At 64.8% G+C, this 57,064-nt stretch carries 49 protein-coding genes and 1 pseudogene (1 of these 50 cut by a window edge); 28 read left to right on the top strand and 22 right to left on the bottom strand.

Going from position 1 to position 57,064, the window contains the following annotated elements:
- On the bottom strand, positions 1-373 hold the beginning of the coding sequence (purF, locus tag AC58EF_RS21580) for an amidophosphoribosyltransferase (protein ID WP_497278495.1). It extends 1,088 nt beyond the left edge of the window; only the first 373 of its 1,461 coding nucleotides appear in the window; its start codon is at positions 371-373; its stop codon lies beyond the left edge, outside the window.
- 247 nt (positions 374-620) lie between these two features.
- Between purF and ccmC the strand changes: the two genes are divergently transcribed.
- The 7 genes from ccmC to AC58EF_RS21545 all read left to right on the top strand — a co-directional run bounded on the left by ccmC (position 621) and on the right by AC58EF_RS21545 (position 7,664).
- Positions 621-1,355 carry a heme ABC transporter permease CcmC gene (gene ccmC / locus AC58EF_RS21575; RefSeq protein WP_497278494.1) on the top strand — a complete coding sequence of 245 codons (735 nt, stop codon included), beginning with the start codon at positions 621-623 and terminating at the stop codon, positions 1,353-1,355.
- 123 nt (positions 1,356-1,478) lie between these two features.
- The gene (gene ccmE, locus AC58EF_RS21570) at positions 1,479-1,925 is read left to right on the top strand and encodes a cytochrome c maturation protein CcmE (RefSeq protein ID WP_497278493.1); all 447 of its coding nucleotides are present in this window, start codon (positions 1,479-1,481) and stop codon (positions 1,923-1,925) included.
- A 163-nt stretch (positions 1,926-2,088) separates the two neighbouring features.
- On the top strand, positions 2,089-4,017 hold the full coding sequence (locus tag AC58EF_RS21565; protein ID WP_497278492.1) for a heme lyase CcmF/NrfE family subunit: 1,929 nt from the start codon (positions 2,089-2,091) through the stop codon (positions 4,015-4,017).
- On the top strand, positions 4,014-4,541 hold the full coding sequence (locus tag AC58EF_RS21560) for a redoxin family protein (RefSeq protein WP_497278491.1): 528 nt from the start codon (positions 4,014-4,016) through the stop codon (positions 4,539-4,541). The genes AC58EF_RS21565 and AC58EF_RS21560 overlap by 4 nt, the downstream gene beginning before the upstream one ends.
- Complete coding sequence (locus tag AC58EF_RS21555) at positions 4,538-4,948, top strand: cytochrome c-type biogenesis protein (protein ID WP_497278490.1); 411 nt, start codon at positions 4,538-4,540, stop codon at positions 4,946-4,948. The genes AC58EF_RS21560 and AC58EF_RS21555 overlap by 4 nt, the downstream gene beginning before the upstream one ends.
- On the top strand, positions 4,945-5,589 hold the full coding sequence (locus tag AC58EF_RS21550; RefSeq protein WP_497278489.1) for a tetratricopeptide repeat protein: 645 nt from the start codon (positions 4,945-4,947) through the stop codon (positions 5,587-5,589). The genes AC58EF_RS21555 and AC58EF_RS21550 overlap by 4 nt, the downstream gene beginning before the upstream one ends.
- A 146-nt stretch (positions 5,590-5,735) precedes the next feature.
- Positions 5,736-7,664, top strand: a complete 1,929-nt coding sequence (locus AC58EF_RS21545) for a potassium transporter Kup (protein ID WP_497278488.1) — start codon at positions 5,736-5,738, stop codon at positions 7,662-7,664.
- Positions 7,665-7,789: 125 nt separating this feature from the next.
- Here the strand turns inward: AC58EF_RS21545 and AC58EF_RS21540 are convergent, their stop codons facing one another.
- Complete coding sequence (locus AC58EF_RS21540) at positions 7,790-8,257, bottom strand: Hsp20 family protein (protein WP_497278487.1); 468 nt, start codon at positions 8,255-8,257, stop codon at positions 7,790-7,792.
- A gap of 529 nt (positions 8,258-8,786) precedes the next feature.
- Between AC58EF_RS21540 and AC58EF_RS21535 the strand changes: the two genes are divergently transcribed.
- Positions 8,787-10,037, top strand: a complete 1,251-nt coding sequence (locus AC58EF_RS21535) for a lipoprotein-releasing ABC transporter permease subunit (RefSeq protein WP_497278486.1) — start codon at positions 8,787-8,789, stop codon at positions 10,035-10,037.
- Positions 10,030-10,707, top strand: coding sequence for an ABC transporter ATP-binding protein (locus tag AC58EF_RS21530; RefSeq protein ID WP_497278485.1), 678 nt, complete (start codon positions 10,030-10,032; stop codon positions 10,705-10,707). The genes AC58EF_RS21535 and AC58EF_RS21530 overlap by 8 nt, the downstream gene beginning before the upstream one ends.
- A 42-nt stretch (positions 10,708-10,749) precedes the next feature.
- Here AC58EF_RS21530 and AC58EF_RS21525 read toward each other — a convergent pair whose 3' ends face one another.
- The gene (locus tag AC58EF_RS21525) at positions 10,750-12,561 is read right to left on the bottom strand and encodes a diguanylate cyclase (protein ID WP_497278484.1); all 1,812 of its coding nucleotides are present in this window, start codon (positions 12,559-12,561) and stop codon (positions 10,750-10,752) included.
- A 123-nt stretch (positions 12,562-12,684) separates the two neighbouring features.
- On the opposite strand from AC58EF_RS21525, the gene dnaE reads away from it, so the two are divergent.
- Positions 12,685-16,227: a DNA polymerase III subunit alpha gene (gene dnaE / locus AC58EF_RS21520; protein ID WP_497278483.1), complete on the top strand. Its 3,543-nt coding sequence runs from the start codon at positions 12,685-12,687 to the stop codon at positions 16,225-16,227.
- Positions 16,228-16,353: 126 nt separating this feature from the next.
- On the opposite strand, the gene AC58EF_RS21515 is transcribed toward dnaE, so the two are convergent.
- The 3 genes from AC58EF_RS21515 to AC58EF_RS21505 all read right to left on the bottom strand — a co-directional run bounded on the left by AC58EF_RS21515 (position 16,354) and on the right by AC58EF_RS21505 (position 19,244).
- Positions 16,354-16,758: a hypothetical protein gene (locus AC58EF_RS21515; RefSeq protein WP_497278482.1), complete on the bottom strand. Its 405-nt coding sequence runs from the start codon at positions 16,756-16,758 to the stop codon at positions 16,354-16,356.
- A gap of 264 nt (positions 16,759-17,022) precedes the next feature.
- The gene (locus AC58EF_RS21510; RefSeq protein WP_497278481.1) at positions 17,023-18,090 is read right to left on the bottom strand and encodes a PA0069 family radical SAM protein; all 1,068 of its coding nucleotides are present in this window, start codon (positions 18,088-18,090) and stop codon (positions 17,023-17,025) included.
- A gap of 47 nt (positions 18,091-18,137) precedes the next feature.
- Entirely contained in the window at positions 18,138-19,244 is a 1,107-nt protein-coding gene (locus tag AC58EF_RS21505; protein ID WP_497278480.1) for a 2OG-Fe(II) oxygenase, read from the bottom strand.
- A gap of 94 nt (positions 19,245-19,338) precedes the next feature.
- Between AC58EF_RS21505 and rnr the strand changes: the two genes are divergently transcribed.
- Entirely contained in the window at positions 19,339-21,639 is a 2,301-nt protein-coding gene (rnr, locus tag AC58EF_RS21500) for a ribonuclease R (protein WP_497278479.1), read from the top strand.
- Positions 21,640-21,723: 84 nt separating this feature from the next.
- Here the strand turns inward: rnr and AC58EF_RS21495 are convergent, their stop codons facing one another.
- Positions 21,724-22,179, bottom strand: a complete 456-nt coding sequence (locus AC58EF_RS21495) for a universal stress protein (RefSeq protein WP_497278478.1) — start codon at positions 22,177-22,179, stop codon at positions 21,724-21,726.
- Positions 22,180-22,365: 186 nt separating this feature from the next.
- Between AC58EF_RS21495 and AC58EF_RS21490 the strand changes: the two genes are divergently transcribed.
- The 4 genes and pseudogenes from AC58EF_RS21490 to AC58EF_RS21475 all read left to right on the top strand — a co-directional run.
- Positions 22,366-23,664 (top strand): pyruvate dehydrogenase complex dihydrolipoamide acetyltransferase, encoded by a 1,299-nt coding sequence (locus AC58EF_RS21490; protein WP_497278477.1) that lies wholly within the window; start codon positions 22,366-22,368, stop codon positions 23,662-23,664.
- Positions 23,664-24,062, top strand: coding sequence for an acyl-CoA thioesterase (locus tag AC58EF_RS21485; RefSeq protein ID WP_497278476.1), 399 nt, complete (start codon positions 23,664-23,666; stop codon positions 24,060-24,062). Before AC58EF_RS21490 ends, AC58EF_RS21485 begins: the two co-directional genes overlap by 1 nt.
- 17 nt (positions 24,063-24,079) lie before the next feature.
- A complete protein-coding gene (gene lpdA, locus AC58EF_RS21480; RefSeq protein WP_497278474.1) occupies positions 24,080-25,495 on the top strand; it encodes a dihydrolipoyl dehydrogenase in 1,416 nt (471 codons plus the stop codon).
- Positions 25,473-26,105, top strand: a pseudogene (locus tag AC58EF_RS21475) (phosphatase PAP2 family protein); the annotation flags it as partial. The gene lpdA and the pseudogene AC58EF_RS21475, both read left to right, overlap by 23 nt.
- Here the strand turns inward: AC58EF_RS21475 and AC58EF_RS21470 are convergent.
- From AC58EF_RS21470 to AC58EF_RS21420, 11 genes are all read right to left on the bottom strand, one after another.
- On the bottom strand, positions 26,088-27,575 hold the full coding sequence (locus tag AC58EF_RS21470; RefSeq protein WP_497278558.1) for a DUF2142 domain-containing protein: 1,488 nt from the start codon (positions 27,573-27,575) through the stop codon (positions 26,088-26,090). The pseudogene AC58EF_RS21475 and the gene AC58EF_RS21470 sit on opposite strands and share 18 nt — an antisense overlap.
- Positions 27,576-27,640: 65 nt before the next feature.
- A complete protein-coding gene (locus AC58EF_RS21465; RefSeq protein WP_497278473.1) occupies positions 27,641-28,582 on the bottom strand; it encodes a hemolysin family protein in 942 nt (313 codons plus the stop codon).
- Between the two features lie 8 nt (positions 28,583-28,590).
- Entirely contained in the window at positions 28,591-29,103 is a 513-nt protein-coding gene (ybeY, locus tag AC58EF_RS21460) for an rRNA maturation RNase YbeY (protein ID WP_497278471.1), read from the bottom strand.
- A gap of 88 nt (positions 29,104-29,191) precedes the next feature.
- Positions 29,192-30,196, bottom strand: a complete 1,005-nt coding sequence (locus AC58EF_RS21455; protein WP_497278469.1) for a PhoH family protein — start codon at positions 30,194-30,196, stop codon at positions 29,192-29,194.
- Between the two features lie 101 nt (positions 30,197-30,297).
- The gene (gene miaB, locus AC58EF_RS21450; protein ID WP_497278468.1) at positions 30,298-31,647 is read right to left on the bottom strand and encodes a tRNA (N6-isopentenyl adenosine(37)-C2)-methylthiotransferase MiaB; all 1,350 of its coding nucleotides are present in this window, start codon (positions 31,645-31,647) and stop codon (positions 30,298-30,300) included.
- A 9-nt stretch (positions 31,648-31,656) separates the two neighbouring features.
- Positions 31,657-32,415 (bottom strand): lysophospholipid acyltransferase family protein, encoded by a 759-nt coding sequence (locus tag AC58EF_RS21445; protein WP_497278467.1) that lies wholly within the window; start codon positions 32,413-32,415, stop codon positions 31,657-31,659.
- Positions 32,416-32,421: 6 nt separating this feature from the next.
- Positions 32,422-32,844 (bottom strand): Fur family transcriptional regulator, encoded by a 423-nt coding sequence (locus AC58EF_RS21440; protein ID WP_497278466.1) that lies wholly within the window; start codon positions 32,842-32,844, stop codon positions 32,422-32,424.
- A gap of 122 nt (positions 32,845-32,966) precedes the next feature.
- Complete coding sequence (locus AC58EF_RS21435) at positions 32,967-33,389, bottom strand: Ros/MucR family transcriptional regulator (protein ID WP_179045645.1); 423 nt, start codon at positions 33,387-33,389, stop codon at positions 32,967-32,969.
- A 113-nt stretch (positions 33,390-33,502) separates the two neighbouring features.
- The gene (locus AC58EF_RS21430; RefSeq protein WP_497278465.1) at positions 33,503-33,982 is read right to left on the bottom strand and encodes a GNAT family N-acetyltransferase; all 480 of its coding nucleotides are present in this window, start codon (positions 33,980-33,982) and stop codon (positions 33,503-33,505) included.
- Positions 33,979-34,605, bottom strand: a complete 627-nt coding sequence (tsaB, locus tag AC58EF_RS21425; RefSeq protein WP_497278557.1) for a tRNA (adenosine(37)-N6)-threonylcarbamoyltransferase complex dimerization subunit type 1 TsaB — start codon at positions 34,603-34,605, stop codon at positions 33,979-33,981. Before tsaB ends, AC58EF_RS21430 begins: the two co-directional genes overlap by 4 nt.
- 84 nt (positions 34,606-34,689) lie before the next feature.
- Positions 34,690-35,265, bottom strand: coding sequence for a NifU family protein (locus tag AC58EF_RS21420; RefSeq protein ID WP_497278556.1), 576 nt, complete (start codon positions 35,263-35,265; stop codon positions 34,690-34,692).
- Positions 35,266-35,362: 97 nt separating this feature from the next.
- Here AC58EF_RS21420 and AC58EF_RS21415 point away from each other — a divergent pair, with 97 nt between their 5' ends.
- The 4 genes from AC58EF_RS21415 (at position 35,363) to AC58EF_RS21400 (ending at position 41,904) form a co-directional block, all read left to right on the top strand.
- Positions 35,363-35,833, top strand: a complete 471-nt coding sequence (locus AC58EF_RS21415; RefSeq protein WP_497278464.1) for a pyridoxamine 5'-phosphate oxidase family protein — start codon at positions 35,363-35,365, stop codon at positions 35,831-35,833.
- 285 nt (positions 35,834-36,118) lie between these two features.
- The gene (locus AC58EF_RS21410; protein WP_497278462.1) at positions 36,119-37,498 is read left to right on the top strand and encodes a DEAD/DEAH box helicase; all 1,380 of its coding nucleotides are present in this window, start codon (positions 36,119-36,121) and stop codon (positions 37,496-37,498) included.
- Between the two features lie 283 nt (positions 37,499-37,781).
- Positions 37,782-40,676, top strand: a complete 2,895-nt coding sequence (locus AC58EF_RS21405) for a M16 family metallopeptidase (protein WP_497278461.1) — start codon at positions 37,782-37,784, stop codon at positions 40,674-40,676.
- A 103-nt stretch (positions 40,677-40,779) separates the two neighbouring features.
- A complete protein-coding gene (locus AC58EF_RS21400) occupies positions 40,780-41,904 on the top strand; it encodes a glycosyltransferase family 4 protein (RefSeq protein ID WP_497278459.1) in 1,125 nt (374 codons plus the stop codon).
- Between the two features lie 6 nt (positions 41,905-41,910).
- On the opposite strand, the gene AC58EF_RS21395 is transcribed toward AC58EF_RS21400, so the two are convergent.
- Entirely contained in the window at positions 41,911-42,501 is a 591-nt protein-coding gene (locus tag AC58EF_RS21395; protein ID WP_497278457.1) for a TetR/AcrR family transcriptional regulator, read from the bottom strand.
- A 118-nt stretch (positions 42,502-42,619) separates the two neighbouring features.
- Between AC58EF_RS21395 and AC58EF_RS21390 the strand changes: the two genes are divergently transcribed.
- From AC58EF_RS21390 to AC58EF_RS21370, 5 genes are all read left to right on the top strand, one after another.
- Complete coding sequence (locus AC58EF_RS21390) at positions 42,620-43,780, top strand: efflux RND transporter periplasmic adaptor subunit (protein ID WP_497278456.1); 1,161 nt, start codon at positions 42,620-42,622, stop codon at positions 43,778-43,780.
- A 3-nt stretch (positions 43,781-43,783) separates the two neighbouring features.
- Positions 43,784-46,957: an efflux RND transporter permease subunit gene (locus AC58EF_RS21385; protein ID WP_497278455.1), complete on the top strand. Its 3,174-nt coding sequence runs from the start codon at positions 43,784-43,786 to the stop codon at positions 46,955-46,957.
- Between the two features lie 5 nt (positions 46,958-46,962).
- Positions 46,963-48,375, top strand: coding sequence for an efflux transporter outer membrane subunit (locus tag AC58EF_RS21380; protein ID WP_497278453.1), 1,413 nt, complete (start codon positions 46,963-46,965; stop codon positions 48,373-48,375).
- Positions 48,376-48,456: 81 nt separating this feature from the next.
- Positions 48,457-48,960 carry a methylated-DNA--[protein]-cysteine S-methyltransferase gene (locus tag AC58EF_RS21375; protein ID WP_497278451.1) on the top strand — a complete coding sequence of 168 codons (504 nt, stop codon included), beginning with the start codon at positions 48,457-48,459 and terminating at the stop codon, positions 48,958-48,960.
- Between the two features lie 87 nt (positions 48,961-49,047).
- Positions 49,048-49,992 (top strand): glutaminase, encoded by a 945-nt coding sequence (locus AC58EF_RS21370; protein ID WP_497278449.1) that lies wholly within the window; start codon positions 49,048-49,050, stop codon positions 49,990-49,992.
- A 73-nt stretch (positions 49,993-50,065) separates the two neighbouring features.
- Here AC58EF_RS21370 and AC58EF_RS21365 read toward each other — a convergent pair whose 3' ends face one another.
- Both AC58EF_RS21365 and AC58EF_RS21360 read right to left on the bottom strand, forming a co-directional pair.
- Entirely contained in the window at positions 50,066-50,995 is a 930-nt protein-coding gene (locus tag AC58EF_RS21365) for a hydrogen peroxide-inducible genes activator (RefSeq protein WP_497278448.1), read from the bottom strand.
- Positions 50,996-51,034: 39 nt separating this feature from the next.
- Entirely contained in the window at positions 51,035-51,808 is a 774-nt protein-coding gene (locus AC58EF_RS21360) for a sulfite exporter TauE/SafE family protein (RefSeq protein ID WP_497278447.1), read from the bottom strand.
- Positions 51,809-51,973: 165 nt separating this feature from the next.
- Between AC58EF_RS21360 and epsC the strand changes: the two genes are divergently transcribed.
- The 3 genes from epsC to AC58EF_RS21345 all read left to right on the top strand — a co-directional run bounded on the left by epsC (position 51,974) and on the right by AC58EF_RS21345 (position 53,418).
- Complete coding sequence (gene epsC / locus AC58EF_RS21355; protein ID WP_497278446.1) at positions 51,974-52,687, top strand: serine O-acetyltransferase EpsC; 714 nt, start codon at positions 51,974-51,976, stop codon at positions 52,685-52,687.
- On the top strand, positions 52,687-53,025 hold the full coding sequence (locus AC58EF_RS21350) for a DUF2794 domain-containing protein (RefSeq protein WP_497278444.1): 339 nt from the start codon (positions 52,687-52,689) through the stop codon (positions 53,023-53,025). The genes epsC and AC58EF_RS21350 overlap by 1 nt, the downstream gene beginning before the upstream one ends.
- A 63-nt stretch (positions 53,026-53,088) precedes the next feature.
- A complete protein-coding gene (locus tag AC58EF_RS21345; RefSeq protein ID WP_497278443.1) occupies positions 53,089-53,418 on the top strand; it encodes a YnfA family protein in 330 nt (109 codons plus the stop codon).
- Positions 53,419-53,460: 42 nt separating this feature from the next.
- On the opposite strand, the gene AC58EF_RS21340 is transcribed toward AC58EF_RS21345, so the two are convergent.
- Positions 53,461-54,513 (bottom strand): NAD(P)-dependent alcohol dehydrogenase, encoded by a 1,053-nt coding sequence (locus AC58EF_RS21340; RefSeq protein WP_497278442.1) that lies wholly within the window; start codon positions 54,511-54,513, stop codon positions 53,461-53,463.
- A 269-nt stretch (positions 54,514-54,782) separates the two neighbouring features.
- Between AC58EF_RS21340 and uvrC the strand changes: the two genes are divergently transcribed.
- Positions 54,783-56,696: an excinuclease ABC subunit UvrC gene (gene uvrC, locus AC58EF_RS21335; protein WP_497278440.1), complete on the top strand. Its 1,914-nt coding sequence runs from the start codon at positions 54,783-54,785 to the stop codon at positions 56,694-56,696.
- Positions 56,697-57,064: the final 368 nt, after the last annotated feature.

The raw sequence follows: 57,064 nt of genomic DNA, 5'->3' as shown, positions 1-57,064 counted from the left end.
TCATCGCATTGGAGATATTGCCGTTATGGGCGACGGCGAATCCGCCGGAATTGAGTTCCGCATAGAGCGGCTGGACATTGCGCAGCGATGTCTCGCCCGTGGTCGAATAGCGAACATGGCCGCACGCGCTCTCGCCGGGCAGGCCGCGAATCACCTCGTCGCGGTCGAAATTGCCCGCCACATGGCCCATCGCCCGGTGGGTATGGAAATCATGCCCGTCCCAGCTGGTGATGCCGGCGGCTTCCTGCCCGCGATGCTGCAGCGCATGAAGGCCTAGCGCGACGATGGCGGAAGCCGTTTCCGCGCGGGAAACGCCGAAAATGCCACATTCCTCGCGCAACTTGTCGTCGTCGAAGGGATTGGTCGTAAACATGGGTGCGAGCCGGGTCCGTTACCGTTCTTGGCGCGCCCCAGCGGGCCGCCTTTCCGCGCGCATATAGTCGCTTGGCCCTCGTTTGTCGCCTCCCTGTCATAAAAAAGGCGGAACGGGCCAGGCAAAGCTTGTGTTTCGGGGTTCGAGTTCCCTTTGCCAGGGCAGGGGAAGGGCATTTCGCGGCGGCGCTATCGGCAAAATGCCCTACTGGCGCCCTGCATCGCACGCGGCTACACACGCAGCCCTGATGCATCGTTTCGCCAATCCCGCCCGCTTCCTGAAGATCGCGCGTCCGCTGACCGGCTGGCTGTTCTGGCCGGGTCTGGCGTTGATCGTGATCGGCGCGGCGTGCGGACTGTTCGTGACGCCGGCGGACTATCTTCAGGGGGAGACGGTGCGCATCCTCTACATCCACGTCCCTGCGGCCTGGCTGGGCATGGGCGGCTGGACCGGCATCGCGATCGCCGCGCTGATGCAACTGGTCTGGCGCCACCCGCTGGCGGCCGTGGCGGGCCGCGCCATCGCCGCGCCCGGCGCCCTCTTCACCGCCATCTGCCTGATGACCGGCTCCATCTGGGGCCGGCCGACCTGGGGCACCTGGTGGGAATGGGATGGGCGCATGACCTCCATGTTGATCCTCTTCTTCCTCTATCTCGGCTATATCGCGCTCGCCAACGCCAGCGCGCGGCAGGGACAGGCCATGGGGCAGGGCGGGGTGAGCAATGTCACCGCCATTTTCGGGCTGGTCGGCGCGGTCAATATTCCCATCATCAATCGGTCGGTCGTGTGGTGGAACAGCCTGCATCAGGGGCCGAGCATCACGCTGCGCGGATCGAGCATCGACGGATCGCTGCTGTGGCCGCTGGGCCTGACATTGCTGGGCTTTTCCCTGTGGTTCGGCGCGATCGTCTTGATACGGATGCGGGCGATACTGGCGCAGAACAAGGTCGAGGCGCGGATGCAGCGCCTGGCGAGAGGGTGAAGATGAACCAATGGGCTTTCGTGATCGCCGCTTATGCGGTGACGACGGTCGGGACGGCGATCGTCAGTCTTTTGAGCTGGCGCGCGATGCGCAGTGCCGAGGCTGCGGCCGAGAAGCTATAATATGAAGGCGAAGCATCAGCGGCTCATCCTGGCGCTGGCGGCGCTGGTGGCGATCATCGGCGCGGGGCTGCTTGCGGCGTCGGCGCTGAAGGACGAGGCCGCCTATTTCTACGCGCCGAACGACGTGAAGACCAAGGGGGTGGAGTCCGGCAAGGCCATTCGTCTGGGCGGCATGGTGGTGAAGGGCAGCCTCAGGCGCGCCGCCGACGGCGTAACGATCCGGTTCGATGTGACCGACGGCAAGGCGACCGTGCCCGCCACCTTCAGTGGCATCGCGCCCGACCTGTTCAAGGAGGGCAGCGGCGTGGTCGCGGAGGGAGCGTTCGACGGCAAAGGCATGTTCATCGCGACCAACCTGCTCGCCAAGCATGACGAGCGCTACATGCCCCGCGAACTGGAGGGGATGAATTATAACCAGACCACGCACGAGATGAAGGCGGAGCGGTGAGGATGCGTCACCGCCATTCCTCCTCTGTAAGTGGAGGGGGACCGGCGAAGCCGGTGGAGGGGTGTCACCCTCTCGATAGCACCACACTCCTCCGGCAGGGCTACGCCCTGCCACCTCCCCTTGCAGGGGAGGATGAAGGTCGACCATCACGGGGGCAGTACGCATGATCGCCGAAACCGGCCTGGCCGCCCTCTGGCTCGCCGCCGCGCTGGCGTTGCTCCAGCTTGTCCTCGCCTTTGTGGGCCTGAAGGGAGGCAAGGCCGAACTGCTGGCCGGTGTCCGTCCCGCCGCCGTGGCGCAGGGCGTGCTGACCGCGATCGCCTTTGCGCTGCTCGTCACGCTCTTCATGCGGTCCGACATGTCCGTGCTGCTTGTCGCGACCAACAGCCATTCGATGAAGCCCTGGCTCTACAAATTCGCTGGAACCTGGGGCAATCATGAAGGGTCGATGCTGCTCTGGGTCACGGTCATGGGCGTCGCCGGGGCCGCCGTCGCCCTGTTCGAGCGCGCTTTGCGACGCGATACGCATATGGCGACCTTGGGCGGACAGGCGGCGATCAGCCTTGGCTTTTACGCCTTCCTGCTCTTTTCCTCCAATCCCTTCGCGCGGATCGACCCGCCGCCGCCCGACGGGCAGGGCCTCAATCCCCTGCTGCAGGACCCCGGCCTCGCCTTCCATCCGCCGACGCTTTATCTGGGTTATGTCGGCCTGTCGGTCGCCTTTTCCTTCGCGATCGGCGCGCTCCTGACGCGGCAGGTGGACGCTGCCTTCGCCCGCGCCATGCGGCCATGGGTGCTGGCCGCCTGGGTGCTGCTGACGCTGGGCATCACGGCGGGCAGCTACTGGGCCTATTATGAACTGGGCTGGGGCGGCTGGTGGTTCTGGGACCCGGTGGAGAACGCTTCGCTCATGCCCTGGCTTGCCGCCACCGCGCTGCTGCACAGCGTCACCGTGCTAGCGACGCGCGACGCGCTGCGCGCTTGGACGGTCATGCTGGCGGTCATCGCCTTCTCCATGTCCATGGTCGGCACCTTCCTGGTCCGGTCGGGTATCCTGACCAGCGTCCATGCCTTCGCCGTCGATCCCGAACGCGGCAGTTTCATTCTGGCGCTGCTGGCCATCTATATCGGCGGCGCGCTGGCACTGTTCGGCTGGCGGATCGGATCGGTACGCGAAGGCGCGCCGTTCGAACTGGTCAGCCGCGAAACGTTCCTGGTCATGAACAATCTGTTCCTGTCGGTCATTCTGGGCATCGTGTTGATCGGCACCCTCTATCCGCTGATGACCGAAGCCTTCGGCCACAAAGTGTCGGTCGGCGCGCCCTATTTCGACCGGATTGCCGGCCCCATCGCGCTGGCGCTGATGGTTGCGCTGGCGATAGGGCCGCTGGTGCGCTGGCGACGCGATCGGGCAACGGCGGTCGGGAAGCGATTGCGCGTGCCCGCCGTCATTGCCGTGATCGCAGCCGTTGCGCTCACCACTTTTGCTTGGGGACGCGTGGGCATCCTGCCTTTCCTCGGCCTTCTGATCGCCATCGCCGTGGGAAGCGCGAGCATCGCTCCGCTCTGGAAACGCAACCTCTGGCGCACCCCGCTTTTCACCTGGGGCATGGTGATCGCGCATCTCGGCTGTGCGGTGAGCCTGGCAGGCATGGCCTGTGATTCGGCGTTCACGGTCGAGAAGCTGGTGGCCGCCCGTCCAGGCGACACCATCCAGAGCGCCGGATGGACGTTGCGCTTCGTGCGGATTCAACCGATCGCCGGCGATAACTGGACCGCGCTCCAGGCGGACATGGAGGTCGACCGGGGCGGTTCGCCGACACTGATCCATCCTCAGTCGCGCTTCTTCGCCTCGCCGCCGACCACCACCAGCGAAGCGGCGTTGCTGACCCGCTGGAACGGCCAACTTTATGTCGTGCTTGGCGAAGAGGTCGAAGGCGGGCGCTGGCAGTTGCGCATCTGGTGGAAGCCGTTCGTCACGCTTATCTGGCTGGGCGGCGTCCTGATCGCCCTGGGCGGTATGTTGGCGCTGGTCGGGCGGGAGCGTCGCGGCTGGCTGCTGAAATGGCGGGCGCGGAGGGCAATGGCATGAGGAAGCTGCTGATCTGGCTGCCGCTTCTGTTGTTCCTCGCCTTCATCGGCCTGTTCGCCAGCGGCCTGTTCCAGCCCGATGACCGTATCATCCATTCCAGACTGGTGGGGCAGCCTCTCCCTGCCTTCGCCTTGCCGGCGGGCGCCAGCGATCGGCCCGCGCTGGCCAGCGCCCAGCTCGCCACCGGCAAGCCGCGCCTGCTCAACATCTTCGCGAGCTGGTGCGTCCCCTGCGCGGCCGAAGCGCCGCAACTGATGGCGCTCAGCCAGGCCGGGGTGGAGATCGACGCCATCGCCATTCGCGACGCCCGCCCCGATGTCGACGGATTCCTGAAGCGCTACGGCAATCCCTATGCCCGCATCGGCCTAGATGCGCGCAGTGCCGTGCAGATGGCGCTGGGTTCGTCGGGCGTGCCGGAAACCTTCGTGATCGACGGCAGGGGGCGCATCGCTTATCAGCATATCGGCGATATCCGCGCCGACGATGTGCCGATGATCCTCGACCGGCTGAGAAACGCGCGATGAGGCTGCTTTTCGCCTTGCTGCTGGCGCTGTTCGCCGCGCCGCTGGCCGCGCAGACCGCCTTGCCGCCGGCGCCCTGGGCCGACCGGCAGATTCCCGATGCGGCGCAGGAGCGCAAGGCCAAGGCGCTTATGGAAACCATTCGCTGCCTCACCTGCCAGAGCCAGTCGATCGCCGATTCGAATGCCAGCATGGCGGGTGACATGCGGTCCCAGATTCGCGAGCGGATCATCGCGGGCGAGCAGCCCGAGGCGATTCGCGCCTGGCTTGTGTCCCGCTATGGCGACTGGGTGAGCTATGAGCCGACCGCCGCGCCGATCCTCTGGCCGCTCTGGGCCGCGCCTTTCTTCCTGCTGGGGCTTGGCCTGCTGCTGTTGCGGGGACGAATCAAGCGGAGAAAAGGCCGATGACGGGCTGGGTGATCGCGTTCGGGCTGGCGGCGACGGCTTTCCTTTCCCTGCTGTTCGTCGGCCGCATTCCGCGATCGACGCGGGAAATCACGGCCGCTGCGCTGCTGCTGGGCCTTGCCGGCTATGCCTGGCAGGGGCATCCGGGCCTTGCCGGGGCGCCGCGCAAGCTGGTCGAGAGCAAGGGCGAGGCGTTTGACGAGAAGCTGGCGGAAAAGCGGCGCGGCCTTGCCGAGCGTTTCGGTCCGGCCGCCCAGTGGATGATGCTGTCCGATGGCCTCGCCCGGCAGGGCAAGACCAAGGATGCCGCCAATGTCCTGCTGTCGGGGCTGCGCGACACGCCGGACGACGCCAATCTCTGGCTGGGGTTGGGCAATGCGCTGGTCAATCATGCCGACGGCGTGATTTCGCCGGGTGCGGAGTTCGCCTACCGCCGGGCGTTGACGCTCGACCCGGAGGGACCGGCGCCGCGCTATTTCTACGGTTTCGCCCTTGCCCGCGCCGGACGGTTTGAGGCCGCGCGCGACCTTTGGGCGCCGCTTGCCGACAGCGCGCCGGCGGGCAGCCAGGTCAAGGCGGAACTGGAAAGCAACATCGCGCGTATCGATGCGATGCTGGCCAATGGCGTTCCTGTCTCGCAATGATGCGGTGCAGCGCGGATGATTGCGCCCCGTCTGGAGGCGTGATAGGGCGCGGCACCATGCAGGGTATGACATATCCCTTTCAGCCCGGTTCTTTTCAGCCCGGTTCCTTTCAGCCTGGTGCCCAATGACCATCTGGTTTTTCTTCCATGGCTGATCTCCTTCCCAACACCGCGCCGGCGACGGCGGAGGATGAGTCTGGCGGCAACGGTCATGCGCGGCAGAAGGCCACGCTGAAACTGGTCGTCGGCGCGATCGGCATTGTGTTCGGCGACATCGGCACCAGCCCGCTCTACGCCTTCCGCGAAACCTTCGCCGGCCATCATCATCTCGATCTCGACCCGGATCATATCCTTGGCGTCATCAGCCTGATGTTCTGGTCGATGATGCTGGTGGTGACGCTGAAATATGTCAGCATCATCATGCGCGCCGACAATAAGGGCGAGGGCGGCAGCCTGGCGCTGCTGGCGCTGATCAACGGTCAGACCAGGACGCAGCGCTGGTCGCGCGGCATCGTGCTGCTGGGCGTGTTCGCCACTGCGCTCTTCTACGGCGACTCGATGATCACCCCGGCTGTGTCGGTGCTGTCCGCGGTCGAAGGTCTGGCGGTCTATAATCCCGACCTCGCGCCCGCGATCCTGCCGGTCGCCGTTTTGATCCTGCTGGGGCTGTTCTGGATCCAGGGGTTGGGGACGAATCGGGTCGCGTCGCTTTTCGGCCCGATCATGCTGCTCTATTTCATCACGATCGCGACGCTCGGCGTCCTGTCGATCGTGCAGACGCCGGGCATCCTCTACGCCTTCAATCCCTATTGGGCGGTGATGTTCTTCGTCACCGATCCGCTGCCGGCCTTCCTGGCGCTGGGATCGGTCGTGCTGGCCGTGACCGGCGCCGAAGCGCTCTACGCCGATATGGGGCATTTCGGCCGTAGCCCGATTCGCGTGTCCTGGCTCTTTTTCGTGCTGCCGGCGCTGATGCTCAACTATATGGGGCAGGGCGCGCTCCTGTTCCGCGAAGGGGCGGCGGCGCTGCACAGTCCCTTCTACAATCTGGCGCCGCAATGGGGACAATTGCCGCTGATCGTGCTGGCAACGCTGGCGGCGATCATCGCGTCGCAGGCGGTGATTTCCGGCGCCTTCTCGGTCACGCAGCAGGCGATCCAGCTGGGCTTCATGCCGCGCCTGCGCATTGCCCATACCAGCGCATCGGCCGCCGGGCAGATCTACATCCCCCTCATCAACTGGGGGTTGATGACCATGGTCATCCTGCTGGTATTGGTGTTCCAGACATCGTCCAACCTGACGGCGGCCTATGGCATCGCCGTCACCGGGGCGATGTTCATCGACAATCTGCTGCTGACCGTGCTGCTCTACCGCCTGTGGCACTGGAAATGGTATTATTCCGCCCCGCTGCTGTCGGTCTTCTTCCTGGTCGACGGCGCCTATCTGGCGGCCAATCTGACCAAGGTGCCCGATGGCGGCTGGTTCCCACTGCTGATCGGTTTCATCGTTTTCACGCTGCTGACCACCTGGTCGCGCGGCCGGCGGCTGGTGCAGGATCGTCTTCGGGAAGCGGCAATGCCGATCCCGGTGTTCGTGGCGTCCGCCGCGAACAGCGCGGTGCGCGTGCCCGGCACGGCGGTCTTCATGACTTCGACGCCCGACGGCGTGCCCCATGCGCTGCTGCATAACCTGAAGCACAACAAGGTGCTGCACGAGCGGGTCATCCTGTTGACCGTCAAGATCAAGGGCGTGCCGATCGTCGAGGATGACGGCCGTTGCAAGCTGGAGGATCTGGGCCGGGGCTTTTTCCGCATGGTGTTGCATTACGGCTTCATGCAGGAGCCGGACGTGCCCGCCGCGCTCAAGAATGTCACTGGCTGCGGCCAGGCGTTCAAGATGATGGACACCAGCTTCTTCCTTGCCCGCCAGACGCTGCTGCCATCAGCGAAGCCGGGTATGCCGCTGTGGCGGGAGAAGATCTTCGCCTGGATGTTGCGCAACGCGGAAAGCGCGATGGAATTTTTCCGCCTGCCCACCAACCGCGTCGTGGAACTGGGCAGCCAGGTGGAAATCTGATCCTTCCATCGAGTCGAAGTTCACACCGTTCAGGATGGAACGATCTTCTCCGATCGTTTCCAGATAGGACAGCAAAAAGGGCGCGGCCTCGCGGTCGCGCCCCTCGTCTTTTCCATGATGCCCAATCAGGCGGCGTCGCGATCCTTGACGCTGATGTCCACCAGCTGACCGCCGTTGATGGCGATCTTCTTGGGCTTCATCGCTTCGGGAACTTCACGCACCAGCTCGATCGTCAGCAGGCCGTCGGCCAGATCGGCCTTTTCCACCCGCACGAAGTCGGCAAGCTCGAAGCGCCGCTCGAAGCTGCGGTTGGCGATGCCGACATGCAGGAATTTGGAACGGTCGGCGCCCGATGCGTCATCCTTGCGGCCGATCACCTGGAGCAGATTCTGCTGGGCGGTGATATCGATTTCGTCGGGGCGGAAGCCGGCCACGGCCAAGGTCACGCGATAGCGGTCCTCGGACAGGCGCTCGATATTGAAGGGGGGATAATTGTCGCCCTGGGCGAGGCGGGCATTGTTTTCGATCAGGTCGAACAGACGATCGAAGCCCACCGTCGAACGGCGATAGGGGGTCAGGTCGAAACCACGCATTGTCATAATCTCCAACGAGCAAAATGAACATGCCGGACCCATCGACTGGCATCCGGCGATATTTGCGCCCGGCCCCGTGTGGCGGCCGGACGGGATTGATATGGTTGCGCTCTTTCGGGTTTCAAGGGCGGACTGGCGGGAGCGCAAGCGTGTCGTCGTGAAACATCATAATAGAAGAAGGAAAGAAAAGAATAAGGCGCGGCAGGAACAATAAAAAACACCCGGACCGTGCTTTCACGATCCGGGTGTTTAATGGACGATTGCTCGTCTCCCCCTTGGCCTGCCTCAACCGCTTCTTAGCCCCCTAAGCTCGAAACGGGATGCAGTATCCCTGAACCACGGCCTTTCACCTGTGCTTCGATTGTCTTGCTATGACCGGCGTGGGTCCGAGTCACGGGCAAAATCGGGCCGCTGTGATTTTCGCTCCAGCCCTGTGGCGGCGATGCAACAATCGGGCAATGCTTGCCGTGCGGCATGGCGATCCCTAAGCCATCAGCCAGACCATTATTCGAAGGGCCGTTCGCGCCACATGATTCTCTCCCGTTACGAACGCATGATCGCCAAGCGCTACCTGTTGCCGGGCAAGGGGGAAGGCTTCATCTTCCTCGTCGCCGGCATCAGCCTGGTCGCGGTCATGCTGGGCGTCGCCGCGCTCATCATCGTCATGAGCGTGATGAACGGCTTTCGCGCCGAACTGTTCGACAAGATCGTTGGTCTGAACGGCCACGCCGTGGTGCAGGGCTATGGCGGGCGGCTGCCCGACTGGCAGTCGGTGCTGAAGGAGGCCAGGGCGACGCCGGGCGTCACCAGCGCGACGCCGATGATCGAGCAGCCGCTGCTGGGCAGTTTTCAGGGCCGTGTGGAAGCGGTGCTGGTGCGCGGCATGACCGTGCAGGACATTCGCAGCAACGCGACGCTGAAGGCGAAGGTCATTTCGGGCAACCTCAACGCGCTGACGCCCCACGGCAGCAAAATCGGCATCGGATCGCGGCTGGCGGAAAATCTTGGCATCCAGGTGGGTGACAGCCTGACCGTCATCAACCCGGCGGGCCGCGCCACGCCGTTCGGCACCGTGCCCCGCGAAGTGTCCTATCAGGTCGCCGCGATCTTCGAGGTCGGCATCTATGATTATGACAAGGCGTTCGTGGTCATGCCGATCGAGGATGCGCAGACGCTGCTGCTGCTGGGCGATGTGGTCGGCATGATCGAGGTGCAGACCGTCGACGCCGACCGGGTGGGGCAGATATTGGAGCCGCTGGCGGCCAAGGTGGCAGGGCGCGCGGCGGTGCAGGACTGGCGGCAGTTGAACTCGTCGCTGTTCGAGGCGCTGGCGGTCGAGCGGGTGGCCATGTTCGTCGTCCTGTCGATCATCGTGCTGGTCGCGGTGTTCAACATCCTGTCCTCGCTGATCATGCTGGTGCGCGCGAAGACGCGCGACATCGCGATCCTGCGAACCATGGGGGCGAGCCGCGTGGGGCTGGTGAAGATCTTCATGACGGTGGGCGTCACCATCGGCACGCTGGGCATGGTGGCGGGGATGGCGCTGGGCTTCACCTTCCTTTTCTTCCGCCAGAGCGTGGTGAACTTCATCCAGTTCTTGACCGGGCAGAATCTCTGGGACCCCTCGATCCGCTTCCTGACCGAACTGCCTTCGCAACCCGATCCGGTGGAGATCACCGTCATCTGCGTCATGGCGTTGCTGTTCAGCTTTCTGGCGACCCTCTATCCGGCCTTCAAGGCCGCCAATACCGATCCCGTGCAGGTGCTGCGTTATGAATGATGTGTTGAAGGTCGGTCGCCTGACCCGCAGCTTCACCCAGGGCGGGGTGACGATCGACGTGCTGCGCGGCATCGACCTGTCGGTCGGGCCGGGCGAGATCGTCGCGCTGCTGGGGCCGTCCGGGTCGGGCAAGTCGACGCTGCTCCAGGCGGTGGGCCTACTGGAGGGCGGGTTCGACGGATCGATCCGCATCGACGGCGAGGAGGCGGCGAAGCTGGACAATGACGGGCGCACCCGGTTGCGGCGCGATGCGCTGGGCTTCGTCTACCAGTTCCACCATCTGCTGCCCGATTTCAACGCGACCGAGAATGTCATCCTGCCGCAGGTGATCCGTGACGTGGACATGGCGACGGCGCGCGCGCGCGCGGAATCGCTGCTGACGTCGCTTGGGCTGGGGCATCGGCTGGACCATCGGCCGAGCCAGCTGTCGGGCGGCGAGCAGCAGCGCGTGGCGGTCGCCCGCGCGCTGGCGAACCGGCCGGCGCTGGTGCTGGCGGACGAACCGACCGGCAATCTGGACGAGCGGACCGCCGATGTGGTGCTGGCCGAATTCCTGCGGCTGGTGCGGGGCGAAGGCTCCGCTGCGCTGGTCGCCACCCATAATGAGCGGCTGGCCGAGAAGATGGACCGGGTGGTCCGCCTGCACGAGGGCGTGCTGGAAGGCGGTTAGGCCAGGATGAGGTAAACCACCTCAAACCATAGTCATCTCGCTTTACGCCGCTACCGATGTCCCGTCCCGGACGGTCGCGACCAATATGCGGTCGCGGCCCTCGGTCTTCGCGCGCAGCAGCGCGGCGTCGGCGGTCTGGAGCAGACGGTCGGCCCGGCCATGTTCCGGGAAGGTGGCAAGGCCGAAACTGGCGGTGATCGTGCCCAGTTCCTTGCCGCGATGCTCGATCCGCAGATCCTGGATGCGCCGCTGGATCTGCATCGCGCGTCCAAGCGCCTGGTCGAGGCTGAAGCCCGGCATCAGCACGACGAACTCCTCCCCGCCCAGGCGGAAGGCATGGCCGTTTTCGCGCAGGGATTCGGCCAGCACCGTTCCCACCGCGCGCAGCACGGCGTCTCCGGCATCATGACCGAAATTGTCGTTGAACCGCTTGAAATGATCGATGTCGACCATCAGGCAGGTGAGCGGCGTGGCGTTGCGTTCGGCGTCGTTCACCAAGGTCTGGAGCATGATGTCGAACTGACGGCGGTTGGGCAGACCGGTCAATGCGTCGGCCATCGCCATGTCGCGCAGCACGTCGCGCAGGCGTAGATTGGCGAGCGCGAGGCCGATATTTTCGGCGAGCATTTCCAGATATTTGCCGGTCCGATCCAGATCGTCGGCGCGCGCATTCGTCGGCTCCTCATAATAGAGCATACCGATGCTTTCACCCTGCGCGGCAAGCGGGATGCAGATGGTGCTGACGGGACGGCCGGTCGTTTCCAGATGCTCGCAGGGAATATCGACCATTTCGCCGATCGGCCGATGGGTCTGGCCCCGGCGCAGCGCCCAGCAGGCGGAGGCCGGAAACTCGGTGCGCGAATAGGCGGGGGAGAGCCAGTCGCAGGCCTGGACCATGACGTTGCGGTGATTGTCGTGGATATAGAGGCGGCCGGGGAAGGTGGGCGCGATTTCGGGCGCGAAGCGGCGGACGACCTCGACCAGGTCGGCGGTGTTGTCACAGCCCTGAAGGCGCTGGGTCAGGCGCGACAGCAGATCGCGCATTGTCCGGTCGGCGTCGCGCTCCTGCTCCAGCCTTTGCCGTTCCAGGCCATTTTCGCGAAAGATGCGGATGGCCTGCGCCATGTCGCCGATCTCGTCGACCTGGTTGGATTCCGGCGGAATGGCGTCATAATCCTGTGCGGCGAGGCGCGTCACAACGTCGCTGAGGCGGACGACCGGCCGCAGGATGCGCTGCTTCAACACGAAATAAAGGACGCACAGGAACAGCAACGCGGTCACGGCCAGCATGATTTCCGACATGGTCCGCCATTGCCGGGCCGTGTCGGTCGCGCGCGTCACCGCATGGTCTGTGCGCTGGTCGAGCATATATTGGAACTTGCCGACCTGGGCCGCGACGCGATCCAGCTCGCGGCCATATTCATCACCGAACAGGATCGTGCGGCCGGTTCTGTCGTCACCAGACTGGGAAGCGCGAATCGCGGCTTCCTGTTCGTCTGAAAGGGCGTCGGCCCAGTGCAGCGCCTGTCGCAAGGCGTCAAGTTCCCCTGTGCTTGCACCGGCATCGCGCAGATGCGCGATACGGCTTTCCACAGAACGCAGCGCATCCTTTTCACGCCGATAAGCGATGACATGGCTGGGATCGCCGGTGATGACGAAGCCGCGCGCCTGCTCCGTAAGGCGGTAGACGTCGCCCTCCAGCGTGGCGGTGAGCTGGTCGAAGGTCGCGCGCTGCGCCACGGCGGCGCGTTCGCGCTCCTCCGCGCCCGACGCCAGCAACATGGTCGCGCCCGAGGCGAGGGTAAGGGCGACGGTGGCTCCATAGGCCCAGTTGGTGATCGTGGACAGACGCATGATCGAGCGGACGATAGAGGCGATTGGTTGGCAATCTCTTAAGGGTCGAACCGAAGCGGTTTACCCACAGATTTCGTCGCCTGGGGGGTGGGCCGAATCGGTCGCGATGCCTAGATTGGCCGAATGCCTCATGCCGCCTTCGTTCCGCTTCGTGTTTTTTCCTCCTTCACCATGCTCGAAGGGGCGATCGATCCCAAGATGATCGCCAAGCAGGCCAGGGCGCTGGGCTTTCCCGCAGCCGCGATCACGGATCGCAACGGGTTATACGGCTCGATGGCCTTTTCCGACGCCTGCAAGGGCGAGGGCGTGCAGCCGGTCATCGGCGCGATGCTGGGCCTGTTGCGGCCCGACCGGCCCGCCAATGCCGCGCCGGTGCATGACTGGCTGGCGCTCTATGCGCAGGATGAGGCGGGTTACGACAATATCTGCGCGCTGGTGTCGATGGCGCATCTCGACCGGCCGGTCGAGGAAGTGCCGCACGTCACCTTCGACATGCTGGAAAGGCGAACCGATGGCGTCATCGCGCTGACGGCGGGCGGGGAGGGGGCGCTGGCGCGGCTCTTTGCCGAGGACCAGCCGGACGCGGCGATCGCCTATGTCGAGCGGCTGGAGGCGCTGTTTCCGGGGCGGCTTTATGTCGAAATCTGCCGACGGCTCGATCCGGTCGAGGGCAAGGCGGAGCCGCAATTGCTCGACCTCGCCTATGATCGCGACCTGCCGCTGGTGGCGACCAATCCGACCTGCTTTGCCGAACCGCATTTCCATGAGGCGCATGACGTGATGCTGTGCATCGCCGACGGCGCCTATGTCGAGACGCACGATCGCCGCACCAGCTCGCCCGACGCCTGGATGAAGCCGGTGGGCGAAATGAAGCGGCTGTTCGAGGATCTGCCCGAGGCGCTGGCCAATACGCTGGTGGTCGCCCAGCGTTGCGCCGTGGCCGCGCCCAAGCGCAAGCCGATTCTGCCCAGCCTCGCCGGCGATATCGAGGGCGAGGCCGCGATGCTGCGCGATCAGGCGACGGCGGGGCTGGAGGCGCGGCTCGCCAAGGCCGGGATCGTCGGGGAGGAGGCGCGTCAGCCCTATTTCGACCGGCTGAAGTTCGAGACGGACATCATCATCCAGATGGGCTTTCCCGGCTATTTCCTGATCGTGGCCGACTTCATCAAATGGGCGAAGGAGCAGGATATTCCCGTGGGGCCGGGCCGCGGCTCCGGCGCGGGGTCGGTCGTCGCCTGGGCGCTGACCATCACCGATCTCGATCCATTGCAGCTGGGCCTGCTGTTCGAACGCTTCCTGAACCCGGAACGCGTGTCGATGCCCGACTTCGACATCGATTTTTGCGAAACCCGGCGTGGCGAGGTGATCCGCTACGTCCAGCAGAAATATGGGGCGGACCATGTGGCGCAGATCATCACCTTCGGTAAGCTGAAGGCGCGCGCGGTGCTCAAGGATACCGGCCGCGTGCTCCAGATGAGCTATGGCCAGGTCGATCGGCTTGCCAAGCTGGTGCCCAACCATCCGACCGATCCCTGGACGCTGGAACGGTCGCTCAATGGAGTCAGTGAGTTCCGGGCCGAATATGACAATGACAATCAGGTCCGTCGGCTGATCGACTATGCGATGAAGCTGGAGGGATTCCCGCGCCACAGTTCCACCCACGCGGCGGGTGTGGTGATCGGCGATCGGCCGCTGTCGCAGCTTGTCCCGCTCTACCGCGATCCGCGATCGGACATGCCGGTGACGCAGTTCGACATGAAATATGTCGAGGGCGCGGGCCTGGTGAAGTTCGACTTCCTTGGCCTGAAAACGCTGTCGGTGTTGCAGAAAGCGGTGCAACTGCTGGCCGCGCGCGGCGTGACGGTCGATCTCGATACGCTCGCCTGGGACGATCCGGCGGTTTACGAACTGCTCCAGCGCGGCGACACGGTGGGCGTGTTCCAGCTGGAATCGGAAGGGATGCGCAAGACGCTGGCCGCCGTGCGCCCGACCAATTTCGGGGACATCATCGCGCTGGTGTCGCTCTATCGCCCCGGCCCGATGGACAATATCCCGATGTTCGGTCGTCGCAAGAACGGGCAGGAAGATATTGAATATCCGCATATTCTTCTGAAACCGATCCTCGAAGAAACCTATGGCATCTTCGTCTATCAGGAACAGGTGATGCAGGCCGCGCAGATTTTGGCGGGCTATTCTCTCGGCGATGCCGACCTTCTGCGCCGCGCCATGGGCAAGAAGGTGAAGGCGGAGATGGACGCGCAGCGATCGCGCTTCGTCGACGGTTGCGCCGCCAGCGACATCAAGCCGGCCAAGGCGAACGAACTGTTCGACTTGATCGACAAGTTCGCGGGCTATGGCTTTAATAAATCACATGCGGCCGCCTATGCGCTGCTCGCCTATCAGACGGCATGGCTGAAGGCCCATTATCCGGCGGAATTCTATGCCGGGTCGATGGCGTTCGATATCCATCTGACCGAAAAGCTGACCGTCTTCGTCGACGATATGCGGCGGATGGGGCTGACCTGCCTGGCGCCGGACATCAACCGGAGCCTGGCCGACTTCACCGTCGAGGCGGTGCCCCATGAAGGCGCGGACAAGAGGCTGGGCTTTGCCGTGCGCTATGCGCTGGGCGGCCTGAAGGGCGTGGGCGAGAAGGCGATGGAGCAACTGGTCGCCGAGCGCGAGGCGGCCGGGCCGTTCAAGTCGCTCGACGATTTCGCCGACCGGATCGAGCCGCGGCTGCTCAACCGGCGGCAGTTGGAAAGCCTGGCCGCGGCGGGTGCGTTCGACGGGGTTCATGCCGATCGGGCGGGGGTCCATGCGGCGGCGGAAACGATCCTGTCGGTCGCGTCGAGCAACGCCGAAGCGCGCGAAAGCGGGCAGGGCGGCTTGTTCGGCGATGTCGAGACGCCCCATGCCGATGTGCGCGTGCCCCCACATCAGGCCTGGACGGTGGCGGACCGCATGGCGCAGGAGAAGGAGGCGTTCGGCTTCTATTTCTCGGCCCATCCGGTCGACCGCTACAAGCATCTGGCCGATGCGCGGGGCGCGCGCAGCTATGGCACGATCTGCCAGGCGCCGATGGGGACGCCGAACGCCGAAGGGCGCGTCATGACGATCATGGCGGCGATGGTGGAGGATGTGCGCTGGCGCGAAACCAAGCGCGGCGCGCGCTACGCCAACGCGACCTTTTCCGACCAGAGCGGGCAGTTCCAGGCGAGTTGCTTCGACGAGGACGCCTGCAAGGCGATCGAGCTGTTGGCGGCGGACGGCGATTGCGCGCTGCTGATCGTGGAACTGGACCGGCTGCCGGGCGAGGAAACGCCGCGCGTCACCGTGCGCGGGGTCGAGCCGTTCCGCCAGATCGCCAGCGCGTCGCGGATGGAATTGACGGTGAATGTGGAGACGCCGCAGGCGGTCGAGGCGCTGGCGGCTTTGCTGGCGGGCGCGGATGGCGGGCGCAGCGAGGTGTTCCTGCGCGCGCCGGTGGGCGACGGGCAGGCGGCACGGGTGTTTCTGGGCGACCGCTACAGCCTGGGCGCGGACCAGGTGGATGCGATCGCAACGATCGCGGGTCTGTCGATCCATCGGTTCGAGCGGATGGACGTGAAGGCCGATGGTTACAAGACGCGGACGCGGCGGTCGGGGATGCGGTTGGTGGGGTGATGAAAACTCCTGACGGCTTTCGACCATTGTCGGTCAATAAGCCAGATTATCCTCATCCTTGAAACCGGCCATTCATTCAGGTGGCCCGTTGGACGCTGAACGACGAAATCTGGTGGGAAGCCGCCTCTATCGCAAGCCGAGATAAAATGCGGCCAATCCGGCCAATATGACGACCACAGCCATGCAGCCCGACTTGAACTTGGCCGTTGCGACGCGCTGACGCTTTGTCCAGAAAGCTTCGGTTGAAGCAACCAGCGTAGGAAGATCGGCGCCCCGTGGAACCACCTCCCCAACTTGATGTAATGAGCGTCGAAGAAGCTCACGCAGGCTATCTGGGTCCGCTGGCTGGCCGAGAGCACGAATTACGACGCTTTCGCCCTCTGTCTCGATTGAAAAGAGTTCACCCGCTGGGCCAAAGGCTCGTGTGTAGACGCCATTATCAACATCGATCGCTTCAAGATGCTGTTCAGCCATCTCGACGGAAGAAAAAACAAGGAGTGGCTCGTCGGCCTCGATGAACAGGGTCGTCATATCGGCAACCTGTCAACTAAGCTGAATGTCAGCAAGTGTGCGATTGTTGCCGAACGATTTTTGCCGCGCAGCGTTAACTATCACCGGCCATTTCTCCAAAACCGGACTATCCACTTCCCACCCCTTACTCGTCATTCCCGCGAAGGCGGGAACCCATCTCCTGACCTTGCGTCCAGCACGGCGGTGGGGAGATGAATCCCCGCCTGCGCGGGGATGACGGAGTGGGTGGAACCGGCGCAAGTTGCCCATTCGCTGCCGCATCGTTCAAAACAACCGCATCTGCGCGCCTTCGGGCGGGCGGAACAGGTCGGAGCGCAGCACCAGCCGCTCTCCGCCGAGGCCATCGCGGCGGCGCGCCCTGACGAAGCGAGCGCGGATCAGGTCGGCCCAGACGCCCCGGCCCTTCATCCGGCTGCCGAAATCGGGGTCATTGTCCCGGCCTCCGTGCAGATCGCGGATCATCGCCATGACCTTGCCCGCGCGGTCGGGATAATGTTCGTCCAGCCAGGCGCGGAAAAGAGGAGCGACCTCGTGCGGCAGGCGGACGAGGATATAGTTGACGTCGCGCGCACCCGCGGCGGCGATGCAGGCGACGACGCTTTCAATCTCATGATCGTTGATGGCGGGGATGATCGGGGACATATTCGCCGAAACGGGGATTCCAGCTTTGGCCAGCCGCGCGATCGCGGCGACGCGGCGGTCGGGATGCGGGGCGCGCGGCTCCAGCGTTCGGGCGATCTTCGGATCGAGCGACGTCACCGAAATCATCACCGCCACCAGATTGTCGCGCGCCAGGTCGGCGAGCAGGTCGATGTCGCGCAGGATGCGGTCGGACTTGGTGGTGATGAAGGTGGGATGGCGGGTTTCGACCAGCACCTCCAGCACCTGCCGCGTGATCCGCCAGTCCTTTTCGATCGGTTGATAGGGATCGGTGTTGGTGCCCATGGCGATCGGGCTGGCGACATGGCCCTTCTTCATCAGTTCAGCGCGCAACAGTCGGGCCGCGTCCGGCTTGGCGAAGAGCCGGGTTTCGAAATCCAGCCCCGGCGACAGGTCGTGATAGGCATGGCTGGGGCGCGCAAAGCAATAGATGCAGCCATGCTCGCACCCCCGATAGGCGTTGATCGACTGGCTGAAGGCGATGTCGGGGGAATTGTTGCGGGTGATGATGGTGCGGGGATGTTCGACCGTGACCTCGGTGCGGAGGCGGGGGGCTTCTCCGTCGATCGCCTCCGCCGCGTCGAGCCAGTCGCCGTCGGCCTGTCGATCGGGCATGTTGAAGCGTCGGCTCTCGCCGTTCAGCGTCGCACCTCTGCCCTTGTGCACGGTCATGGCGCGAATATGGAACAAATGAGGAACATTGGCAAGAGGCGGTGTCCCTAGACAGCGCGCTCCTCTAACCCCGATCGATAACCACCGATATCGGTCGCGAGGAAGCCGACATTCTGCTCGCGCACTCGGGCTGCGGCATCGTCATAGAAGAAGGGCAGGAAGGCGTAACGGCGGCCGCTGATCACGGGCAGGGCTTCATGCAGCAGCGAGCAGGAGAAGATCAGCGCGCCACCGGTGGGCGCCCGATAGCTGCGGGCGCCATATTCGGGGAAGCGCAATTCGCCGCCCTCATAGTCCTCGGCATTGAGGTTGATGGTGCAGGCGAAGCGGCGATGGGCGGTGCCCTTGGTCGTGTTGTCGCGATGCGGCCGGAAATAGCCGCCCCCCTCGGCGTCATAGCAAGCGACAAGGAAGCGTTCGACCCGCGTGACGTCGAACTGGAAGGCGCGCCGGATCATCGGGCGCAGCGTCTGTCCCATGCGGCCCTTGAGCTGGTCGATCAGGGCCTGATCCTCGATGACATGATCCTGCCGTTTCTTGTGCGTATGATCGAGTTTGAGGACGGTGATGCCATCCTCCTCCCGCATGAAGCCGGAATCCTCCCCGCCGCTCCGTTCGTGCAGCGCGATCAGGTGCCGGCACAGGGCGGGCGGGAAAATGTCCGGCACGATGAGGATGGGCGCGTCGGTGTCGGGAAGAAGGGGCGGGCGGTTGCGCAGCATGGCGATCAGCGCTTCGCCCTGCGCAAGGGGCGCGATTTGGCGGACGCGCATCATCGGGTCGATCAGCAGCCAGTGGGAATGATATTGGCGCTGCCCATCCTGCTGGCGGAGCGCGCCGAACAGGGTCGAGATCGCCCCGTCATAGTCGAGAAACCAGCGAACTCCCGGCAGGCTGGGGGCGATCCGCCCCTGCGCGGCGTCCTGCGGGTCGGTCGTCACGCCGAAGAAGCAGGCGCGATCGTCGTCGAACATATCCCGATGGCGGGCCAGCAGGTCGAGCGCCTCCTGGCTGCTCGGCGCCGACCCGCTGCCTATCATCAGCAGGATGATCCAGCGGCCGCCCACGCTGCTGAAGGCGTAGTTGGGATTACCGTCCAATGCGGCGCCATGGAACCATGGCGCCGCCTCTCCAGGCGTGAGCAGGCGCGTCATGGCGGCAGATTGCGTCGGGCGGGGCGGACCCGCAAGGGGCTTCGCCGGCGAATAATGGCTACCACTGGCGGGATGGCGTCCCTATACCCTGTCCATGGCATCGACCCAGAAACAGAAAAATTCCGCCAAGGTCCGGCCCGCCGGCTTTCCCACCCGCGATCAGGTCATGGCATTCATCGCCGAGTCCGACACGCCCGCCGGCAAGCGGGAGATCGCCAAGGCGTTCGGCCTAAAAGGGCAGGAGAAGATCGCGCTCAAGGCGCTGCTCAAGGATATGGCGGACGAGGGGCTGGTCGACATCGGGCCGGCGCGGGCCTTCCACAAGATGGGCGGCGTGCCCAAGGTGACGGTGCTGCGGATCGTCGATGTCGACGACACGACGCTGATCGCGACGCCCGAGCGCTGGGAGGCGGAGGGCCAACCCGCGCCGCGGCTGCGTGTGGTGGAGCGGGGGAAGAGGGGGGCGCTGACGATCGGCGACCGCATTCTCGCCCGCACCGAGGAGGCTGGGCGCGGCTGGGTCGCGCATGTGATGAAGAAGCTCGCCAAGGCCAGCGAGGAACTGCTGGGCGTGGTCGAGGAAATGGCCGACGGCAAGCTGTGGCTGCGCCCGGTCGACAAGCGCATCCGTAAGGATACGCCGATCAGCGATGCCGGCACCGCCAAGCCGGGCGACCTGGTGCTGGCCGAGCCGCATGGGCGGCCGCCGCGCATTTCGGCGCGGGTCACGGACATTCTTGGCGATCCCTTCGCGCCGCGCAGCTTCAGCCTGATCGCCATCCACAAGCATGGCATCCCCCATGTTTTTCCCGAGCGGGTGGAGGAGGAAGCGGTGAAGGCGTCCGCCCTGCCGCTGCATGAGGAGAAGCGCGAGGATCTGCGCCACCTGCCGATCGTGGCGATCGATCCGGTCGATGCGCGCGACCATGACGATGCGGTCTGGGCCGCGCCGGACGAGGATGCGGCCAATCCGGGCGGCTACAAAGCGATCGTCGCCATCGCCGACGTCAGCTATTATGTCCGCCCCGGCAGCGCGCTCGATAAGGAAGCGAGGAAGCGCGGCAATAGCGTCTATTTCCCCGACCTGGTCGTGCCGATGCTGCCGCATCAGCTGTCGTCCGACATATGCTCGCTGCGCGCGGGGCAGGACCGGGCGGCCATGGCCTGCCACCTCACCATCAACGCGCAGGGCAAGGTGACGGCGTGGCGCTTCACGCGTGCGGTGATCCGGGTCGCGGCGGTGCTGGCCTATGAGGATGCGCAGGCGGCGATCGACGGCGAGAAGGATCATGAATTGCTGGAGCCGGCGCTCAAGCCGCTCTGGGCCTGCTGGGCGCTGTTGCAAAAGGCGCGCAAGGCGCGCGATCCGCTGGCGCTGGACCTGCCGGAGCGGCGGGTGGTGCTGGATGAGTTCGGCAAGATCGTCAGCGTGGCGGTGCGGGATCGGCTCGATGCGCATATGCTGATCGAGGATTATATGATTGCGGCCAATGTCGCGGCGGCCAAGGCGCTTGAAGCCAAGAAGGCGCCGGTCATGTATCGCGTCCACGAACCGCCGAGCCGCGACAAGCTGGTGTCCCTGAAGGAATATCTGGCGACCTTCGACATCAGCTTTGCGTTGGGGCAGGTGGTGAAGCCGTCGACCTTCAACCAGTTGATCGCGAGGATCGGTGAAGCGGAGGAAAAGCCGCAGATCATGGAACAGATCCTGCGCAGCCAGACCCAGGCCTATTACAGCCCGCAGAATATGGGGCATTTCGGACTGGCATTGGGCAGCTATGCGCATTTCACCTCGCCCATTCGTCGCTATTCGGACCTGCTGGTGCATCGCGCGCTGGTGGGCGCCCATGGGCTGGAACTGCCCGCGCCCAAGGGTAGCGACATTCCCGATCGCTCCTCGCTCAGCCAGGAGGATTATGAGAATATGGGCCGGGTCGGCGAGATGATCTCCGGCCATGAGCGGCGCGCCATGGAGGCGGAGCGCGAGACGATCGACCGCTATGTCGCGGCCTATCTGGCGGCCCATGTTGGCGAACTGGTCAATGCGCGGATTACCGGGGTGCAGAATTTCGGCTTCTTCGCGACGGTCGAGGGGCTGGGCGGCGACGGGCTGGTGCCGGTGTCGACGCTGGGCGCGGAACGTTTCTTCTTTGACGAGGCGGGCAAGGCGCTGGAGGGCGTGGAGAGCGGCGATCGCTATACGGTCGGGCAGAGGCTGGAGCTACGGCTGGCGGAGGCGGACCCGATCAACGGCTCGCTCCGCTTCGAATTGCCCGATGCGCCCGCGCCGCGGGGCGGGCCGGTGAAGCGCGACCGCACGCGGCCGGGGATCAAGCGCGGGCGTCCGGCCAATATCCGGCATATCGGGTCGAGGCGGGGGAAGCATAAGCGGTAAGGATAGACAGCCGTCATTGCGAGCGTAGCGAAGCAATCCATCGGAGCGCCAGTGGATTGCTTCGCTACGCTCGCAATGACGAACTCAACTCAGCCGGTCGATCGCGTCGGCATCCAGGCCGCCGGGGATGATCATGATCGGGCAGGGCAGCTTGCCCGCGTCCGCGCCGGTGAAGTGGGAAACGAGCTTGCCGGGATTGCCGCTGGCGGCCGCGCCCAGCACCAGGGCGGCGACATCGTCCATTTCCTCCAGCGTCTTGCGCACCACCGCCACGGCTTCGCCCTGGCGCACGGTGATGCCGGGACGGATGCCTGATTCGTCGGTCAGCGTGCCGGCCGCGCTGGTGACGAGAGCCTCGGCGCGTTGCAGCGCTTCATCCTCCATCGTTGCCTGCACCCCGCCCCACTGGACGAACTCGGCCGGCGGGATCAACGCCAGAATGCGGACCGCGCCCCCGGTCTTGGCGGCGCGGCGCGCGGCGAAGCGCAGCGCGGTTTCGGCCTCCGGCGATTCGTCTACGACAACCAGATATGTCCGCACTTCTTATCGTCCCCGCATTGAACTTATGGCGTTGACGGTCGGGAAAATGACCCCAACGAACCAGTGCGGTGAAATGTGGGGTATAAATCCGTCTTCCGCAAGCGGTCGCTTGACCGATCCGGCGAATGGGTGGAAACGAAGCACCAAATGGCGCGCGCCGCATAATCAAGAAGAGGCCCCGAACGCATGAGCAAGACGATCCAGATGCCCGCTTTGTCCCCGACCATGGAAGAGGGGACGCTGGCCAAGTGGCTGGTCAAGGAAGGCGACACGGTGTCGTCGGGCGATCTGCTGGCGGAAATCGAGACCGACAAGGCGACGATGGAATTCGAGGCAGTGGATGAGGGCGTCGTCGCCAAGATCCTGGTCGCCGAAGGGGCCGAAGGAGTAAAGGTCGGCACCGTCATCGCCATCATCGCCGAAGAGGGCGAGGATGTTTCGGCCGCTGCTGCCGGCGGCGCCAAGGCGGAGGCCGCGCCGAAGGCTGACCCCGTCCCGGCCAAGGCGGAAGCCGCCGCACCCGCGCCGAAGGCCGATGCGGTTCCGGCCAAGGCGGCCGCCCCTGCCGCTTCGGATGGTCGCGTGAAGGCCAGCCCGCTGGCGCGCCGCCTGGCGCAGGCCAAGGGTGTGGACCTGTCGGCCGTGACCGGTTCCGGTCCCAATGGCCGTATCGTGAAAGCCGATCTTGAAGGCGCGTCGCCGACGGCCAAGGCCGCCGCGCCTGCCGCCGCTGCCTCTACCCCGGCGCCCGCTGCCGCCCCTGCACCGGTCGCCGCCGCAGCGCAGGATTTCGGCATCCCGCACGAAGTCGTCAAGCTCAGCGGTATGCGCAAGACGATCGCGCGCCGCCTGACCGAATCCAAGCAGCAGGTGCCGCACATCTACCTGACGGTGGACGTTCAGCTCGACAAGCTGCTCAAGCTGCGTGGCGAACTGAATGCGGGTCTTGCCGGTCGCAACGTCAAGCTGTCGGTCAATGACCTGCTGATCAAGGCGCTGGGCGTGGCGCTGATCCAGGTGCCCGAATGCAATGTGCAATTTGCCGGCGACCAGATGCTCCAGTTCAAGCGCGCCGATATCAGCGTGGCCGTGTCGATCCCCGGCGGCCTGATCACCCCGATCGTGACCGAAGCGGACAGCAAGGGCGTAGCCGCCATCTCGACCGCGATGAAGGATCTGGCGAGCCGCGCCAAGGACGGCAAGCTGAAGCCGGAAGAATATCAGGGCGGCACCGCCTCGCTGTCCAACATGGGCATGTTCGGCATCAAGCAGTTCGAAGCCGTCATCAACCCGCCGCAGGGCATGATCATGGCGATCGGCGCGGGCGACAAGCGGCCCTATGTGGTCGATGACAGCCTCCAGATCGCGACCGTCATGTCGGCCACCGGCAGCTTCGACCATCGCGCGATCGACGGCGCCGATGGCGCCCGCCTGATGAAGGCCTTCAAGGAGCTGGTCGAAAACCCGATCGGTATGCTGGCCTGATGACCGTCATCGACGAGGAGCCGCCGGCCGAAAGTCCGGCGGTGCGCGTCATCGCCATGCCGGCCGACACCAATCCCTATGGGGATATTTTCGGTGGCTGGTTGATGAGCCTGATGGACTCGGCGGCCGGCTCGGTTGCCGCCCGGCACGGCCATGGCCGCGCCGTGACGATCGCGGTGGAGGGCATGACGTTCCTCCGCCCGGTCGTGGTGGGCGATGAAGTTTCGGTGTTCGCAACGCTCAAATCCGTCGGGCGCACGTCGATGAAGATCGACGTGGAAGCATGGCGCCGCGCGCGCCATGACGACCGCAGCTATCGCGTCACCCGCGCGACCTTCACTTTCGTGGCGATCGGAGAGGATCGCCAGCCCCGTTCCGTGCCGCCGCTGGCGGAATAAGACTAGAGAGACTGATCATGGCTGAGAATTACGACGTCATCGTTCTGGGCTCCGGCCCCGGCGGCTATGTCGCCGCGATCCGCGCCGCCCAGCTGGGCCTGAAGACCGCGATCGTCGAGCGTGAAAATCTGGGCGGCATCTGTTTGAACTGGGGCTGCATCCCGACCAAGGCGCTGCTGCGGTCGGCCGAAATCTTCCATTATATGCAACACGCCAAGGATTATGGCCTGGCGGCCGAGAAGATCAGCGCCGATATCGAGGCGGTGGTGAAGCGTTCGCGCGGCGTCGCCAAGCAGTTGAATCAGGGCGTCACGCATCTGATGAAGAAGAACAAGATCAGCGTCCATATGGGGGACGGCAAGCTGGTCGCGAAAGGCAAGATGACCGTCACCAAGGACGGCAAGACCGAAGAACTGACAGCCAAGCACATCATCATCGCCACCGGCGCCCGCGCGCGCGACCTGCCGAACCTGAAGGCCGACGGCAAGCGGGTCTGGACCTATCGCCACGCGATGACCCCGCCGGAAATGCCGACCAAGCTGCTGGTCGTCGGATCGGGCGCGATCGGCATCGAATTCGCCAGCTTCTACAACGATATGGGCGCGGATGTGACCGTGGTCGAGATGATGGACCGGATCGTGCCGGTAGAGGATGCGGATGTCTCCGCCTTCCTCGAAAAGGCCGTCAAGAAGCAGGGCATGACCGTCATGACCGGCGCGAAGATCGAGAAGATCGCCACCGGCGACAAGGGCGTGACCGCCACGATCAAGGGCAAGGACGGCAAGGATGTCACGGCCGAATATAGCCATGTCATCGTTGCCATCGGCATCGTCCCCAATGTCGAGAATCTGGGGCTGGAGGATGTCGGCATCGAGCCAGACCAGCGTTTCCACATCAAGACCGACGCCTATGGCCGCACCAATGTCGAGGGCATGTGGGCGATCGGCGATGTCACCGCGCCGCCATGGCTGGCGCACAAGGCGAGCCATGAGGGCGTCATCGTCGCCGAGACGATCGCGCAGGCGCTGGGCAACAAGGATGTCCATCCCCATGCCATGGACGTGCGCAATATTCCGGGCTGCACCTATTGCCACCCGCAGATCGCGTCGGTGGGCCTGACCGAGGCCAAGGCGAAGGAAGCCGGTTATGAGGTGAAGGTCGGCATGTTCCCGTTCATCGGCAATGGCAAGGCGATCGCGCTGGGCGAAGCGGAAGGCTTCACCAAGACCGTGTTCGACGCCAAGACCGGCGAATTGCTGGGCGCGCACATGATCGGCGCGGAAGTGACCGAGATGATCCAGGGCTATACCATCGGCAAGACGCTGGAGACGACCGAAGCGGAACTGATGCACACCGTCTTCCCGCATCCGACCATTTCGGAATCGATGCACGAAAGCGTGCTCGCCGCTTATGGGCGCGCGCTTCATATCTGATCGGCGACTATCGCTGGCGAAGGGCGCGGGGGCTTTGGTTCTCGCGCTTTTTTGCGTCCTGTGCATCGCGCTGATGCAGCGGGCGGGATGGCTGGATGGGCTGAATGTCGGGCTGATGGAAATGGCCGGACGGGCGCGGGAGAGCGCGATCGGCCAGCATGTCACAGTGGCGATGCGGCTGGCCTCCGCGATCGGCGGGACGGCGGGCAGACTGGCCTTGCTGGCTCTGGTGCTGGGGCCGTTGCTGTGGGCGGGGCATCGACGTGGCGCGCTCTGGTTGGCGGTGGTCGTGGCTGGCGGCACCGTCCTTAACCTTTTGCTGAAACAGATATTCGCGGCTCCGCGCCCCGACTTGCTGCCGCATCTGGATATCGTCCACACCTACAGCTTTCCGAGCGGCCATGCGGCGGGGAACATGATGTTCTTCGGCGCATGGGCGATGCTGGCCGGCCGGCGCGGCGGTTATTGGGCCGCGGCTGCCCTGATCGCGCTGATCGGCATCAGCCGTATATGGCTGGGCGTGCATTGGCCCAGCGACGTCACCGCTGGCTGGGTCGAGGGGCTGGGTTGGCTTGCTTTCTGCCGTCTCTGGCTACCAGCGCGGGGAGGGGAGCAACAGGGCACGGACGATGCTACCGTGCGGCGGCATACCGTCGCTGGTGACGAAGCCATGGACCCAGAAACTGTCGAACACGCTCGCAGCGGCGATCAGCAATAGCGGGACTGCCGCGATCGCGAAGAGGCGAGGAGCGCCGCGAACGGGCCGATCCGGCGACAGCGCCAGCAGCGCCAGCGGCAGTATGGGCAGGAAATAGCGGCCCTGCGTCCCCTGGATATAGTCGGCGCCCAGCGGCGTGCCGGTCAGATACATGGCGGTTTCGATCAGCAGGGCAACGCCCGCCGCGACCGCCAGCCACCAGAGGCGCTGGACCATGCCAAAGCGCGCGCCAGCCCCGCTCGCGACGCCCGCGCCCAGCATCAGCAGGGCGAGAGGATAGGCCAGCAGCGGCAGCAGGATCGCGTTCCAGCCGAAGCGGCCGACAATCTGCAAAATATAGACGGGCGCGCGCTCCGTGACGCTGCTGGCGAGAATGAGGGCATAGGCGGCCGGATCGGCCATGATGACGGCGAGCTGATCGCGCAGCGGTGCCGTCATCATCGTCTCGCCGGTCTTGCGCGACTGGATATGGTAGAGCGCCTGGCTACCGCCTGAAACATGCATCCAGCCGACGAAGGCGATCGCGCCGAGCAGCATGGCGCCGAGGATCAGTCCCGGCCGGAGGTCGCGGCGATGCTGCCGCCAACGCAGCCCGGCCGCCATCAGCGGCAGATAGACACCCTTGCAGAGCGCCAGCAAAGGTCCGGTGACGAGCAGCGCGGTCGAGCGGGCGGGGGCCATGCCCATGAAACCCGCCCGCAGCGCCAGCGCGAGGCCGAGAAAGCCCAGGCCATTGATGAGCGCGTCGGGCGACAATGATCCGGTCTGATAGGCGAAGGTCGGCAGCAGCGCCGTGGCCAGCATGGCGTTGCGGCCGAAAGGCAGCAGGCGCAGCGCGGCGATCAGCAGGGCAAGGCCAGTGAGCGCATTGATCAGCCGCCCGGTATAGAAGGCCTCGATCCGGGGCAGGCCCAGCGCCTGCCCGAGCATCAGTCCGACCGCGCCCGGCGCATAGAGGCTGGGGGCATAGCTGGCGACATTGGGGAAATCGGCGAAGGCGCTTCCTGTGCGGCCGGCGTCGGCGGTCGCGCTCTCCGCCAGTCGCGCGCGATCGAACCGGCGGAGCGTGGGGGGCACGTCCGTCGGAAAATCGACGGCGTGGATATCGAGCGCGGCGCGCGGCAATTCCGCGCCGACCGCCTCGCCTCGCTGCTCGGTCAGGACGCGTCCCTGCGTAAGCGAGAGCGCCTTCATATAATGCTGATTCTCGTCGGGCGCCTGGAATGGCGGGGTGGCGACGGCGAAGAACAAGGTGGCGGCGCAGATGGCGGCGAGCAGCAGCTTTTCGATCGCACTCCATGGGGCCGCGAACAGCATGTCCGTGCTGCCGTGGCGGTGCATTGATCGTCGTTCGTTTCGCATCGCCATGCGTCTAGATGCGACGGCTTAATATTTCGCGTCCATGTCGATGAATTGCGACGGACCGCTTATTCCTCCACTTCCTCCCGCTCCGCCGGCGGATGCAGCCGCAGGCGGGTGACGCGGCGGCCGTCGCTGGCGATGATCTCCAGCTTCCAGCCGCTTTCCTCATGCGCAAGGATTTCGCCCGGCTCCGGCACGCGGCCGGCGAGGACGAAGGCAAGGCCGCCCAGCGTGTCGACATCTTCCTCGACATCGCCCAGCCTGGGGTCGATTTCCTCGCCGACATCGTCGAGTTCGGCGCGGGCGTCGGCGTCCCACAGGCCGCCGTCGAGCGGCACCAGCATCGCCTCGGGTGCGTCGTCATGCTCATCCTCGACCTCGCCGACAATTTCCTCGACCAGATCCTCGAAGGTCAGCAGGCCCTCGGTGCCCGAATATTCGTCCAGCACGATGGCCAGATGGGTGCGCTTGGCGCGCATTTCGGCCAGAAGGTCAAGCGCCCCCATGCTTTCGGGGACATAGAGCGGCTGGCGGATCAGCGATTCGAGCGTGTCGGGCACCGGCGCCTTGCCCGCGAGGATCGTGAAGGCGTCGCGGATATGGATCATGCCGACAATGGTATCGAGATTCTCGCGATAGACCGGGATGCGGCTATGGCCCGCTTCCGCGAACAGGTCAGCGAGATCGGCAAAGCTCGCCTTCTCCTCGATCGCGATGATGTCAGAACGGGGAACCGCCACATCATCGACCGTATGTTCGGAAAAATGAAGCAGGTTGCGCACCATCTGACGCTCGATCGCCGACAGGTCGCCCTTGGCTGGGGAAGCGCCGTTCTGGTCCAGTTCCTCTTCGTCATATTCGTCGAGGGCTTCCTCCAACTCCTTGCGCAGGCTGGTTTCCTCACCCTCGCCGAACAGGAGCGACTTGATACCGCTCCATAAGCCGCCCTCGCTGCTACTGTCCGCTTCTTTCGAAGAGGTGCTGTCCTTCGGGCTGCCTTCAGCCATAACGCTCTTTATTCCCCTGTTATTCGGTCCCCATAGGGATCGGAAAGACCCATGCTGGCGAGCGCCGCAATCTCCAGCGCTTCCATTGCTTCGGCCTCATTCTCATCCATATGGTCATAACCAAGCAAATGAAAAGTCCCATGGACGATCAGATGCGTGGCATGATCGGCCACCGATATGCCCTTTTCCGCGGCTTCGGCGGCGCAGACGCCCTCCGCCAGCACGATATCGCCCAGCAGCACCTCGCCATCGTCGGTATTGGCGGTCACTTCCAGCAGATCATCCTGCACCATCGGAAAGGACAGGACGTTGGTCGGCCTGTCCTTGTCGCGATAGGCGCGGTTGAGGGCGTGCACCTCCTCGTCGGAAGTCAGTTTGACCGCTACCTCGTAAAGCGCCTGGTCGGTCGCGAAGGCGGCATAGGGGCTGTGCGCGATGGCGGTGCTGACGGCGCGCTGGGCGAGCAATTCCCAGTCGATGTCGAGCCAGCCTTCTTCATGGAGGACGGCGACTTCAATCATTCAACATTCTTTCCGCTCGGTTCGAGCCTGTCGAGAGCCGGTTATGCGCGATGCTTCTCGACAAGCTCGAAGCGAACGGCTGTTGTTCCTAGGCATCCGGCCCCTCATAGGCCTGGACGATACGGCCGACGACCGGATGGCGAACGACATCGCCGATGCCGAAGGGCACCATGGCGATACCTTCCACGCCGTCGAGGCGCGCAACCGCATCGGCGAGGCCGGAAATGCCCGGTTGCGGCAGGTCGACCTGCTTGGGGTCGCCGCAGATCACCATGCGGCTGCCTTCGCCGAAGCGGGTCAGGAACATCTTCATCTGGGCGATGGTGGTGTTCTGGGCTTCGTCCAGCACGATGAAGGCGTTCGCCAGAGTGCGGCCGCGCATGAAGGCGATCGGCGCAATCTCGATCTCTCCGCTCGCGATGCGCCGTTCGACCTGTTCGGCCGGCAGTGTGTCGTAGAGCGCGTCGTAGATCGGGCGGAGATAGGGATCGACCTTCTCCTTCATGTCACCGGGCAGGAAGCCCAGCCGCTCGCCCGCTTCCACGGCGGGGCGGGAAAGGATCAGGCGATCGACGCTGCCGGTGATGAGCTGGCTCACCGCCTGCGCGACGGCGAGATAGGTCTTGCCGGTGCCCGCCGGACCGAGGGCGAAGATGATATCGTTGCGCGTCAGCGCTTCCATGTAAGTGACCTGTGTCGCGGAGCGCGGCACGATGGTCTTCTTGCGCGTGCGGATCATCACCTTGGGCGGTTCGGCGACGTCATGGCGGATGATGCCGTCCAGCGTCGGTTCGGACGACATGGCGATCACCGCCTCGACCGCGCCGGCGTCGATTTCCTGCCCGGCGACGATGCGGTTGTAGAGGCCGGTCATTACGTCGCGCGCGCGCGCGGCGGCTTCGGCCTCGCCCTCGATCTGGAGCTTGTTGCCGCGCGCGGCGATGTAGACGCCGAGCCGGTTTTCGATCGCGACCAGATTCTGGTCATATTGGCCGAACAGGGCGCCCAGCAAATGAGGGCGATCGAAGGTGACTTCGAGCCGCGCGCGCTCGGCGGTTTCGGTGCGATGATTCTGGTTGGGTTTTTTGGACATTCAGCAGCCTCCCTTGCTCGTCATTCCCCTCAGTCGACCCGTTCGCGGCCAGTATCGGGAGAGTTGGGTTCCCGCGGATGCGGGATTGACGAGGCTTTGGATCAAGCGGCCTTCCTCCTGCTGCATTCGCCGGCCAGGCTGTTCGGGCCGGCGCTGATGATATCGACTTCGACCATGTCGCCGATGGCCAGGTCCGGCGCGGTCACGACGACCGACTGGAGCCAGGGCGACTTGCCGATGAGCTGGCCGGGATAGCGGCCCTTGCGCTCCAGAAGAATGTCGGTTGTGCGGCCGACGGTGGCGCTGTTGAATTCCACCTGATGGTGGTTGATCAGCGCCTGGAGCCGGGCGAGCCGATCGTCCATCACCGCGGCCGGGATCTGCTGATCCATGTCGGCGGCCGGCGTGCCGGGGCGGGGGCTATATTTGAAGCTGTAGCATTGGGCGTAACGCACCTGCTCCACGATTTTCAGCGTATCCTCGAACTCTTCATCCGTCTCGCCGGGGAAGCCGACGATGAAGTCGCCCGACAGGGCGATGTCCGGCCGCGCCTCGCGCACGCGCTCGATGATGCGCAGATAGCTTTCCGCGCTATGGCTGCGGTTCATGGCCTTGAGGATGCGGTTGTTGCCCGACTGCACCGGCAGATGGAGGAAGGGCATCAGCTTGGGTTCTTCGCCATGGGCGGCGATCAGGCCGTCGCTCATGTCGTTGGGATGGCTGGTGGTGTAGCGGATGCGCTTGAGGTCCGAAATCTTCGCCAGTTCGCGGGCAAGGCCGTCCATGCCCTGCTTGCGGCCTCTGTCATCCTCGCCGGTCCAGGCGTTGACATTCTGGCCGAGCAGGGTGATCTCGCGCACGCCGCCGTCGACCAGCGCCCTGGCTTCGTGCAGGATCGCGCTCCACGAACGGCTGATTTCCGCGCCGCGCGTATAGGGCACCACGCAATAAGTGCAGAATTTGTCGCAGCCTTCCATGATCGTCAGGAAGGCGGTGGGCCGCGCTTGTTTGGTGCGGGCGGGCAAGGCGCCGAATTTCGACGCGAGCGGCATGTCGGTGTCGACGGCCTCCTCGCCGCGACCGGCTCTGTCGATCAGGTCGGGCAGGCGATGATAGGCCTGCGGCCCGACCACGATGTCGACATTGCGGGCGCGGCGCTGGATCTCGCCGCCTTCGGCCTGCGCGACGCAGCCGGCGACAGCGATCATCGGGCGGGTGCCGTCTTCGCGGGTCAGGCGGCCAATGTCGGAATAGACCTTGTCCACCGCCTTTTCGCGGATGTGGCAGGTGTTGAGAATGACGAGGTCGGCGTCCGTCCCATCCGCAGCGGCGGTCATGCCCTGCGTGCCCAGCATCTCGGCCATACGCTCGCCATCATAGACGTTCATCTGGCAGCCGAAGGATTTGACGTGGAATGTCGCTGGAGTCTTTTGGGCGTCGTTACGATTCATGTGGTCCGTCTATACAGGCGGCAAGGCCGGAGAGGAAGGGCGCTGATGGGCCGCGATGCTTCGGCCGATCCGATCCTGCGCCAGGGCGGCGATGGCCTTGCGATCGGCGCAAGCTGCGGGATCGAATGGTTCCAGAAAGCGCAACGTCACAGGCAGCGGTCCCTTGCGGCCGAGGACGCGCATGGCGTTGGCGCCGGCGGGTTCGTCGCCATGCCAGGCGATGGCAGCCGCCTCCGCGCCATAGTCGATATGGACCGGCTGGATCATCACCGCGCGCGGCGGCGGGAGCAGGACTGCGAGCAGCGAAGGCTTGAAGGGCAGCAAAGTACTGCCGTCGCTGGTCGTGCCTTCGGGAAAAAGCGCGACGGGCTGATGACCGAGCAGGGCTGTGCGCAGCGCGTCCAGTTGGCCCGATAGCGCGCCGCGCCGCTCGCGGGACACGAACAGTGTATTGTTCTGGGCGGCGAGCCAGCCGATCACCGGCCAGCGGGCGACACCGTCATGCGAGACGAAGGCCGCGCCGGTCGCACCGCCCAGCGCCAATATATCGATCCAGCTCAGATGATTGGCGAGCAGGACCATGTCGCCATGATAGGGGCGCCCCTCGATCCGCACCTTCGCGCCCACCGATCGGGCCGCGAGCGCGAGGAACCGAGGCGGCCATGGAGACGGCTGGCGAAACAGGCGCCAGATCAGATGGGGGATGAGGCAGAGCAGTAGGCTGCCGGCCAGCGCCCCGATCCGCATCAGGCGACGGACGCTGGCCAAGACGGGTCAGTTCTTGCGGTCGAGCGCGACGCCATACAGTTCCATGCGATGGTCGACCAGGCGGAAGCCCAGCTTTTCGGCGATCTGCTTCTGAAGCTGCTCCAGTTCCGGGTCCACGAACTCAATGACGTTGCCGGTTTCGACATCGATCAGATGGTCGTGATGCGATTCCGGCGCGGCTTCGTAACGGGCGCGGCCGTCGCCGAAATCATGGCGCTCCAGGATGCCGGCTTCCTCGAACAGGCGCACGGTGCGATAGACGGTGGCGATGGAAATGCCGGGGTCGATGGCGGCGGCGCGCCTGTGCAGTTCCTCGACATCGGGGTGATCGCTGGCGTCGCTCAGCACCTGGGCGATGACGCGGCGCTGTTCGGTGATGCGCAGCCCCTTTTCGTGGCAGAGGGCTTCAACGTCGATTTTGCGGTTCATGCAGGCTCGCTTGGTTGCGTTTGCGAAAAGTCGGACAAAGCCTAGCGGCTTTTGCCCCAACAGGAAAGGGGCGCGTCGGCGACGCGCCCCTTCTGTCAAAGGCTGTCAGTCAGCGTGGTCGCTTATTTGCCGCGAGTCCGGCGGCGCTTGGTGCCAAGGCCGATCTTCTTGGCCAGGCTGCGGCGCTGTTCGGCATAATTGGGGGCGACCATCGGATAGTCGGCCGGCAGGCCCCACTTGGCGCGATAATCTTCCGGCGTCATCTGATAATGGGTCATCAGGTGGCGCTTCAGCATCTTCAGCTTCTTGCCGTCTTCAAGGCAGATGATGTAATCCGGCTTGATCGAGGAGCGGACCGAAACGGCGGGCTCCGGCTTCACTTCGGGAGCGACGACCGGCTGGTTCAGCGCCGACAGGGCGGCATGAACATTCTGAATCAGCGAAGAAACGTCCGAAACAGCGACGCTGTTATTGGACACATGCGCGGCGACAATATCCGACGTCAAAGTAATGAGCAGTTCGCTCTGAGCCGATTCGGTTTCCATTTTCCTGTTTCCTACAAAGGCTATATTGTGTTGCGACCCGCCCGAGGAATTTATTTCAGGAGCGGTATGGCTTCGCTAAACCCTGCTGTTTCATTTCGCAAGACCTGATTATGTCATATTCGCATATCGATGCGAAAACTCAGCGCGTCATACAGTTGTCCATCTTTACCACGATAATAACCAGGGCGCCGATGAACATATTCGAACCCGGTTTTCTCATATAATCGAACGGCGTTGTTGGTCGCGCGTACTTCCAGGTTCATCGATGTGATCCCCTTGCGACGCGCTGTGATCAGGCTGTCGCGCAACAGCGTCTCGCCAACGCCGCGTCCGCGCCAGAGCGGGGCGACCGCCAACAGCAATAATTCGCATTCGTCCAGGACCGACCGGACCAGCGCGAAGCCGAGCGGAGTCGCATCCACATGCGCGATCGTCAGCCAGGTGCCCGGCATCATCATCACGCCGGCCAGCTGGGGCAGGGTCCAGGCCTCGCCATAGGCCGGGTCGAACGCCGCGACCATGACGTCCATGGCGTCGGACATGGCGTTGCGATCCGCCTCTTCGTAAATGTCGAGGGCCAGGCCGGAAATCATGACGCCGCGCGCTCCGCCATGGTCCTGGCATCCGCGCCGCGGCCATAGATCGGCGTCGGCGGCAGGGGCGGCAGGCCGGCGATCAGCGGATAGCGGCTTGCGTCGGGATAAAGGCTGATCGCCGCACCGGCGCCGCGCACGGTCACGAGCGCTTCCGCGCCAGTGCCGAATATCGTGTCCGCATCAATCTGTTCGGCCAATGCGGCGATCGGTATCGAGGTGATTTCATTGGTGGCGGTCAGGCCGCCGTTGGTGAAACTCTGCCAGAAAAGTTCGCCATGGCCCCCGGTGATGGTCACGATCAGCGGATCGTCGTCATGCGTCTGCGCTGCGCAGGCCGCGATCAGCGAGGGCGCGCTATAGCCGTGAAGCGGGATATTCCAGGCAAGCGCCAGCGCGCGGGCGGCGGCGATGCCGATGCGGACGCCGGTAAAGCTGCCGGGGCCGACATCCACCGCGATCGCGTCCGCGCGACCGCCGTCCGGCAGGGCGGCGATGGCGGGCAGCAGGGCTTCGGCATGGCCGCGTCCGACAATCTCATGAAATCGGCCAATCGGCGCGCCGTCTTCCAGCAGCGCCACGGACAGGGCCTGTGTCGCAGTGTCGATCACCAGCAGGCGCAAAAAAGACTCCCTCAAGCGGCCGCACTGTGCGGATTCGCCTAGCGGTTAGTCGATCCGGCCGGTTTTGCCAAATCGCCCGATGAGTCAGACCGCGCGCACTTCGGTGACTTCGGGCACATAATGTTTGAGCAGCTGCTCGATACCGTTCTTGAGCGTCGCAGTGGAGGATGGACAGCCCGAGCAGGCGCCCTGCATCTTGAGATAGACAGTGCCCTTGTCGAAGCCGCGATAGATGATGTCGCCGCCGTCATTGGCGACCGCGGGGCGGACGCGGGTGTCGATGAGGTCGCGGATCTGTTCGACGATCTCGGCATCCTCCGGGTCGTCGGCAAAGCCCTCTTCGTCGGCCGGCACGCTGATGTCGGCGGCTGTGCCGGGCGCGAAGAGCGGCATGTTGGCGGAGAAATGCTCCAGCAACGTGGCGAGGATGTCGGGCTTCACATCCGACCATTCCGCGCCGGGCGCGATCGTGACCGATATGAAGTCGCTGCCGAAAAAGACGCCGGTGACGTCGCCCAGGCCGAACAGCGCGTTGGCGAGCGGGGAGACTTCGGCTTCCTCGGGCGTGGCGAAATCGCGCGTGCCCGCCCCCATGACCTCGCGGCCGGGAAGGAATTTGACGGTCGCCGGATTGGGCGTCAGTTCGGTTTCGATCAGCATGGCGCTCATGTGGCGATTGGCGCGGCCAAGATCAAGCGCTTCTGGAACTTCGCTGGACGCCGGCCATTGAAGGGGAAAGCCCATAGGAGACAGGATGATGACGAACGAAGCCGATATTCGCGACCGTTTCTGGACCGATCTGTCGAGCAGCCCCTTCCTGATGGTCGGGTTGCGCAACAGCGCCGAGCATAGCGTGCCGATGACGGCGCAACTCGATCCCAAGGCCAGTCATTGCTTCTGGTTCTACACTTCGAAGGACAATCGCCTGGCGCCGGGCGGTCCCGCGATGGCGCAATTCGCGGCGAAGGATCATTATCTTTTCGCCTGCATCGAAGGGACGCTGACGCCCGAAAGCGACGCGGCGGTGATCGACCGCTATTGGTCGAAGGAGGTCGAGGCCTGGTATCCGGGCGGACGGGCCGATCCCAATCTTCTGATGCTGCGTTTTGACTTGGGCACGGCGGAAATCTGGCGCGCCGACCTGTCGATCAAGGGCGTGTTCAAGATGCTGTTCGGCGGCGATGTGCGCGACGAGATGAAGGGCAAGCACGCCGAAGTCGTGCTTTGATTCGTCCGCGAGTCACTGTTGAGGCGGCCCTGACGGACATGCCGGGGCCGCTTGCTTTTTGCCTGCGCTTCCTCCATATGCGCCGCAGCGCAGCAGACGACCCCCGTGGTCCCCAGCGATTGGCAGCGTGATCGTCCCTTATCCCCGAAGGATTGGCGGACCGGCCAATGACAGTCTGCGCCAAGCTTGAGGCTTCCCTTTTCACGCGGGTCGTTTCGTAACCCGCCTTGCGCCCTTGCTGCGTCCGCAGTCCAAGTCGGCGCCCGGCCGACTTGTGAGTTATCCATGGAATTTACCGATCTTGGCTTGTCCGAGCCGATCCTGAAGGCGCTCGCCGCCAAGAAATATGCCAACCCCACGCCGATCCAGCAAAAGGCGATTCCCGTTCTGCTGGAAGGGCGCGACCTGTGCGGCATCGCCCAGACCGGCACCGGCAAGACCGCGGCCTTCGCGCTGCCCAGCCTCGATTATTTCGCCCGCAACCCCAAGCAGACGCCGGTCAAGGGCTGCCGGATGCTGGTGCTCTCGCCGACCCGCGAACTCGCGGCGCAGATCGCGCAGAGCTTCCGCGACTATGGCCGCTTCCTGAAGCTGTCGGTTGAAACCGTGTTCGGCGGCGTGCCGATCAACAAGCAGATCCGCGCGCTGTCGCATGGCGTCGATATCGTCGTCGCCACGCCCGGCCGTCTGCTCGACCTGATCGACCAGCGCGCCTTCACCATTCGCGACACGGAAATCTTCGTCCTCGACGAGGCGGACCAGATGATGGACATGGGCTTCATTCACCCGCTGCGCCGCGTCGCCAAGCTGTTGCCGCAGCAGCGCCAGAATCTTTTCTTCTCGGCCACCATGCCCAAGGAGATCGAGGCGCTGGCAGGCCAGTTCCTGAACGATCCGGTCAAGGTCAGCGTCGCGCCGCAGTCGACCACGGCCGAACGCGTGCGCCAGCAGGCGACCTTCGTCAACCAGGCGGAAAAGCAGGCGCTGCTCCATATCGTGCTGAAGACCGAGGAGATCGACCGCGCGCTGATCTTCACCCGGACCAAGCATGGGGCCGATCGCGTCGTGCGTTTTCTGGAAGGGGCCGGGATCGACGCCTTCGCCATCCACGGCAACAAGAGCCAGGGGCAGCGCACCACCGCGCTCCAGGCGTTTCGCCAGGGCAAGGTCAAGCTGCTGGTCGCGACCGATATCGCCGCGCGCGGCATCGACGTGTCGGGCGTCAGCCACGTCATCAATTTCGAGATTCCGAACGTGCCGGAACAATATGTCCACCGCATCGGCCGCACCGCGCGCGCCGGGGCGGAGGGGGTCGCGATCAGCTTCGTGGCGGATGACGAGCGGCCCTATCTGAAGGCCATCGAGAAGGCGACCCGCGTGAAGCTGGAGATCGAGCCGCTGCCGGAGAATTTCCTGGAGGCCGTGCGCAACCTTCCCAAGCCTGCGCCGCAACGCAAGGGACCGAGCCAGACCCCGCAGCAGCAGGCGAAGCGCGCGGAGGGGCAGCGCCGCTATCAGGACCAGCAGAAGGCCCAGCGCGGCGCGCCCGACAAGGCGCATCGCGGCGAAGGGGACGGCGCGGCGCAGAAACCGGGTCGTCGCCGGCGTCGTGGCGGCGTGGGCGCGCACAAGGGCGCGGTCCAGCGCACCGGCGCGCCGCGCTGATTGATTTGGGTGCAGTCGGAAAGCCTTTCCGACTGCACCTATTCTTTTGGCGATTATGGCATTCGCGGAGCCTATCCCCAAACATCCATAAGAGCAGCGAACCTCAAGCAAATCCTCCCCTGTAAGGGGAGGATTTTCCGGGGCGCCCCTGATCCTTCTCGAATGCTTGCGGCCCTGGCTTTGCGAATGCCATAATCGTCAAACAAATGGGCGTGGGTTGTCGCGCTCGATGACCGTCATTGTCAGTGGCTATTCAGGAAAAGGACGCTAGGTTCCCGTGCCTATGCGTTTTTCCTTCCGCCGTTCGGCCGCTTCGCTCACCCTTCTCGCCCTGCTTCTGTCGGGTTCCCCGCTGCCGCTGGCGGCGAAGACCGATCCGGCGGCGGCGCCCGCTGCGGCCGCAGGCGCGACCCAGGCGCAGGTGCGGCCCTGGCTCTACGAAAACAGCGATGTGCCGATCGACACGGCCTGGCGTTTCGGCACACTGCCCAACGGGCTGCGCTACGCCATCCGGCGCAACGGCGTGCCGCCGGGGCAGGTGTCCGTCCGCCTTCGGATCGACGCCGGATCGCTCATGGAGCGCGAGGATGAGCAGGGCTATGCCCATTATATGGAGCATCTCTCCATGCGCGGCTCGCGCCATGTGCCGGACGGCGAATCGAAGCGCATCTGGCAGCGTCTGGGCGTGACCTTCGGCAGCGACAGCAATGCCCAGACGACGCCGACCGGCACCACCTATGCGCTGGACCTGCCGCAGGCGACGCAGGCGACGCTGGGCGAAAGCATGAAGATCCTGGCCGGGATGATGGCCGATCCCAATATCGTCGATAATGCGGTCAATGCCGAACGCGCCGTGGTGCTGGCCGAAAAGCGCGAGAGCGACGGGCCGCAGAGCCGCATTTCCGACGCCAGCCGCAAGCATTTCTTCGCCGGGCAGCCGCTGGCGGAACACGCCCCGATCGGCACGGTGGCGACGCTGAACGCCGCGACGGCGGCGAAGCTGGAGGCCTTTCACCAGCGCTGGTATCGCCCGGAAAATACCGTGATCGCCATTGCCGGCGATATCGATCCGGCGCTTGCCGAGCAGTTGATCAAGGATAATTTCGCGAACTGGGCCGATACGGGCAAGGGGGCACCGATCCCCGACTTCGGCACGCCCGATGCGAAGCTGCCGGCGACGACCGTGTTGGTGGAACCCGGTGTGCCGGTCGGGCTGACGATGGCGTGGCTGCGGCCGTGGAAGCCGCACGCCGACACGATCGTCTATAATCAGGACAAGCTGACCGACATGCTGGCGCTGCAGATCATCGGCCGCCGCTTCGAGCAGGCGGCGCGCGCAGGCGGCAGCTTCCTACAGGCCAATGTCGAGCAGCAGGATGTCAGCCGGTCGGCCGACGGCACTTTCCTGTCGATCATCCCGAGCGGCAACAATTGGGAAAAGGCGCTGAGCGACGTGCGCGCGATCGTGGAGGATGCCAAGGCCACGCCGCCCAGCCAGGCGGAGATTGATCGCGAATATGCGCAGATGGACATGGCGCTTGCCATTCAGGTCGAAAATGCGCCGACGGAGGCGGGAGCCAAGCAGGCGAGCGACCTTGTGAGCGCCGTCGATATCCGCGAGACGACGGTCAGCCCGCAGGCGGCGGTCGACATCTTCCGCGCGGGCAAGCCGGCGATGACGCCGGCCAAGATACTGGAATCGACGCAGCGGCTTTTTTCAGCCGGGGTGTTCCGCGCGCTGCTCGTGACCGGGAAGATCGAGCCGGGCGTCGATGCGAAGCTGGCGGCGGCCGTCGCCGCGCCGGTCAAGGCCGCGACCAACGCCCGACTGGCCGACAAGCCGGTGACGATGAACGACCTGCCCAAATTCGGGGCGCCTGCGACGGTCGTGTCGCGGGCGCCGGTCGGTCTGCCCGGCATGGAGACGATCAGCTTCTCCAACGGCGTCAAGCTGACCCTGTTCGCCAATGATGCCGAGCCGGAAAAAGTGCGGATCAATGTGCGCTTCGGCCATGGCCAGCAGGCGTTCCCGCCGAACAAGCCGGTTGCGAGTTGGGCCGGCGATTATGCGCTGGTGGCGAGCGGCATCGGCAAGCTGGGCCAGCGCGAACTGGACGAACTGACCATCGGCCGGCGCATGGGCATGGATTTCGACGTCGATGACGACGCCTTCGAATTGCAGGCCATCACACGCCCGGCCGACTATAAGGACCAGTTGCGGCTGTTCGCGGCCAAGCTCGCGGCGCCCGGCTGGGACCCTGCGCCGATCGCGCGGGTGAAGACCGGCGCGATCGTTGCCTATGACGCCATGTCGCGCTCGCCCGACGCGGTGCTGGGGCGCGATCTCAACTGGCTGCTGCACGACAAGGATGTGCGTTTCCGCACGCCGTCCCGCACGGAAATCGAAGCGCTGACCCCGCAGGCCTTCCGCTCGACCTGGGAACCGGTGCTGGCGTCGGGGCCGATCGAGATCCAGATTTTCGGCCATGTCCAGGCGGAGGACGCGATCCAGGCGGTCGCGGCGACCTTTGGCGCGATGCCTGCGCGGGGGGACACGTCCGTCCCCGCAGCCAACAAGGTCATGCGCTTCCCCGCCCATGTCGAGGCGCCCGTCGTCCTGCGGCACAAGGGCGACAAGGATCAGGCGGCGGCGGTCATGGCCTGGCCGACGGCCGGTGGCTTCGCCTTGCAGAAGGAAGGGCGACAGCTCGAAATCCTGACCCAGATTTTCAACGACCGGCTGTTCGACAAGCTGCGCTCCACCGAGGGGGCGGCCTATTCGCCCAGCGTCCAGAATAACTGGCCCTTTTCCTATGAAAGCGGCGGCTATATCCTTGTCACCAGCCAGGTGCGGCCCGACCGGATCGCCTATTTCTACGATGTGGTGAAGACCACGGCGGCGGACCTTGTGAAAACCCCGGTCACAGCCGACGAATTGCAGCGGGCGGTCGCGCCGATGCAGCAATTGCTGATGCGGGCGAGCACGGGCAACGCCTTCTGGATGAACCAGATGGAAGGCGCGACCCACGACCCGCGCTATGTCCAGGCGATGCAGACTATGTCGAAGGACATGCTGACCGTGACGCCGGCCGATTTGCAGGCGCTGGCCGCCAAATATCTGGTGCCGGGCAAAAGCTGGTCGGCGATCGTCCTGCCGGAAGGCGCGACAGCGAAATAGACAATTGAAACCAGCTTCTTTTCACTTGCTCCGGCGGCGCGGGTGACGCTACCCGCCCGGGGGGCAAGGGTGGAGGCATGGGGCGAATGACGGACGGGGTGCGATGAGCCTGCGGGTCATATTGTCGGTCGAGGCGCTTGAACCTCATCTGTCGGGTATCGGCCGCTATAGCTGGGAACTGGCGCAGCGCTTGCCGTTCGTCAGCGGCGTGGGCAGCCTGCGCTTCTATCGGAACGGCGAATGGATCGCGCAGCCGGCTCAGTTGCTGGACCCCGCCGGCGTTCCGCTCTGGGGCAACAAGCAATTGCGCTGGCTGCGCAAGCGGAACCGCTGGGCGCTCCGGCTGCGCGATGCTGCGGTCATGCGGGGGCGTCTGTTCCATGGCCCCAATTATTTCCTGCCGCCCGCGGCGGCCGGGGGCGTCATTACCGTCCATGATCTGTCGATCTTCCGCTATCCCGAAACCCATCCCGCCGAACGGCTGCGCCGGTTCGAGCGCTATTTCCGTCTTTCGGTCGACCGGGCTGGTTATATCATCACCGACAGCGAGACGACGCGCGCGGAAGTAGCCGATTTTCTGGGGTTCGATCGGGACAGGATCACGGCCGTGCCGCTGGCGGCAAGCCCGGCCTTCCATCCCCGTTCGGCCGAAGCCGTTGCGCCGGCGCTTGCGCGCTATGACCTCGTGCCGCAGGGCTACGCGCTCTGCGTTTCGACCGTCGAGCCGCGCAAGCGGATCGCCGAATTGCTCCACGCCTGGGAAAATCTGCCGCCGGCGGTGCGCCATCGCTGGCCTTTGATGGTGACGGGTGGGACCGGATGGCTCAGCGACACGGTGCGCGACCTGATGGACAAGGGCGCGCGGCAGGGCTGGGTCCGCTATCTCGGTTTCGTGCCGGAGGAGGATCTGCCGCTGCTCTATGCGGGGGCGGCGCTGTTCGTTTACCCGTCCGTCTATGAAGGCTTCGGCTTGCCGCCTGTGGAGGCGATGGCCAGCGGGGTGCCGGTGGTGGTCGCCGATGCGTCCTGCCTGCCCGAAGTGACCGGGGGCGCCGCGATGCTGGTGCGGCCCGAAGATGTTAGCGATTTCTCCCACCGGCTGGAGCAGGCGCTTGCGGATACGCCGTGGCGGCAGGCGGCGGTGGAAAAGGGATTGGGCGTGGCGGGCGCCTATAGCTGGGATCGCTGCGCCCATGAGACGGTGGACGTCTATCGACGGCTGGCCTGAACGCCGTCAATGCACGGCCTTCAGACCAGCGACGATCATCTGGGCGCCCCGACGGGCAGCGCATTCCGCGCTCAGCGTCGGGCGGGACACGCTGCGATGCCCATAGCCGAACATGCAGGCCAGGATCAGTTCCTCCGCCGCATCCAGCGCCTCCCCGGAAAGTTCTGGATTGGCTATACAGGCGAAATCCCGCAAAATGGTGCGAAATGCGTCACATAGAGCGCCGATCGTCTCGGCCACCGCCTCATTGCGGAAAGATTCGGCCAATATGTCGAAGGACAGGGCTTCATCCCGTTCCTTTTCGGTGCCGTGCAGCAAAAGCTGTTCGAATGCCTGCTCCAGGCTCAGTTCACCGGCTTCCAGCCGCGCGCGCAATATATCGGTGTCGGCCTTCCATGCGTCGGAATCCGACTGGATCATCGCTTCGATAATGTCTTCCTTGCCCTTGAAAAGGCGGTAAATCTGGCCGACCGAAACCTGCGCGGCGGCGGCCAGTTGCGCCATCGAGGTCTGATGGAACCCCCTGGTGGCGAACAGGTCGCGCGCGGCGGTCAATATGCGGCTTCTACCGTCCTTTTGATGTTGCACTGCAACCATTTTCTACCCCTTGGCGTTTTTCGCCTCTTGAATATTCTGTGCCATGATCTTAGGTGCGCAGCAAGCGGAATGAACGTTCATTCCGCATATATGATCCTTATGGGAACGGAATTCAGCGATGCAAAAGGGGATTTTCGGCGGATTTCTGGTATGCGCATCGGCCCTGGCGCTGAGCGCGTGTGGTGAGAGCCAACCGCCCGCGCCGCCGCCGCCCGCGGTCGGCGTCGTGACGTTGAAGACCGAGTCGGCGCCGCTGCTCAATGAGCTGCCGGGCCGCATCTCCGCCGTTGAGACGGCGGAAGTTCGCCCGCAAATCAGTGGTGTAATTCGGCGTCGCCTGTTTCAGGAAGGCGGCTATGTGCGCGCGGGGCAGTTGCTCTACGAAATCGATGACGCGCCCTATCGCGCCGCGCTCGCGCAGGCGCAGGGTTCGCTCGCAAGCGCCAATGCGACGATCAACTCGACCAATTTGCAGGCGCAGCGCTACAAGGATCTGGTCGGCATCAATGCGGTCAGCAAGCAGCAATATGATGACGCGGTTGCTGCCGCCCAACAGGCGCGCGCCAATGTTGCGGCGCAGCGTGGCGCGGTGCAGGCGGCGCAGGTGAACCAGAATTTCACCCGTATCCGCGCGCCCATTTCCGGTCGCATCAGCCGCTCACTCTTCACGCCCGGCGCATTGGTGCAGGCGGGGCAGGCGGACGCGCTCACGACCATCCAGCGCACCGACACCGTCTATGTCGACGTCACCCAGTCGGCTGCCCAGATCATCGACCTCAAGCAGGCGATGAAGAAGGGCGGCGTAAGCGAGGCGGATGGCGCGCGCATCCAGTTGCTGCTGCCCAATGGCACCACCTATCCGATCGAGGGGCGTCTGCAATTTTCCGAAGTGACGGTCGATCAGGCGTCGGGCGCGGTGACGTTGCGCGCGACCTTCGCCAATCCCGACGGCTTGCTGCTGCCAGGCATGTATGTGCGGGCGAAACTGGTCGAGGGGCAGGTGGCCCAGGCCATATTGGCGCCGCAACAGGGCATCAGCCGCGATGCGCGCGGTCGTGCGACGGCGATGGTCGTCGGCAAGGACAACAAGGCCGAATTGCGCCAGGTCGAGGTCGATCGCGCCATCGGCGACAAGTGGATCGTCACTAGCGGCCTGAAGCCCGGCGACAGGCTGATCGTCGAGGGGCTGGTCAATCTGCGCCCCGGCACGGTCGTGAAGCCCGGCGCGCCGCAACAGGTGACGGCTGCCCCCAATGATGCACAGGGTGGGGCGAAGTAAGTCATGGCCCGCTATTTCATCGACCGGCCCATCTTCGCATGGGTCATCGCCATCGTCATCATGCTTGCGGGCCTGCTCGCGATTCGGGTTCTGCCGGTCGCGCAGTTCCCGGAAATCGCGCCGCCCGCGGTGACGATCCAGGCAACCTATCCGGGCGCCAACGCCCAGACGCTGGAAAGCACGACAACTCAGATCATCGAGCAGCAGCTCAAGGGCATCGACAATCTGCGCTATTTCTCGTCGACCAGCGACGGGTCGGGCAACCTCAACATCACCCTGACCTTCGAGCAGGGGACGGACCCCGACATCGCGCAGGTCCAGGTGCAGAACAAACTGTCGCAGGCGACGCCGCTGCTGCCGCAGGAAGTGCAGCAGCAGGGCCTGCGCGTCAGCAAGTCCACCTCCAGCTTCCTGCTGATCATGGCCGTCTATGCCGATGACGGCATCCATGATCAGGAAGATGCGAGCGACTTCATCGCTTCCAGCTTGCAGGACCCGATCAGCCGCGTGACCGGCGTGGGCGACACCCAGTTGTTCGGTTCGTCCTATGCGATGCGCATCTGGCTCGATCCCTACAAGATGGCCAATCTGGGCATCACGACGGGCGATGTCAAATCGGCGATCGCGACGCAGAATGCGCAGGTTTCCGCGGGTCAGATCGGTGGTTCGCCCTCGCCCAAGGGACAGGCGCTCAACGCTACCGTCACCGCCCAGTCGCGCCTGCGCACGCCGGAGGAATTCCGCAACATCCGACTGCGCAGCAACAGCGACGGTTCGGTCGTGCTGATGTCGGATGTGGCGAAGGTCGAACTCGGCGCCGAAACCTACGGCTTCGGCGTGAAGTTCAACGGTCATCCCGCATCGGGCTTCGGCGTCAAGCTGGCGCCCGGCGCGAACGCGCTGGATACGGTGGAGGCGGTAAAGAGCCGCGTCGACCAGCTGTCGAAGAATTTCCCGAGCTGGGTGAAATATGATTTCCCCGTCGACAACTCGACCTTCGTCAGGCTGTCGGTCGAGCAGGTCATTCACACGCTGTTCGAAGCGATTCTGCTCGTCTTCGTCGTCATGTTCGTGTTCCTTCAGAACTGGCGCGCCACACTGATCCCGACGATCGCGGTGCCGGTGGTGCTGCTGGGATCGCTGGCGATCCTGAGCGTGGCGGGCTTCACCATCAACACGCTGACTTTGTTCGGCATGGTGCTGGCGATCGGCCTGCTGGTCGACGACGCGATCGTCGTCGTGGAAAATGTCGAGCGCCTGATCCAGGACGAGGGCCTCAGCCCCAAGGAAGCGGCCAGGAAGTCGATGGACGAAATCAGCGGCGCGCTGATCGGTATCGGCCTGGTCCTGTCCGCGGTGTTCCTGCCCATGGCCTTCTTCGGCGGATCGACGGGCGTCATCTTCCGCCAGTTCTCGATCACTATCGTTTCGTCGATGGTGCTGTCGGTGCTGGTGGCGTTGATCCTGACCCCGGCATTGTGCGCCACCATCCTGAAGCCGGCGTCGCACGGGCATAGCTGGAACGGGCCGATCGGCTCGATCTTCGGTCGCTTCTTCGACTGGTTCAACCGCACTTTCGACAAGGGCGTGGTCCGCTATGGTCGCGGCGTCGAGAAGGTGGAGCATCGCTGGGGCCGCACGATGCTGGTCTACGGCCTGATCGTGGTCGGCATGGCCTTCATCTTCCTGCGCCTGCCCAGCGGCTTCCTGCCGGACGAGGATCAGGGCATCATCATCAACCAGGTGTCGCTGCCGGCCGGCACGACGCTGGAGGAGACGGAGCGCGCGCTGACCCGTATGCGCGACCATTATCTGGTCGATGAAAAGAAGAATATATCGGCGGTCTTCACCATCGCGGGCTTCGGCTTCGTGGGGCAGGGCCAGAATGTGGGCATTCTCTTCGCCCGCATGAAGGATTGGGAAGACCGCAAGGCGGCGGATGACCGCGTTCCCGCCATCGCGTTGCGCGCGAACATGGCCTTCCAGAAGATCTCGTCGGGCATGGCCTTCGCCTTCGTGCCGCCGGCGGTGCAGGAACTGGGCAATGCGTCCGGTTTCGACTTCCAGCTTCTCGACCAGGCCAATCTGGGCCATGAAAAACTGCTCGCCGCGCGCAACCAGCTGCTCGGCATGGCGATGGGCGACAAGCGCCTGGCGCAGGTCCGTCCCAATGGCCTGGAAGACACCGCGCAGCTCAAGCTGAACGTGGATCAGGCGGCGGCGGGCGCGCTGGGCATCGCTCAGGCTGACGTCAACGACACGATCAGCACCAATCTGGGCGGTTCCTACGTCAACGACTTCATCGATCGCGATCGTGTGAAGCGGGTCTATGTGCAGGCGGAAGCGCCGTTCCGCACGTCGCCCGACGCCATCAACGCCTTCCATGTGCGCGGCAGCAGCGGCGTCATGGCGCCCCTGTCGGCCTTCTCCACCACCGAATGGGTGCAGGGGCCGGCGCGTCTGGAGCGGTTCAACGGCGTGCCGTCTATGAACATCCAGGGCGCGCCCGCGCCCGGCGTGTCCAGCGGCACGGCGATGAAGGCGATGGAGGAGTTCGCGGCCAAGCTGCCGGCGGGCATCGGTTTCAGCTGGAACGGCATCTCCTATGAGGAGCAGACGTCCGGCGGCCAGGCACCCTATGTCTATGCGCTGTCGATGCTGATCGTCTTCCTGTGCCTTGCCGCCCTTTATGAAAGCTGGTCGGTGCCGATCGCGGTCATGCTGGTGGTGCCGCTGGGCGTGCTGGGTGCAGTGATCGCGGCCAGGCTGGCGGGGCTGGACAACGACATCTATCTTCAGGTCGGCCTGATCACGACCATCGGCGTGTCGGCGAAGAACGCGATCCTGATCGTCGAGTTCGCCGAAGAGAAGATGCGCGAGGGCTTGCCGCCGGCTCAGGCGGCGCTGGAAGCGGGCAAGCTGCGTCTGCGGCCGATCCTGATGACCAGCTTCGCCTTCATCTTCGGCGTGCTGCCGCTGGCGCTGTCGAAGGGCGCGGGCGCGGGCGGTCAGAATGCGATCGGCTGGGCCGTGGTCGGCGGCATGTTGTCGGCGACGGTGCTGGCGATCTTCTTCGTCCCCGTCTTCTTCACCGTCGTGAAGCGGCTGTTCCGCGAACATAAGAACCAGGAAGCGGCTGGCGATACGGCAACACCCGACGCGCCGCAGGAGGCTTGAAGACCATGCGCAACATGAAAGCGCTGGGCGCCGTCACTCTTTCGCTGGCGCTGGCCGCCTGCGACATGGCGCCCAAATATGCCCGGCCGGAATTGCCGGTGCCCGCCGCCAGCCCGCAGGGGCCGGCCTATGCCGCCGACGGCGGGCAGGTCGCGATCGTGCCGGCGGAAACCGGCTGGCGCGATTTCTTCACCGACGCCCGGATGGCGCGGGTGATCGAAACCGCGCTCGCCAATAATCGCGACCTTCGTCTGGCGGTCGCGAACGTGGCGCAGGCGCGGGCGCAATATCGGGTGCAGCGGGCCGATCTCCTCCCGACGGTGGGGGCGACCGGGACGGCGACCTATTCCGAACAGCCGCTCGTCCAGTTCGGACAGAATCAGCGGCTGAACACCGACGTCTATCAGGCGCAGATCGGCATTTCCTCCTGGGAAATCGACCTGTTCGGCCGGGTGCGCAACCTGACCAGGGCTGCGCAGGAGCAATATTTCGCTCAGGTCGAAAACCGCAACGCCGCGCAAACGAGCCTGATCGCGGAGACGGCGAACGCCTGGCTCACCATGGCCGCGGACCAGGAGCGGTTGCGCATCGCCCGCGACCTGGAAAAGGCATTCGGCCAGACGCTGGAACTGACCAAGGCGCGCTTCGACAAGGGCATCGCATCCGAACTGGAAGTGCGGCAGGCGCAGACCAGCTATGACAGCGCCCGATCGGACATTGCCGAAGCGACGACTCTGGTGGCGCAGGACCAGAATGCGCTGAACCTGCTGGCCGGGACCACCGTTTCAGCGGCCGATCTGCCGGAAGCCTTCCCCGAACAAAGCGCGACGATCGACAATCTGCCTACCGGCATTTCGTCCGATGTGCTGCTGCGCCGGCCGGACATCGCATCGGCAGAGCATCAGTTGCGTAGCGCCAATGCCAATATCGGCGCGGCGCGCGCGGCCTTCTTCCCGCAAATTTCGCTGACGGCGGCATTGGGGACCGTGAGCCTGGGCCTGTCCGGCCTGTTCGCCTCCGGCAGCGACACCTGGTCGGTCGCGCCCAGCGCAACACTGCCGATCTTCGATTTCGGCAGGAACAAGGGCAATCTTCGCTATGCGAAGGCGACCTATGACGCGATGCTCGCCACCTATGAGAAGAGCGTCCAGACCGGCTTCCGGGAAGTCGCCGATGCGCTGGCGCGGCGGGGCACGATGGGCGCGCAACTGGAGGCGCAGACGTCGCAGCGCGATTCCGCGCGGGTCGCCTATACCCTGTCGGAAGCGCGCTTCCGCTCGGGTGTCGACACCTTCCTGACGACGCTGGATTCGCAGCGTTCGCTCTATGCGGCGGAGCAGAGCCTGCTCGCGACGCGGCTGACGCGGGCGAGCAATCTGGTGGAACTCTACCGGGCGATGGGCGGCGGCCTGAAATAGGGCCGTCGCTTTGAGCGCAAGCGGAAGGAAGCAGCGCTCCTCATTTCGCGCTATCACGGCGCGGCAATGATGGAGAGCGACATGAGCCTGTTTCGCACGACCTTCCAGTCCCCCGTCGGTGCGCTGCCCCTGGTGGCGAGCGACGCGGGGCTGGTCGCCGTCCTCTGGCCCGACGATGCGCCCGACCGGGTTCGGCTGGGCGCGATGCGCGAGCAGGCGGATCATCCGGTGCTGGTGGAGGCGGTTGTCCAACTTGCCGCCTATTTCGCCGGGGAACGGATCGCGTTCGACCTGCCGCTCGATCCGCGCGGCACCGATTTCCAGCGCAGCGTCTGGACCGCCTTGCGCGACATCCCCTTCGGCGAGACGCGCAGCTATGCGGACATTGCCCGCGCCATCGGCCGACCCACGGCCGTCCGGGCCGTGGGTGCCGCTAATGGCCGCAATCCACTGTCGATCGTGGCGCCATGCCACCGGGTAGTGGGCAGCAATGGCGCGCTGACTGGCTTTGCCGGCGGTCTGGAAACCAAGCGCTGGCTGCTGGCCCATGAACAGGGCAAGGGGCAGGACGCGCGGCTGCTCTGATTTTTCGGCTGTTCCAATTGCCGGTATCGCCTATGCTGATCGCTGAAAGCGGAGCTATGCGGGCACGATTATGACACCGGATTTGGCATGACACCGGATTTGGATGTGATCGTCGCCGATATCGTTACCGCCATGCGCGCGGCGGAGGAGCGCGGCACCGTCGCCAGCTATATTCCTGAACTGGCGAAGGTCGATCCGCGCCAGTTCGGCATTGCCGTCGCCATGGCGGACAGCCGAGTCCTGACAGGTGGGGATGCCGATGCGGGCTTTTCGATCCAGTCGATATCGAAGGTCTTCGCGCTCACCCTCGCGCTGGGCAAGGTCGGCGACCAGCTTTGGGACCGGGTCGGGCGGGAGCCTTCGGGCAATGCCTTCAACTCGATCGTCCAGCTCGAACAGGAACATGGCATTCCGCGCAATCCCTTCATCAATGCGGGGGCCATCGTCGTTGCCGACGTCAATCTGGGCGGGCATCAGCCGCGCGTGGCGATCGGCGAGATGCTGCGCTTCGTCCGCTATCTGGCCGGGGATGACGGCATCGCGATCAACGAGGCGGTCGCGGCATCCGAAACCGCCACCGGCTTTCGCAACATGGCCCTCGCCAACTATATGCGCGCCTTCGAGAATGTCCGTCATCCGGTCGACCTGGTGCTGGGCACCTATTTCCATCAATGCGCGATCGAGATGAGCTGCCGGCAACTGGCGCTCGCGGGCCGCTATCTGATGCTGGACGGCCGGCATCCGGGCGGGGGCAGGGTGGTGTCGCCGCGCCGCGCCCGCCGCATCAACGCGCTGATGCTCACCTGCGGCCATTATGACGCCTCGGGCGATTTCGCCTTCCGCGTCGGCATACCGGGCAAGTCCGGGGTCGGCGGCGGCATATTGGCGATCGTGCCGGGCCGCGCGTCCATCGCGGTCTGGTCGCCGGGCCTCAACGCCAGCGGCAACAGCCAGTTGGGCACATTGGCGCTGGAGGAACTGGCGCGACGGACGGGCTGGTCGGTGTTCAGCCCGCCGCCAGAGGGCGATTAGAGCTGCCTGCGAAATCCGACGAAGGCGGTCCGCTCGGGTGTCGTTTCATTCGCGGAGGCGCGGAGAAGCTCCTTCAAGCCGCCTCGGGCAGCCGGCAACTGATCGCCGCCGCGTCGCGCAAAATCTCCGCCAGCATGTGAAACTCCTTCTCGCGCGGGCTGTTGCGCCGCCACACCAGCGCGATGTCGCGTGCGGAGCGTTCCGACTCCAGCGGTCGCGCGGTGATCTTCGTATGCTCCAATATGCCGCCTGCGATCGCCATTTCCGGGATCATCGTCACGCCCAGCCCATTGTCCACCATCTGGATCAGCGTGTGCAGCGACGTCCCCATCATCGTCGCGCTGGCGCGCAGGTCCGGCCGGTTGCAGGCGGCCAGCGCATGATCCTTCAGGCAATGGCCGTCCTCCAGCAGCAACAGCTTGCTCTCGTCGATCATGCCGGGCTTGATCCATTCGGGCGGGTTGGTCGGGTCGTCCTGCGGAAAGGCGACATAGAGCCGGTCCTGGAACAATATCTCGCTGTCCAGTTCACCCATGGCGAAGGGCAGGGCCAGCAGCACGCAATCGACATTGCCGTGGCGCAGCGATTCGATCGCCGCCTGGCTCGTCTCCTCGCGCAGATAGAGTTTCAGTTCGGGTCGCTCGGCGCGCAGCCGGGGCAGCAGCCGGGGCAGCAGGAAGGGGGCGATGGTCGGGATCACGCTCATGCGCAGTTCGCCGGTCAGCGGCTTGCCCGACGCTTCGGCGATGGCGGCCAGTTCCTCCGCCTCGCGCAGCACGCGATGCGCCTTCTCCACGATCCGGTCGCCCAGCGCGGTGAAGCGCACCACCCGGCGGGTGCGCTCGACCAAAGTGACGCCGATCAGCGATTCCAGCTCGCGAATGCCGGCCGACAGCGTCGACTGAGTGACGAAACAACTGTCGGCGGCCTTGCCGAAATGGCCCTGCTCCTTGAGCGCAACCAGATATTGCAGCTGTTTCAACGTGGGCAGGTAACTGGACATTTATCGGCTTCCTCGATCAGAAAGTCGAATATAAGAGGTTTATCCAATATATCCAAGCCATTTGGCCACGCCGAACATCGATGTCAGCGTCAGGATGACGCCGACCGCGGTGAACAGGAAGCGCGGGGCGACATGGCGGGCGAGCATGGCGCCGAACGGCGCGGCCACCACGCCGCCGATCAGCAGGCCGACCGTGTAGGTGGTGAAGGTTTCCCAGCCGAGGTGGAAGAGGAAGGTCAGGCTGATCGACAGGGTGAGGATGAACTCGACCGTGTTGACCGTGCCGATCGTGTGCCGCGGGCTGGCGCCCTGCAACAGCAGGTTGGACGTGACGATCGGCCCCCAGCCGCCGCCGCCGCTGGCGTCCATGAAGCCGCCGGCCAGCCCCAGCGGCGTCACCCATTTGGGATCGCGCGCCTTGGGCGGCAGGTGGAAGCCGCGCCAGATCAGGTAGACGCCGATCGCGGCGAGATAGGCCTGGACGAAGGGCTTCACCACTGCGCCGTCGATGTTTGACAGAAGATAGGCGCCGGCCACGCCGCCGATCACCCCTGGAATGATGAGCCGGGCGAACAAGGTCCAGTCGACATTGCGATGGAGAATATGGCTGATGGCCGATACGCCGGTGGTGAAGGTTTCAGCCGCATGGACGCTGGCCGACGCGCGGCTGGGCGGCACCCCCAGTGCGAGCAGCAAGGTGCTGGAAATGACGCCATAGGCCATTCCGAGCGCGCCATCGATCATCTGGGCGCCGAAGCCGATCAGGATGAAGGGCAGAATGTCGCCGAAATGGGCGATGAAGGCGTCAATCATCCGTTGTCCTTTGGTTTGATTGTCTACCTCAGTGATAGGCATATCTCGGATTGCAAAGCAAGATTCCCTTTTCGGCGGGAAAGCGGATATTCGCGCCGCTCTGGAAAAAATCCGGCCATGCCCTTATGTAGGATGCAGTCAGGGAAGAATTTCAGGGACGCGGGTATGCTGCGCAATTTATGGACCTATCTGGATTCGGTAAAGGCGCGTGATCCCGCGCCCCGATCCCGCGCGGAAATCCTGCTTTATCCCGGCGTCTGGTCCCTGGCCTTCCATCGCGTGGCGCACCGTCTCTATGGCGCGCGCCTGTTCTTTCTCGCGCGGGCGGTGAACCATCTGTCGCGCTTCCTGACCGGCAACGACATTCATCCGGGCGCGAAGATCGGCAAGCGTTTCTTCATCGACCATGGCTTCACCGTGATCGGCGAGACCGCGGAGATCGGCGATGACGTGACCCTTTATCAGAATGTGACGCTGGGCGGCACCGATCCGGCCAACGGCATCGCCGGCAAGCGGCACCCGACGCTGAACGACGGGGTGATCGTCGGGTCTGGCGCGCAGGTGCTGGGGCCGATCCAGGTCGGCGCGCGGGCGCGGGTCGGCGCCAATGCCGTCGTGACCAAGGACGTGCCCGAAGGCGCGACCATGGTGGGCATCCCGGCGCGGCAGATGCTGGTCGACGTCACCGCCTATCAGCGCGACTTCATGCCCTATGGCACGCCCTGCTCCGACTGTTTCGACCCTGAGAAGCAGAAGCTGGAAATGCTCCAGTGCGAGGTGGAGCAGTTGCAGAAGCGGCTGGCCGAACTGATGGCCGAGCGGCAGAAGCCGGAAATGCCCGAACCCGGCGCCCTGTTCAAGGAGCGTGGCCGGGCCTGATGACCAATGTGACGCCGTTCCCCGCGGCCGCGCCCGGACAGGTGGGCTTCGACCGGCTGGAGTTGCAGCGGATCATGGACCTATATGGGCGGATGGTGTCGGCCGGTCACTGGCGTGATTATGCCATGGATCTGGGGCGGGAGGCCGCGATCTTCAGCGCCTTCCGCCGTTCCGCCGAACGTCCCGAATATCGCATCGAAAAGCGCCCCGCGCTGCGCCATCGCCAGGGCATATGGTCGCTGGTGGGCGAGGGCGGGCATATCCTGAAACGCGGGCAGGACTTGCAGAATGTGCTCGCGCCGGTGGAGCGCAAGCTGTTGCGGATCGTCGCGGACTGATCCGGCTTCGGGGCAGGTGGCTTCGGGGCAGACAGGCCCATGCCGGCTTGATACAGCCCGGCCATGGTGTCCGTCCTTGTCTATGTCGCCGCCGCCCTTGCGGAAATCGCCGGATGCTTCGCCTTCTGGGCCTGGCTGTGCTCGGGGAAGTCCGCGCTCTGGCTCGTTCCCGGCTGCGCGTCGCTGATCCTGTTCGCCTGGCTGCTGACGCTGGTCGACACGTCGCAGGCGGGGCGCGCCTATGCGGCCTATGGCGGCATCTACATCCTGTCGGCGCTGATGTGGCTCTGGTTGGTGGAGGGCGTGCGGCCCGACCGCTGGGACGTGACCGGGGTGGCCCTGTGCCTGGTCGGCGCGGCGGTCATCTTCTTCGGCCCGCACCGCAACGGATGAACCGAAGACGGGCGGCCCTGTCGAGCCGCCCGCCCTTTCGCGTCACGCCGCCAGCGTGGCGCTGTCGATCACGAAGCGATATTTCACGTCGCTCTTCTGCATCCGCGCATAGGCGGTTTCGATCTCCTGGATCGGGATCATCTCGATTTCGGCGGTGATGCCCTTTTCGGCGCAGAAATCGAGCATTTCCTGCGTTTCGGCGATGCCGCCGATCAGCGATCCCGCGATGTTGCGGCGCTTGAAGATGAGCGCGGCGACATTGGGCGAGGGGTGCGCATGTTCGGGCACGCCCACCAGAGTCAGGGTGCCATCCCGCTTCAGCAGTGCGGTGAAGGCGTCCAGGTCATGGCTGGCCGCGACCGTGTTCAGGATGAAGTCGAAGCTGTTCGCATGGGCGGCCATTTCTTCCGCGTTGCGCGACACGACCACTTCGTCCGCACCCAGGTCCAGCGCATCCTGCCGCTTGGAATCGGATGTGGTGAAGGCGACGACATGCGCGCCCAGCGCATGGGCGAGTTTGATGCCCATATGGCCCAGCCCGCCAATGCCGACGATGCCGACCTTCTGCCCCGGTCCGACATTCCAGTGGCGCAGCGGCGACCAGGTGGTGATGCCGGCGCAGAGCAGGGGCGCCACGGCGGCGAGCTGTTCGGGGGCATGGCCGATCTTCAGGACGAAATCATCCTTCACGACGATACTCTGCGAATAGCCACCCAGCGTATGGCCGGGGGCGTCGGCGGTCGCGCCGTTATAGGTGCCGACGAAGCCGTTCTCGCAATATTGCTCCAGCCCCTCGTCGCAGGCCGGGCAATGCTGGCAGCTGTCGACCAGACAGCCGACGCCGACCGTGTCGCCGACCTTGAACTTGGTCACGTCGCCGCCGATGGCGGTGACATGGCCGACAATTTCGTGGCCCGGAACGCAGGGGTAGAGGGTGCCCTCCCATTCGGAGCGGACCTGATGGAGATCGGAATGGCAGACGCCGCAATAGGCGATGGCGATCTGCACGTCATGGGCGCCGACCGGACGCCGTTCGATGTCGATGGATTCCAGCGGCTTGTCGGCGGCATGTGCGCCATAGGCTTTGACGGCCATAGATTTTCCCTTGGCTTGAAAGGACGATGGAAGGCGGAAGACCGGGCGTCCCGCACCGGTGCGCAGCATCGTGCGAAGCGGGGAGGCGCTCTCTTCAGTCTGTTTGTTTTGAACGGACGGCCATGGACATGGCGCCTTCCACTTATGTAGGAACGCGGCGCGGCGCCGATTAGAGGCATTCCTCTCACAACAGTCATGATTTCGCCTCATGAATGATGAATGGGACGCAGCCCGCTTGCGATCGCCGCCGGCCCCGCTATCTCTGCCCCATGTCCGGCCCCCAATCCCCCGACCGTTTCAACGAAGACAAGGCGACCTACACCGTCACCGGCAGCCAGCCGGACATAGACGCGGGCGTGGAGGCGATCCGCACCACGCTGAAGACGCTGCCGATCCGTCCGGGCGTCTACCGGATGCACGATGCGCGCGGCGACGTGCTCTATGTGGGGAAGGCACGGGCGCTCAGGAACCGGGTCGCCAATTACACCCAGGTCGATCGCCTGCCCAAACGGCTCCAGCGCATGGTCGCCCAGACCCGCAGCATGACCATCGTCACCACCAACAGTGAAGCCGAAGCGCTGCTGCTGGAGGCGCAACTGATCAAGCGCTACCGCCCGCCCTATAATGTCCTGCTGCGCGACGACAAAAGCTTCCCCTTCATCCTGCTGCGGGAGGATCATGCCTTTCCCCGCGTCCAGAAACATCGCGGCGCGCGCAAATATCAGGGCCGCTATTATGGCCCCTTCGCCAGCGCCGGGTCGGTGACGCGCACCATCAACGCGCTGCAAAAGCTGTTCCTGCTCCGCTCCTGCACCGACAGCTTCTTTTCCAACCGCTCGCGCCCCTGCCTGCTCTATCAGATCAAGCGCTGCTCCGCCCCCTGCGTCGATCGCATCGACGCGACGGGCTATGCCGAGCTGGTGAAGGATGCGCAGGATTTCCTGGGCGGCAAATCCACCGCCGTCCAGAAAAAGCTGGGCGCGGCGATGGAGCAGGCGGCGGAATCGCTCGACTTCGAACAGGCCGCCGTGCTGCGCGACCGGCTGAAGGCGCTGACCTTCATCCAGGGATCGCAGGCAATCAATGCCGAAGGGCTGGGCGACGCCGACATTTTCGCGCTGGCGGAAAAGGGCGGGGCGATGTGCATCCAGGCCTTCTTCATCCGCGGCGGCCAGAATTGGGGCCATCGCAGCTTCTTCCCGGTCCACACCGCCGACGTCGCGACGGAGGAGGTGCTGGAAAGCTTCATGGCGCAATTCTACGAGGAAGTCCCCGCGCCCAAATTGATCCTGACCGACCGCGAGCCGGCGGAATGCGAACTGATGGCGCTGGCGCTGTCGGAGCGGACCGGCGGCAGGGTGCGGATAGAGGTGCCCCGGCGCGGCGACCGCACCCGCCTCATCAAACAGGCGCAGCGCAACGCGGTGGAGGCGCTCGACCGGCGGCTGGCGGAAACGACCAGCCAGGGCCGCATCCTCGATGAGATGGTCGAGGCCTTCGGGCTGGACGGCGTGCCCGACCGGATCGAGATTTACGACAACAGCCATATCCAGGGCGCGCACGCGCTAGGCGCGATGGTCGTCGCGGGGCCGGAGGGCTTCCGCAAGAACGCCTATCGCAAGTTCAACATGAAGAACCCCGAAATCTCCAACGACGATTTCGCGATGATGCGCGAGATGTTCGAACGCCGCTTCGGTCGCGCGCAGAAGGAAGACCCGGATCGCGACGGCGGCGAATGGCCCGATCTGGTGCTGATCGACGGCGGCAAAGGGCAACTCTCCGCCGCCCGATCGATGCTGGAGGAGATGGGCATAGAGGATGTGTGCATGATCGGCGTCGCCAAGGGGCCGCATCATGGTCGCGAGGGGCGGGAGGTGTTTCACCTGATGGACGGTCGGGAAATCACCTTCCCGCTCAACCATCCGGTCCTCTTCTACCTGCAACGCCTGCGCGACGAGGCCCACCGCTTCGCCATCGGCGCCCACCGCGCCAAGCGCAGCAAGGCGATCACCGTCTCCTCGCTGGACGAGGTGCCGGGCATCGGTCCCGCGCGCAAGAAGGCGCTGCTGATGCATTTCGGCACCGCCCGCGCCGTCCGCGACGCGGCGCTCGAAGACCTCCAGCGCGCGCCTGGCGTGTCGAAGGCCGTGGCCCAGCAGGTCTATGATTATTTCCATGGGTGAGCGGGGGCTGAAAGAGTGGAACGCCATCTCCTCTACCGTCATCCCCGCGCAGGCGGGGATCCATCTCGGAGCGCCGTACTTGGAGTGAAGTTAGGAGATGGGTTCCCGCGTTGTGCGCTTCGGGTCGCAAGAATGACGAACAGGGGTGGGGAGCGGAACGGCGGCTTACGGGAAAGCATGGGCCGATAGCGATCATTTTCCCATGTCGGAAACCCCCTGAAACGAGGTTGTCGGACACACCCGCAATCCGCCAGTGTTTCTCGGACAGTCGAGTGTTCCACACAACCGACCAAGGTCGTGCCCCGGGTGATGGTGTAGTTCGACGGTAGCGAAGCTGACCGGACGCGCGCTCATCGATCAAGCGCAGT

The organism is Sphingobium sp. WR1, assembly GCF_059693745.1.
This window is presented reverse-complemented; position numbering and strand designations above follow the sequence as displayed.

Bases quoted from the DNA above. Each gene is read 5' to 3' on its own strand.
- ccmC (WP_497278494.1), top strand. From the start codon at position 621: ATGCATCGTTTCGCCAATCCCGCCCGCTTCCTGAAGATCGCGCGTCCG.
- ccmE (WP_497278493.1), top strand. From the start codon at position 1,479: ATGAAGGCGAAGCATCAGCGGCTCATCCTGGCGCTGGCGGCGCTGGTG.
- AC58EF_RS21565 (WP_497278492.1), top strand. From the start codon at position 2,089: ATGATCGCCGAAACCGGCCTGGCCGCCCTCTGGCTCGCCGCCGCGCTG.
- AC58EF_RS21560 (WP_497278491.1), top strand. From the start codon at position 4,014: ATGAGGAAGCTGCTGATCTGGCTGCCGCTTCTGTTGTTCCTCGCCTTC.
- AC58EF_RS21555 (WP_497278490.1), top strand. From the start codon at position 4,538: ATGAGGCTGCTTTTCGCCTTGCTGCTGGCGCTGTTCGCCGCGCCGCTG.
- AC58EF_RS21550 (WP_497278489.1), top strand. From the start codon at position 4,945: ATGACGGGCTGGGTGATCGCGTTCGGGCTGGCGGCGACGGCTTTCCTT.
- AC58EF_RS21545 (WP_497278488.1), top strand. From the start codon at position 5,736: ATGGCTGATCTCCTTCCCAACACCGCGCCGGCGACGGCGGAGGATGAG.
- AC58EF_RS21540 (WP_497278487.1), bottom strand. From the start codon at position 8,257: ATGCGTGGTTTCGACCTGACCCCCTATCGCCGTTCGACGGTGGGCTTC.
- AC58EF_RS21535 (WP_497278486.1), top strand. From the start codon at position 8,787: ATGATTCTCTCCCGTTACGAACGCATGATCGCCAAGCGCTACCTGTTG.
- AC58EF_RS21530 (WP_497278485.1), top strand. From the start codon at position 10,030: ATGAATGATGTGTTGAAGGTCGGTCGCCTGACCCGCAGCTTCACCCAG.
- AC58EF_RS21525 (WP_497278484.1), bottom strand. From the start codon at position 12,561: ATGCGTCTGTCCACGATCACCAACTGGGCCTATGGAGCCACCGTCGCC.
- dnaE (WP_497278483.1), top strand. From the start codon at position 12,685: ATGCCTCATGCCGCCTTCGTTCCGCTTCGTGTTTTTTCCTCCTTCACC.
- AC58EF_RS21515 (WP_497278482.1), bottom strand. From the start codon at position 16,758: ATGACGACCCTGTTCATCGAGGCCGACGAGCCACTCCTTGTTTTTTCT.
- AC58EF_RS21510 (WP_497278481.1), bottom strand. From the start codon at position 18,090: ATGACCGTGCACAAGGGCAGAGGTGCGACGCTGAACGGCGAGAGCCGA.
- AC58EF_RS21505 (WP_497278480.1), bottom strand. From the start codon at position 19,244: ATGACGCGCCTGCTCACGCCTGGAGAGGCGGCGCCATGGTTCCATGGC.
- rnr (WP_497278479.1), top strand. From the start codon at position 19,339: ATGGCATCGACCCAGAAACAGAAAAATTCCGCCAAGGTCCGGCCCGCC.
- AC58EF_RS21490 (WP_497278477.1), top strand. From the start codon at position 22,366: ATGAGCAAGACGATCCAGATGCCCGCTTTGTCCCCGACCATGGAAGAG.
- AC58EF_RS21485 (WP_497278476.1), top strand. From the start codon at position 23,664: ATGACCGTCATCGACGAGGAGCCGCCGGCCGAAAGTCCGGCGGTGCGC.
- lpdA (WP_497278474.1), top strand. From the start codon at position 24,080: ATGGCTGAGAATTACGACGTCATCGTTCTGGGCTCCGGCCCCGGCGGC.
- AC58EF_RS21470 (WP_497278558.1), bottom strand. From the start codon at position 27,575: ATGCGAAACGAACGACGATCAATGCACCGCCACGGCAGCACGGACATG.
- AC58EF_RS21465 (WP_497278473.1), bottom strand. From the start codon at position 28,582: ATGGCTGAAGGCAGCCCGAAGGACAGCACCTCTTCGAAAGAAGCGGAC.
- ybeY (WP_497278471.1), bottom strand. From the start codon at position 29,103: ATGATTGAAGTCGCCGTCCTCCATGAAGAAGGCTGGCTCGACATCGAC.
- AC58EF_RS21455 (WP_497278469.1), bottom strand. From the start codon at position 30,196: ATGTCCAAAAAACCCAACCAGAATCATCGCACCGAAACCGCCGAGCGC.
- miaB (WP_497278468.1), bottom strand. From the start codon at position 31,647: ATGAATCGTAACGACGCCCAAAAGACTCCAGCGACATTCCACGTCAAA.
- AC58EF_RS21440 (WP_497278466.1), bottom strand. From the start codon at position 32,844: ATGAACCGCAAAATCGACGTTGAAGCCCTCTGCCACGAAAAGGGGCTG.
- AC58EF_RS21435 (WP_179045645.1), bottom strand. From the start codon at position 33,389: ATGGAAACCGAATCGGCTCAGAGCGAACTGCTCATTACTTTGACGTCG.
- AC58EF_RS21430 (WP_497278465.1), bottom strand. From the start codon at position 33,982: ATGATTTCCGGCCTGGCCCTCGACATTTACGAAGAGGCGGATCGCAAC.
- AC58EF_RS21420 (WP_497278556.1), bottom strand. From the start codon at position 35,265: ATGCTGATCGAAACCGAACTGACGCCCAATCCGGCGACCGTCAAATTC.
- AC58EF_RS21415 (WP_497278464.1), top strand. From the start codon at position 35,363: ATGACGAACGAAGCCGATATTCGCGACCGTTTCTGGACCGATCTGTCG.
- AC58EF_RS21410 (WP_497278462.1), top strand. From the start codon at position 36,119: ATGGAATTTACCGATCTTGGCTTGTCCGAGCCGATCCTGAAGGCGCTC.
- AC58EF_RS21405 (WP_497278461.1), top strand. From the start codon at position 37,782: ATGCGTTTTTCCTTCCGCCGTTCGGCCGCTTCGCTCACCCTTCTCGCC.
- AC58EF_RS21400 (WP_497278459.1), top strand. From the start codon at position 40,780: ATGAGCCTGCGGGTCATATTGTCGGTCGAGGCGCTTGAACCTCATCTG.
- AC58EF_RS21395 (WP_497278457.1), bottom strand. From the start codon at position 42,501: ATGGTTGCAGTGCAACATCAAAAGGACGGTAGAAGCCGCATATTGACC.
- AC58EF_RS21390 (WP_497278456.1), top strand. From the start codon at position 42,620: ATGCAAAAGGGGATTTTCGGCGGATTTCTGGTATGCGCATCGGCCCTG.
- AC58EF_RS21385 (WP_497278455.1), top strand. From the start codon at position 43,784: ATGGCCCGCTATTTCATCGACCGGCCCATCTTCGCATGGGTCATCGCC.
- AC58EF_RS21380 (WP_497278453.1), top strand. From the start codon at position 46,963: ATGCGCAACATGAAAGCGCTGGGCGCCGTCACTCTTTCGCTGGCGCTG.
- AC58EF_RS21375 (WP_497278451.1), top strand. From the start codon at position 48,457: ATGAGCCTGTTTCGCACGACCTTCCAGTCCCCCGTCGGTGCGCTGCCC.
- AC58EF_RS21370 (WP_497278449.1), top strand. From the start codon at position 49,048: ATGACACCGGATTTGGATGTGATCGTCGCCGATATCGTTACCGCCATG.
- AC58EF_RS21365 (WP_497278448.1), bottom strand. From the start codon at position 50,995: ATGTCCAGTTACCTGCCCACGTTGAAACAGCTGCAATATCTGGTTGCG.
- AC58EF_RS21360 (WP_497278447.1), bottom strand. From the start codon at position 51,808: ATGATTGACGCCTTCATCGCCCATTTCGGCGACATTCTGCCCTTCATC.
- epsC (WP_497278446.1), top strand. From the start codon at position 51,974: ATGCTGCGCAATTTATGGACCTATCTGGATTCGGTAAAGGCGCGTGAT.
- AC58EF_RS21350 (WP_497278444.1), top strand. From the start codon at position 52,687: ATGACCAATGTGACGCCGTTCCCCGCGGCCGCGCCCGGACAGGTGGGC.
- AC58EF_RS21345 (WP_497278443.1), top strand. From the start codon at position 53,089: ATGGTGTCCGTCCTTGTCTATGTCGCCGCCGCCCTTGCGGAAATCGCC.
- AC58EF_RS21340 (WP_497278442.1), bottom strand. From the start codon at position 54,513: ATGGCCGTCAAAGCCTATGGCGCACATGCCGCCGACAAGCCGCTGGAA.
- uvrC (WP_497278440.1), top strand. From the start codon at position 54,783: ATGTCCGGCCCCCAATCCCCCGACCGTTTCAACGAAGACAAGGCGACC.